General features: G+C 62.4%; 50 protein-coding genes and 1 pseudogene (1 of these 51 cut by a window edge). 22 read left to right on the top strand and 29 right to left on the bottom strand.

Features of this window, described 5'->3' with window-relative positions; genetic code table 11:
* A protein-coding gene (dgcA, locus tag NKH67_RS22870) for an N-acetyl-D-Glu racemase DgcA (RefSeq protein WP_352502484.1) crosses the window boundary here: on the top strand, positions 1–55 show its 3' end. Its footprint begins 929 nt before the window's first position; 55 of the gene's 984 nt are visible here — the last part of the coding sequence; its start codon lies off the left edge, out of view; its stop codon occupies positions 53–55.
* Here the strand turns inward: dgcA and NKH67_RS22865 are convergent.
* Positions 26–1,243 carry an MFS transporter gene (locus NKH67_RS22865; protein WP_352502483.1) on the bottom strand — a complete coding sequence of 406 codons (1,218 nt, stop codon included), beginning with the start codon at positions 1,241–1,243 and terminating at the stop codon, positions 26–28. The genes dgcA and NKH67_RS22865 overlap by 30 nt on opposite strands.
* A 127-nt stretch (positions 1,244–1,370) precedes the next feature.
* Positions 1,371–2,192 (bottom strand): UDP-2,3-diacylglucosamine diphosphatase, encoded by an 822-nt coding sequence (locus NKH67_RS22860; protein ID WP_352502515.1) that lies wholly within the window; start codon positions 2,190–2,192, stop codon positions 1,371–1,373.
* 120 nt (positions 2,193–2,312) lie between these two features.
* On the opposite strand from NKH67_RS22860, the gene NKH67_RS22855 reads away from it, so the two are divergent.
* From NKH67_RS22855 to NKH67_RS22845, 3 genes are all read left to right on the top strand, one after another.
* Positions 2,313–3,092 carry an SDR family oxidoreductase gene (locus NKH67_RS22855; protein ID WP_352502482.1) on the top strand — a complete coding sequence of 260 codons (780 nt, stop codon included), beginning with the start codon at positions 2,313–2,315 and terminating at the stop codon, positions 3,090–3,092.
* A gap of 83 nt (positions 3,093–3,175) precedes the next feature.
* Positions 3,176–3,553, top strand: a complete 378-nt coding sequence (locus NKH67_RS22850) for a hypothetical protein (protein ID WP_352540620.1) — start codon at positions 3,176–3,178, stop codon at positions 3,551–3,553.
* Between the two features lie 1,115 nt (positions 3,554–4,668).
* Positions 4,669–6,993, top strand: coding sequence for an NADP-dependent malic enzyme (locus NKH67_RS22845; protein WP_352502480.1), 2,325 nt, complete (start codon positions 4,669–4,671; stop codon positions 6,991–6,993).
* 12 nt (positions 6,994–7,005) lie between these two features.
* On the opposite strand, the gene NKH67_RS22840 is transcribed toward NKH67_RS22845, so the two are convergent.
* Positions 7,006–7,626 (bottom strand): DUF1287 domain-containing protein, encoded by a 621-nt coding sequence (locus NKH67_RS22840; protein WP_352502479.1) that lies wholly within the window; start codon positions 7,624–7,626, stop codon positions 7,006–7,008.
* Positions 7,627–7,893: 267 nt separating this feature from the next.
* On the opposite strand from NKH67_RS22840, the gene NKH67_RS22835 reads away from it, so the two are divergent.
* The gene (locus tag NKH67_RS22835; RefSeq protein WP_353031856.1) at positions 7,894–9,078 is read left to right on the top strand and encodes a DUF2865 domain-containing protein; all 1,185 of its coding nucleotides are present in this window, start codon (positions 7,894–7,896) and stop codon (positions 9,076–9,078) included.
* Here NKH67_RS22835 and gltX read toward each other — a convergent pair.
* The 5 genes from gltX to NKH67_RS22810 form a co-directional block, all read right to left on the bottom strand.
* Positions 8,996–10,369 (bottom strand): glutamate--tRNA ligase, encoded by a 1,374-nt coding sequence (gltX, locus tag NKH67_RS22830; RefSeq protein ID WP_352471740.1) that lies wholly within the window; start codon positions 10,367–10,369, stop codon positions 8,996–8,998. The two genes, NKH67_RS22835 and gltX, sit on opposite strands and share 83 nt — an antisense overlap.
* Positions 10,370–10,502: 133 nt before the next feature.
* Positions 10,503–12,308 (bottom strand): ABC transporter ATP-binding protein, encoded by a 1,806-nt coding sequence (locus tag NKH67_RS22825; protein WP_352502477.1) that lies wholly within the window; start codon positions 12,306–12,308, stop codon positions 10,503–10,505.
* A 382-nt stretch (positions 12,309–12,690) separates the two neighbouring features.
* Complete coding sequence (locus NKH67_RS22820) at positions 12,691–13,104, bottom strand: GNAT family N-acetyltransferase (RefSeq protein ID WP_352502476.1); 414 nt, start codon at positions 13,102–13,104, stop codon at positions 12,691–12,693.
* A gap of 26 nt (positions 13,105–13,130) precedes the next feature.
* The gene (locus NKH67_RS22815; RefSeq protein ID WP_352502475.1) at positions 13,131–14,813 is read right to left on the bottom strand and encodes an NAD+ synthase; all 1,683 of its coding nucleotides are present in this window, start codon (positions 14,811–14,813) and stop codon (positions 13,131–13,133) included.
* 65 nt (positions 14,814–14,878) lie between these two features.
* A complete protein-coding gene (locus tag NKH67_RS22810) occupies positions 14,879–15,592 on the bottom strand; it encodes a DNA-3-methyladenine glycosylase I (protein WP_352502474.1) in 714 nt (237 codons plus the stop codon).
* Between the two features lie 83 nt (positions 15,593–15,675).
* On the opposite strand from NKH67_RS22810, the gene NKH67_RS22805 reads away from it, so the two are divergent.
* Complete coding sequence (locus NKH67_RS22805; RefSeq protein WP_023680015.1) at positions 15,676–16,239, top strand: DUF1003 domain-containing protein; 564 nt, start codon at positions 15,676–15,678, stop codon at positions 16,237–16,239.
* Positions 16,236–16,823, top strand: coding sequence for a DedA family protein (locus tag NKH67_RS22800; RefSeq protein WP_352502473.1), 588 nt, complete (start codon positions 16,236–16,238; stop codon positions 16,821–16,823). The genes NKH67_RS22805 and NKH67_RS22800 overlap by 4 nt, the downstream gene beginning before the upstream one ends.
* A gap of 3 nt (positions 16,824–16,826) precedes the next feature.
* On the opposite strand, the gene NKH67_RS22795 is transcribed toward NKH67_RS22800, so the two are convergent.
* From NKH67_RS22795 to NKH67_RS22770, 6 genes are all read right to left on the bottom strand, one after another.
* A complete protein-coding gene (locus NKH67_RS22795; RefSeq protein ID WP_352502472.1) occupies positions 16,827–17,414 on the bottom strand; it encodes a hemerythrin domain-containing protein in 588 nt (195 codons plus the stop codon).
* 40 nt (positions 17,415–17,454) lie between these two features.
* A complete protein-coding gene (locus tag NKH67_RS22790) occupies positions 17,455–17,814 on the bottom strand; it encodes a diacylglycerol kinase (RefSeq protein ID WP_352471749.1) in 360 nt (119 codons plus the stop codon).
* Positions 17,815–17,891: 77 nt separating this feature from the next.
* Positions 17,892–18,311 (bottom strand): GFA family protein, encoded by a 420-nt coding sequence (locus NKH67_RS22785; RefSeq protein WP_352502471.1) that lies wholly within the window; start codon positions 18,309–18,311, stop codon positions 17,892–17,894.
* Positions 18,312–18,460: 149 nt separating this feature from the next.
* On the bottom strand, positions 18,461–19,834 hold the full coding sequence (locus NKH67_RS22780) for a class II 3-deoxy-7-phosphoheptulonate synthase (RefSeq protein ID WP_352471752.1): 1,374 nt from the start codon (positions 19,832–19,834) through the stop codon (positions 18,461–18,463).
* A 179-nt stretch (positions 19,835–20,013) separates the two neighbouring features.
* Positions 20,014–23,511: a transcription-repair coupling factor gene (mfd, locus tag NKH67_RS22775; protein ID WP_352502470.1), complete on the bottom strand. Its 3,498-nt coding sequence runs from the start codon at positions 23,509–23,511 to the stop codon at positions 20,014–20,016.
* Positions 23,512–23,524: 13 nt separating this feature from the next.
* On the bottom strand, positions 23,525–23,812 hold the full coding sequence (locus NKH67_RS22770) for an FAD assembly factor SdhE (RefSeq protein WP_352471754.1): 288 nt from the start codon (positions 23,810–23,812) through the stop codon (positions 23,525–23,527).
* A 91-nt stretch (positions 23,813–23,903) separates the two neighbouring features.
* Between NKH67_RS22770 and recG the strand changes: the two genes are divergently transcribed.
* The gene (recG, locus tag NKH67_RS22765) at positions 23,904–26,012 is read left to right on the top strand and encodes an ATP-dependent DNA helicase RecG (RefSeq protein WP_352502469.1); all 2,109 of its coding nucleotides are present in this window, start codon (positions 23,904–23,906) and stop codon (positions 26,010–26,012) included.
* Here recG and NKH67_RS22760 read toward each other — a convergent pair.
* A complete protein-coding gene (locus tag NKH67_RS22760; RefSeq protein ID WP_352502468.1) occupies positions 25,964–26,716 on the bottom strand; it encodes a DUF502 domain-containing protein in 753 nt (250 codons plus the stop codon). The two genes, recG and NKH67_RS22760, sit on opposite strands and share 49 nt — an antisense overlap.
* 80 nt (positions 26,717–26,796) lie before the next feature.
* A complete protein-coding gene (glmS, locus tag NKH67_RS22755) occupies positions 26,797–28,620 on the bottom strand; it encodes a glutamine--fructose-6-phosphate transaminase (isomerizing) (RefSeq protein ID WP_352502467.1) in 1,824 nt (607 codons plus the stop codon).
* A 227-nt stretch (positions 28,621–28,847) separates the two neighbouring features.
* Between glmS and NKH67_RS22750 the strand changes: the two genes are divergently transcribed.
* Complete coding sequence (locus NKH67_RS22750) at positions 28,848–29,201, top strand: ADP-ribosylation/crystallin J1 (RefSeq protein ID WP_352502466.1); 354 nt, start codon at positions 28,848–28,850, stop codon at positions 29,199–29,201.
* Position 29,202: 1 nt separating this feature from the next.
* Here the strand turns inward: NKH67_RS22750 and glmU are convergent, their stop codons facing one another.
* Together glmU and NKH67_RS22740 are read right to left on the bottom strand one after the other, a co-directional pair.
* On the bottom strand, positions 29,203–30,564 hold the full coding sequence (gene glmU / locus NKH67_RS22745) for a bifunctional UDP-N-acetylglucosamine diphosphorylase/glucosamine-1-phosphate N-acetyltransferase GlmU (RefSeq protein WP_352502465.1): 1,362 nt from the start codon (positions 30,562–30,564) through the stop codon (positions 29,203–29,205).
* 130 nt (positions 30,565–30,694) lie between these two features.
* Positions 30,695–31,642 (bottom strand): AraC family transcriptional regulator, encoded by a 948-nt coding sequence (locus NKH67_RS22740; protein WP_352502464.1) that lies wholly within the window; start codon positions 31,640–31,642, stop codon positions 30,695–30,697.
* Between the two features lie 129 nt (positions 31,643–31,771).
* Here NKH67_RS22740 and NKH67_RS22735 point away from each other — a divergent pair, with 129 nt between their 5' ends.
* Positions 31,772–32,665 (top strand): SDR family oxidoreductase, encoded by an 894-nt coding sequence (locus tag NKH67_RS22735; protein ID WP_352502463.1) that lies wholly within the window; start codon positions 31,772–31,774, stop codon positions 32,663–32,665.
* Positions 32,666–32,689: 24 nt separating this feature from the next.
* On the opposite strand, the gene NKH67_RS22730 is transcribed toward NKH67_RS22735, so the two are convergent.
* A complete protein-coding gene (locus NKH67_RS22730; RefSeq protein ID WP_352471765.1) occupies positions 32,690–33,436 on the bottom strand; it encodes a cytochrome c biogenesis CcdA family protein in 747 nt (248 codons plus the stop codon).
* Positions 33,437–33,624: 188 nt separating this feature from the next.
* On the opposite strand from NKH67_RS22730, the gene NKH67_RS22725 reads away from it, so the two are divergent.
* The 9 genes from NKH67_RS22725 to rpmG all read left to right on the top strand — a co-directional run bounded on the left by NKH67_RS22725 (position 33,625) and on the right by rpmG (position 43,308).
* Positions 33,625–34,002 (top strand): COG4315 family predicted lipoprotein, encoded by a 378-nt coding sequence (locus tag NKH67_RS22725; protein WP_352502462.1) that lies wholly within the window; start codon positions 33,625–33,627, stop codon positions 34,000–34,002.
* Between the two features lie 447 nt (positions 34,003–34,449).
* On the top strand, positions 34,450–37,065 hold the full coding sequence (topA, locus tag NKH67_RS22720) for a type I DNA topoisomerase (protein ID WP_352471768.1): 2,616 nt from the start codon (positions 34,450–34,452) through the stop codon (positions 37,063–37,065).
* 6 nt (positions 37,066–37,071) lie between these two features.
* Entirely contained in the window at positions 37,072–39,378 is a 2,307-nt protein-coding gene (rnr, locus tag NKH67_RS22715; RefSeq protein ID WP_502893795.1) for a ribonuclease R, read from the top strand.
* Positions 39,378–39,830 (top strand): DUF983 domain-containing protein, encoded by a 453-nt coding sequence (locus NKH67_RS22710; RefSeq protein ID WP_352502461.1) that lies wholly within the window; start codon positions 39,378–39,380, stop codon positions 39,828–39,830. The genes rnr and NKH67_RS22710 overlap by 1 nt, the downstream gene beginning before the upstream one ends.
* Positions 39,831–39,902: 72 nt before the next feature.
* Positions 39,903–40,637: an NUDIX hydrolase gene (locus tag NKH67_RS22705; protein ID WP_352502460.1), complete on the top strand. Its 735-nt coding sequence runs from the start codon at positions 39,903–39,905 to the stop codon at positions 40,635–40,637.
* 16 nt (positions 40,638–40,653) lie between these two features.
* On the top strand, positions 40,654–41,829 hold the full coding sequence (locus NKH67_RS22700) for an MFS transporter (RefSeq protein ID WP_352502459.1): 1,176 nt from the start codon (positions 40,654–40,656) through the stop codon (positions 41,827–41,829).
* A 110-nt stretch (positions 41,830–41,939) separates the two neighbouring features.
* Positions 41,940–42,401 carry a YqfO family protein gene (locus tag NKH67_RS22695; protein WP_352502458.1) on the top strand — a complete coding sequence of 154 codons (462 nt, stop codon included), beginning with the start codon at positions 41,940–41,942 and terminating at the stop codon, positions 42,399–42,401.
* A 51-nt stretch (positions 42,402–42,452) separates the two neighbouring features.
* Positions 42,453–42,821 (top strand): YybH family protein, encoded by a 369-nt coding sequence (locus NKH67_RS22690; RefSeq protein ID WP_352471772.1) that lies wholly within the window; start codon positions 42,453–42,455, stop codon positions 42,819–42,821.
* Positions 42,822–43,140: 319 nt separating this feature from the next.
* Complete coding sequence (gene rpmG / locus NKH67_RS22685) at positions 43,141–43,308, top strand: 50S ribosomal protein L33 (RefSeq protein ID WP_006201775.1); 168 nt, start codon at positions 43,141–43,143, stop codon at positions 43,306–43,308.
* Between the two features lie 67 nt (positions 43,309–43,375).
* Here the strand turns inward: rpmG and NKH67_RS22680 are convergent, their stop codons facing one another.
* From NKH67_RS22680 to NKH67_RS22645, 8 genes are all read right to left on the bottom strand, one after another.
* Positions 43,376–44,443, bottom strand: coding sequence for an ABC transporter ATP-binding protein (locus NKH67_RS22680; RefSeq protein WP_352471774.1), 1,068 nt, complete (start codon positions 44,441–44,443; stop codon positions 43,376–43,378).
* Positions 44,444–44,447: 4 nt separating this feature from the next.
* A complete protein-coding gene (locus tag NKH67_RS22675) occupies positions 44,448–45,296 on the bottom strand; it encodes a carbohydrate ABC transporter permease (RefSeq protein WP_352502457.1) in 849 nt (282 codons plus the stop codon).
* On the bottom strand, positions 45,296–46,219 hold the full coding sequence (locus NKH67_RS22670) for a carbohydrate ABC transporter permease (protein ID WP_352613811.1): 924 nt from the start codon (positions 46,217–46,219) through the stop codon (positions 45,296–45,298). The genes NKH67_RS22675 and NKH67_RS22670 overlap by 1 nt, the downstream gene beginning before the upstream one ends.
* 212 nt (positions 46,220–46,431) lie before the next feature.
* On the bottom strand, positions 46,432–47,709 hold the full coding sequence (locus tag NKH67_RS22665; RefSeq protein ID WP_352502456.1) for an ABC transporter substrate-binding protein: 1,278 nt from the start codon (positions 47,707–47,709) through the stop codon (positions 46,432–46,434).
* Between the two features lie 29 nt (positions 47,710–47,738).
* Positions 47,739–48,926 carry a PLP-dependent transferase gene (locus NKH67_RS22660; RefSeq protein WP_352502454.1) on the bottom strand — a complete coding sequence of 396 codons (1,188 nt, stop codon included), beginning with the start codon at positions 48,924–48,926 and terminating at the stop codon, positions 47,739–47,741.
* On the bottom strand, positions 48,923–49,657 hold the full coding sequence (locus NKH67_RS22655) for a FadR/GntR family transcriptional regulator (RefSeq protein ID WP_023679986.1): 735 nt from the start codon (positions 49,655–49,657) through the stop codon (positions 48,923–48,925). The genes NKH67_RS22660 and NKH67_RS22655 overlap by 4 nt, the downstream gene beginning before the upstream one ends.
* Positions 49,658–50,119: 462 nt before the next feature.
* The gene (locus NKH67_RS22650) at positions 50,120–51,493 is read right to left on the bottom strand and encodes a PleD family two-component system response regulator (RefSeq protein ID WP_352502453.1); all 1,374 of its coding nucleotides are present in this window, start codon (positions 51,491–51,493) and stop codon (positions 50,120–50,122) included.
* Between the two features lie 33 nt (positions 51,494–51,526).
* The gene (locus tag NKH67_RS22645; protein ID WP_006334976.1) at positions 51,527–51,898 is read right to left on the bottom strand and encodes a response regulator; all 372 of its coding nucleotides are present in this window, start codon (positions 51,896–51,898) and stop codon (positions 51,527–51,529) included.
* A gap of 216 nt (positions 51,899–52,114) precedes the next feature.
* Between NKH67_RS22645 and NKH67_RS22640 the strand changes: the two genes are divergently transcribed.
* Positions 52,115–52,414: a DUF3572 domain-containing protein gene (locus NKH67_RS22640; protein WP_352502452.1), complete on the top strand. Its 300-nt coding sequence runs from the start codon at positions 52,115–52,117 to the stop codon at positions 52,412–52,414.
* On the top strand, positions 52,411–53,064 hold the full coding sequence (locus NKH67_RS22635) for a hypothetical protein (protein WP_352502451.1): 654 nt from the start codon (positions 52,411–52,413) through the stop codon (positions 53,062–53,064). The genes NKH67_RS22640 and NKH67_RS22635 overlap by 4 nt, the downstream gene beginning before the upstream one ends.
* 9 nt (positions 53,065–53,073) lie before the next feature.
* Here the strand turns inward: NKH67_RS22635 and NKH67_RS22630 are convergent, their stop codons facing one another.
* Together NKH67_RS22630 and NKH67_RS22625 are read right to left on the bottom strand one after the other, a co-directional pair.
* Positions 53,074–54,402 carry a hypothetical protein gene (locus NKH67_RS22630; protein ID WP_353031850.1) on the bottom strand — a complete coding sequence of 443 codons (1,329 nt, stop codon included), beginning with the start codon at positions 54,400–54,402 and terminating at the stop codon, positions 53,074–53,076.
* Between the two features lie 348 nt (positions 54,403–54,750).
* A pseudogene (locus NKH67_RS22625) lies at positions 54,751–55,325 on the bottom strand (GNAT family N-acetyltransferase).
* 68 nt (positions 55,326–55,393) lie between these two features.
* Here NKH67_RS22625 and NKH67_RS22620 point away from each other — a divergent pair.
* Complete coding sequence (locus tag NKH67_RS22620; protein WP_352502449.1) at positions 55,394–56,722, top strand: DNA polymerase IV; 1,329 nt, start codon at positions 55,394–55,396, stop codon at positions 56,720–56,722.
* Positions 56,723–56,971 lie beyond the last annotated feature (249 nt).

Here is a 56,971-nt window from a genome sequence, read left to right as displayed (position 1 = left end):
TCTCGTCTACCAAGGTTCGCTGGTGTCACCGCCCGAGCGGGCGCTGTGGGGCTGAACGCGCGGCAAGCCCGATCAGAGCCAGGCCCGTCAGAGCGATCGGGATCATCGCAAAGAAGCCATTCGCGCCGAAGCGGTCGTAAAGAGGACCGGAAATCAGCGTCGCCGCCGCCATGAAGAAGCCATTGGAGAAGTAGGCGATGCCTTGCGCCGCCCCGGTGCGTTCTTCCGCGACCGTCTCACCGATCATCTTTTGCAGGCCGATCAGCACCAGCGCCACCGAAACCGCGTGCAGCGTCTGGATCGCGAAAAACCCGCCAACGCCAAGCCCAAGCGGCCAGATCAGCGGAAAGGCGAACCAGCGCACGATCGCGCCGATCCCGGCAATCAGCATGATTGAGACGACCGAGAAGGAGGCGAAAGCGCGGGTGAAAACGACGAACATGCATATCTCGGCGACGACGCCCCACCCCCACAGAAGCCCGACAACCGAATCGCTGATGCCGATCGACTTCCAGTAGATCGACACGAAACCGTAGAGAAATGCGTGGCTGGCGGTGATGACGCCGACGCCTGTCGAAAAATAGAGGAAGTACCGGTTGAGGAGTTTCGGTGCCGATTGCTGGATATCGGCGGCCGAAAGCGGCGAGGCGCGGCGTGGACGGCCGAGGCGCGGCGCAATCAGTCCGGCGGCTAGCGCGGCAAACAGCGCCGCGAAGATGATCACCGGGACAGCCTGGGCACCGCTCGCCGACAGGATGAAACCGCCGGCGAGATTGGCGCAGAGATAGGAGATCGAGCCCCATTTGCGCATGCTTGCGTAATTCGAGCCGAAGCGGCGAACACCTGAAAGGGCGAGCGAATCGGCAATCGGCGAATGCGGCGTCCAGACGACCGTCAGGGCCAACGACACGGCAAGTACCGTTGCGTAGGTCGGCGGCAGGAGGTAGCCGGCGGACAGGATCAGCGATGCGGCGACCAGCGCAACATAGACATTGGCGCGGTCGCTCGCTTTGTCTGCCAGCGCCGTAAGAAAAGGCGTCGTCGCCACGCGCAGGAACATCGGCGCGGCGAGGATCACGGCTATCTGCTCGGCATGGAACCCCTTCGCCTGCAGCCACAGCGGGAAATACGGCACATGCGTCCCGAGCGGAACGAAGAGCGTAAAGAAGATCAAGCTCATGCGCAGTTCGAAATGGCGTGGCTTGACGAGCTGTTCGGGCGAAAGCGGCGGCAGCGAGGACATTGACAGGCGATCCGTCGGCACGGCATTCAGCCGGGTCGGCCCGCCACACCTGCCGCTGCTTAACACGGCGAAAAAGTCGATGAAACCGCTGGCCTAACCGATTGAAGCGAGATGCGGCCGGATTTGGTCAAGCCGCCTGGACTGCCCTGCCCTTGATGTCGATCGGCACGAGCACCTCGCTGCCGACCGGAGTCTCCGGCAGGACATGCGCCCAGTGCAGGATCTCCATCCGGCCGTCAAAATGCTCGACCACCGCCGTGCAGCTCTCCACCCAATCGCCGGTGTTGATATATTGCACGTCCTCATAGCTTTCGATCGCGGCATGGTGGATGTGCCCGCAGATCACGCCGTCGACATGCGAGCGGCGCGCCTCCTCGGTCAGCACGGTCTGGAACGAGCCGATGAAATTCACCGCCTTCTTGACCTTGACCTTGGCCCAGGACGAGAACGACCAGTAGGGCAGGCCGAGCACCTGGCGCAGACGTGTGATGACGCGGTTGAGCAGCATCGCCGCGTCGTAGGCATAGTCGCCGAGATAGGCCAGCCAGCGCGCATTATGGACGACGGTGTCGAACTGGTCGCCATGGATGACAAGAAGGCGTTTGCCGTCGGCGGTCTCGTGGATGGCGCGGTCGGCGACGACAATGCCGCCGAAATGAACGCCCTGGAACTGTCGCGCGAACTCGTCATGGTTGCCGGCGATGTAGGTGATGCTGGCGCCCTTGCGCGCCTTGCGCAGCAATTTCTGGATCACGTCGTTATGGCTTTGCGGCCAATGCCAGCTTCGTCTCAGGCGCCAGCCGTCGACGATGTCGCCGACGAGATAGATGATATCGGCATCGTGATGGCGCAGGAAATCGATCAGGAATTCGGCCTTCGCCGCCTTCGATCCGAGATGGACGTCGGAGATGAACATGCTGCGGAAAGTGCGAGGCTCTGCGCCGGACATCATTTGTCACCGTTGCTTTCGCCTGAGCCTATGCCCCGATTCATGCAACAACCGTATGACGGTTGCGATTGGTCCAGCCATCCGGATAGGTTGCCGCGGCAATCGGAGGAGAAAATCACCATGGATCTCGGCATTCGCGGCAAGAAGGCCATCGTCTGCGCTTCGAGCAAAGGCTTGGGACGCGGCTGCGCCATGGCACTGGCAGAGGCAGGTTGCGATCTGGTGATCAATGGCCGCAACGCCGACGTGCTGGCCAAAACCGCCGCTGAACTGCGCGAGAAATTCGGCGTCAAGGTGACCGAAATCGTCGGCGACGTATCCAAGCCCGATGTCCAGAAGGCGCTGCTTGCCGCCTGCCCCGATCCCGACATCCTCGTCAACAACAATGGCGGTCCGCCGTTTCGCGATTTCCGCGCGCTCGACCGCGAAAAGATCCTCGAGGGCGTCACCCAGAACATGGTGACCCCTGTCGAACTGGTTCAGGCCGTGATCGACGGCATGGCGGCGCGCGGCTTCGGCCGCATCGTCAACATCACCTCGCTGTCGGTCTATGTGCCTATCCCCGGCCTCGACCTGTCGTCCGGCGCCCGCGCCGGCCTTACTTCGTTCCTCGCCGGCGTCGCGCGCACGGTGATCGACCGCAACGTGACGATCAACAACATGCTGCCGGGAAAACTCGATACCGACCGGCTGCGCGGCCCGCACGAGGCCGGCACGCCCGAAGATCCGGCCGCCGCCGCCGCGCGCAAGGCGCAAGCAGCGGCCAACGTTCCGGCCAAACGGCTCGGCACACCGGAGGAATTCGGCCAGATCTGCGCCTTCCTGTGCTCGGTTCATGCCGGTTACCTGACCGGGCAGAACATACCGGTCGACGGCGGCCTCTACGTCAGCGCGTTCTAGCGAGAATCCAATGCTCAATGCCCACTGAATAGTGGAAGACGACCGGTTGCGGAACTTGGAGCCCGTCAGCATAAGCTCCGCCAATGCAACACTCGTCCCTCATATCCTTCCTCAACGGCGAGAAACCGCCATCCGAGCTTTGGCAGGAGATTGAAGCCGAAGTGAATGAATGCGTAGCCGCCGCGTCCAAGTCGGGCGGCGTGGGGAATGTCATCATCACTGACGGTCCAGATACGATAATTAATCGTCGACATGTGGACGTGCTGGTTGATCGGCTGGCGGACGGCATCCTACCGGTCCAAGCAGCCGCCTACATCGCCGATGCGCTAATCATGAGCGACGACTTCACCTTCGCGGATGATGGTGCCTCGGAGGTTCTGCTTTTCCTGTCGGACGAGAGCGCGCCCACTTCGCGAGCAGAGTTGCAAGCGCTGCGGAGCCGCCTTTCGACAGGAGCGTAGCGTCCGTTTCCACCCCTTGCGGACCTATGCGACTATTCTAAAGCTCTGAAATTGGCGACACAGCAAGGCATCGCGTCCTATATCTTGCCGGAAGAGCATGGATCATAGTTGTGGATACAAAATACGTCTCCGAAGAGATTTGGCGCACCTCGCTTGCGGCAGCGCGGGGCTATCTTGGTCACCTGCAAGCTCCTGAAAACCTGCCATACGCGGCAAAATCAATTTGTCATACCATCCGCCGTATCGAGCGGATAAGAGCGGCTGGACTTGCTGAATGGCAGGAGCGAGACAAAAGGACACGCTTCCCCTGACCGCTTTCAACCATTGCAGGCGCCCTCAGGCAAGCCGAAACAGGGCAACATTATGCTCAAAAAGGGCGCCCAGTTCACAAGAACTAGGGTTAGTCCGCATGCTATGTCCTGCCTCGCAAATGAAAAAATGAGACCGGCGAATGGCGTCTATTTATCGCTTTGTTGCGCAAAAACTGCTGTCGCACGGGGTTCGAGACACGGCCGACGGCAACCTTGCAATTACTGACCGGAGATTGTTCCTTGACTTCGTTCGTCTAGAAACGAGCGGTTAGGCTAGAGGATTTCGCCACAGTCCAGTCTGCGGTGGTGGCGATTGAAAATCGTTGCTTATCAATGGGTAAACGTCATATCGCGGTGTTTGCATACATGTATCTCAGGTTTTCGGATGCGGCCCCAAAGTTTACTCACCTGGACATCGAGCTTGAGGAAGAAGGAGGTATCCGCCGAACAGTCGACTACCGGCGTAGGGTGTCGTCGACAGAGCGACTTGTCGGCGAGTGGGCTGCCGCTTGGTACGATCGCTATTCCAAGAGTTTCTTTCGTGCACTTTATAGGAGCAACAGCCCCACAGCGAACTAGCGAAAGAATACCTAATCGTCCGCAAACCACCTGAAGCAGACATTCGGCTCGCAGCTCGCTCCAGCAACGCGCCTATCGCCCCAACATTTCAATGGCAGACCGTACAGGCCGGCGGGCGGTGCAAGCCGTAAGCTCGCGCTTGCGACATATCACCTCTCGAAAAGCCTCGGCTGCATGCTAAGAGACTCAAAACATCAAACGGACTGAACTGAGGAGGCGGCCGTCATGACAGGCGAAAGCAAGAAGGCGGCTCGATCCGACCTCGACGAAGCAGCGCTCTATTTCCATAAGCATCCCCGTCCCGGAAAACTTGAAATCCAGGCGACGAAGCCACTGGGCAATCAGCGCGACCTGGCGCTTGCCTATTCGCCGGGGGTCGCCGCCCCCTGCCTTGAAATCCGCGACGACCCGGCAACCGCCGCCGACTATACAGCCCGTGCCAATCTGGTCGGCGTTGTCACCAACGGTTCGGCGGTGCTGGGCCTCGGCAATATCGGTCCGCTCGCCTCCAAGCCGGTGATGGAAGGCAAGGCGGTGCTGTTCAAGAAATTCGCCGGCATCGATGTCTTCGACATCGAGATCGACGCACCGGGCATCGAGCGCATGGTCGAGACGATCTCGGCGCTGGAACCAACCTTCGGCGGCATCAACCTGGAAGACATCAAGGCGCCCGAATGCTTCGAAGTCGAGGAGCAGTTGAAAGCCCGCATGGGCATACCGGTCTTCCATGACGACCAGCACGGCACCGCCATCATCGTCGCCGCCGCCGTGCTCAACGGGCTGGAATTCGCCGGCAAGTCCATCGCGGATATCAAGATCGTCACGTCAGGCGCCGGCGCTGCGGCGCTTGCCTGCCTCAACCTTCTGGTCTCGCTCGGCGCGCGGGTCGAAAACATCTGGGTCACCGACCGGTTCGGGGTCGCCCATAAGGGCCGCGTCGAGGAGATGGACCGCTGGAAAGACCCCTATGTGAAGGACACCGAGGCGCGCACGCTGGCCGACGTTCTGCCCGGCGCCGACGTGTTTCTCGGCCTGTCTGCCGCCGGCGTGCTGAAACCGGAACTGCTGCACCACATGGCGCCCAAGCCGCTGATCCTGGCGCTGGCCAACCCCAATCCCGAGATCATGCCGGAAGCGGCACGGGCGGCGCGACCCGATGCGATGATCTGCACCGGCCGCTCCGATTTCCCCAATCAAGTCAATAACGTACTCTGTTTTCCTTACATCTTCCGTGGCGCGCTGGATTGCGGCGCAAGTGCCATCAACGAAGAGATGAAAATGGCCGCCGTTCGGGCGATCGCAGCGCTTGCCCGCGAAGAGCCGTCCGACGTTGCCGCGCGCGCCTATTCCGGCGAGACGCCGATCTTCGGCCCGGAGTTCCTGATCCCCTCGCCTTTCGATCCGCGGCTGATCCTGCGCATTGCCCCTGCCGTCGCCAAGGCAGCTTGCGAGACCGGCGTCGCGACCCGGCCGATCACCGATTTCGCCGCCTATATCGACAAGCTGAACCGCTTCGTCTTCCGTTCTGGCCTGGTCATGAAGCCGGTATTCTCGATGGCCAAGACGTCGAGCGCCAAGCGCGTCATCTATGCCGACGGCGAGGACGAGCGCGTGCTTCGCGCCGCGCAGGTCGTGCTCGAGGAAGGCATTGCCGAACCGATCCTGATCGGCCGCCCGCACGTCATCGAGGTGCGGTTGAAACGCTATGGGCTGCGCATCAAGCCGGGCGTCGATTTCGGCCTGATCAACCCGGAAGACGATCCGCGTTACCGCCACTATGTCGACCTTTTGATCGAGCTTGCCGGCCGCCGTGGGGTGACTACGGAAGCGGCACGCACCATGGTGCGCACCGACAATACGGTGATCGCCGCCCTTGCCCTGAAGCGCGGCGACGCCGACGCCATGGTCTGCGGCCTTGAGGGCCGTTTCGAGCGCCATTTGCGCAACGTCACGCTGATCATCGGGCCACGCGCCGGCATTAGGGATCGCGACCTGTCGACGCTTTCCATGCTGATTTCGCAGCGCGGCATCATTTTCCTCACCGATACCCATGTCTCCGTCGATCCGACCGCCGAGGAGATTGCGGAGATGACCGTTCTGGCGGCCGAGGAGATTCAGCGTTTTGGCATCGAGCCCAAGGCAGCCCTGCTTTCGCATTCGGATTTCGGCTCCCGCGATTCGCCAAGCGCCATGAAGATGCGGCAGGCGGCGGCGATCCTGGCGCGCATCGCGCCCGACCTGCAATGCGACGGCGAGATGCATGCCGACTCGGCACTGTCGGAGCAGCTGCGCCAGCGCGTCTATCCGCATTCGCGGCTGAAGGGCGAAGCCAATCTGCTGGTGTTCCCCAATCTCGATTCGGCGAACATCACGCTGACCGCGCTGCGCACGATGATGGACGCGCTGCATGTCGGCCCGATCCTGCTCGGCACCGACAGCCCGGCGCACATATTGACGCCGTCGGTCACCTCGCGCGGCGTCGTCAACATGACCGCACTGGCAGTGGTCGAAGCCGCGCATAAGGCGCAAGCCATCGTCGAACTGGGATAGCCGCGGGCTTTTTCAGACTGGCTTGAACCGGAAATGCCCTGTCTGCCTGAAGGCAAACAAAGTGTCCTCTTCCCTGGCGCCGCCGCCGATATTGTGAATGACCAGTCTTCTTGTCGGTACCAATGTGGAGCGATTGGACGACACGATGGCAATATGCGGCAGATTGCCGGGCAGCATCTGGGCGACGAGATCCCCAGGCCGATAATCGGCGGGGTCTTGGCTGACGGGCAAGGTGGCACCGCGCCGCTCGAAATAGACCGCAAGATTGGGCACACGGCGGTGGTCGATGTTGCGGTCCGGCGCTTTCAGGCCCCAACCCTTCGGATAGGCGGCAAAATTGGCCCGCATATCCTCATGCACCAATTTTTGCAGGTCGAGATCGAAGGCGCGGCGATAGGCACGGATCACGACATCCGTGCAAACACCCCGCTCGGGCCCAACGTCCCCGCCCGGATAGGCCAGGCGTGTATAGGTCGGATCGTAGAGTGTGGTGACGCCGATCTGCTCACGGGCAGCTTCGACCAATTTGGTGCCCCAATCCGGCGTGATGGGCTTTTCCTGCGCCATGGCAACCGGCATCGCCAGGCACAAAAGACCAAATTGCACTGCGGCTCGACGGGTAATCGCGGTCATGCCAAGCCTCCGGGCGTTACTGAATCCAGGCATTCTTCTAGGCGAATACGCCTTTTTTCGTGCAACGCCAGGATGTCGCGGTTCTGGTTCTGTCCGAATATGTCGTGTGGCGTGGTCGATATGACAGCACCGGTCGTGATCGAAGCCGCGCACTGGCGCAAGCCATCGCCGATTTGGGCTGAAGCTGGAATCGGCGGTATGCTAAACAAACGATTAACCGCAAGCGCGGTAGCTTTCTGAACGACAGGCAGGCGGAGTTTCGGAGGGATGACGGGCGCATGTTGGAAGCTGACGCGTGCCGCCGCGCTGCTCGGTGCCCTGCTAATGTGCGACATTGCCGTCACTCAGGCGCGGGCCGCTCCGCGCCTCTGCCGCCAGCTTGAAGCCGATCTTGCCGCCGCTTCTCGTGGTGGCGGCGGCAAACCGGCTTTGCTCAGGAAATATGACGACGCAATCGTCCGGCAGCGCCAGCAGGTTTCAAAGGCCGTCAGCCAGGCCAGCAGCGCCGGCTGCGGCTTTTCGCTGTCTCGCCGCAACGCCAACGCATGCGCAGCACTCGACGCCACCATCGATCGCATGGCAGCCAATCTCGACGCCCTGCAGGCCAAGCGCGGCGACCTTGCCGGCGGTGGTTCGCGACGTGATCGTGCGCGCATATTGACGTTGCTTGACGCCAATGGCTGCCGCGATGATGCGGCGGCGCGGACGCCCGCGCCGGTCCGCGAAGCCAGCCGTGAAAACGGCAAGCGAAACCTGCTCGACCAGCTTTTGGGCAGTCAGCCCGAAGAGGCCGACCAGGCTGAAGAACTGAGCCAGCCGGGCAACATCCGCACCGTGCTCAACAGCGCCGACATGGGCCAGCCCCAAGGCGAATTCCGCACCATGTGTGTGCGCACCTGCGACGGCTATTTCTTCCCGATGTCGAATGCTGCCTCGCTGGGCGATTTCGAGCGCGATCAGAAGAATTGCGAATCGAGCTGCCCCGGCACCGAGATGCAGGTTTTCTACACGCGCGGCATGAACAGCGATTCGGCGTCCATGACGTCTTCGGTGACGGGCAGGCCTTATATCGAACTGCCGACGGCCTACCTCTACAAGCAATCCGACATGCCGCGGCCGCCGACCTGCGGCTGCAACGCCGCTCAGAATTTCGAGATCATTGCCGGCAACCCGCCAACCCCGGGACAATCTGAGGCGAACGTGGCGACCACCCCGTTCGTTCCGCTGCCGGTTGCCAGGCCTGATCCGGCCGCCGACCCGGAGACCTTGGCCAATGCAGAAGGCGGCCTCGACCGTGAGGCGATCAAACGGCTTGCTGTCAAACCTGTGCCCTCGCCGACATCGCTGCCGCCGCCGGAGCAGCGCAAGGTCAGGGTCGTCGGGCCAACGTTCCTTCCCGACCCAGCAGCGGCAACAGATCTGCAAGCTCCGGACCCGAAGGCTGTCCCGTAAGCGCCAGCCTGAGGGGCATGAACAGCGCCTTGCCCTTACGGCCGCTCGCCGCTCGGATCTTGCCCGTCCAGTCCTTCCAGACGGTGCCGTTCCAAGGCTCTTCCGGCAGCAACTCGAATGCCTGGCGAAGAAAGTCGCGGTCCTCGTCGGAAAACTCCGCCGGCTCCTCTGGACCGTCTCGAAGCGTACGCCACCAGATCGCCGCATCGGCCAGCCTGTCGAGATTGCCGCGCACGGCCAGCCAGAAAGACTCGGCCTGTTCGCCGGAGATGCCGAGCACGATCAGCCGGTCGCGCGCCTCGGAAAACGGCATGTGATGCAGCAGCGTGCGGTTGAGCACGAAGAGCTCGTCCGGGTCGAATTTGGCGGCGGATTTCGATGTTGCAGCCGGATCGAAGCGCTCGACTAGCTCGGCCATCGTTGGCACCGCCACGACGTTTTCCGAGGTGCCGACGAGCACCGCCAGCGAAGCGATCGCCATCGGCTCGATGCCGCTCTCACGCAGGCTCTGGATGGACAGCGCGCCGGTGCGCTTCGAAAGTCCCTCGCCTGATGCCGTTGTCAGGAGATTGTGGTGGCCGAACACCGGCGGCTCCGCGCCAAGTGCTCGGAACAGGGCTATCTGGACGCCGGTATTGGTGACGTGGTCGTCGCCGCGAATGACATGGCTGACGCCCATGTCGATGTCGTCGACAACCGAAGGCAATGTGTAGAGGTAGGTGCCGTCCTCACGCCGCAGAACCGGGTCTGAAAGCGAGGCGAGGTCGACGGTCTCTTCGCCGCGCACCAGGTCGTTCCAGTGGATTTCGGTGCGCTCCGGCTGTAGCGGATCGCTGCTGAAGTTGGGCAGCAGAAAGCGCCAGTGCGGCCGCCGGCCATCGGCCTCATATTCCGCCACCTGCTCGGGTGCCAGGGTCAGCGCCTCGCGGCCATAGACTGGCGGCAGGCCACGCGTGCGGCGCACCTTGCGCCTCAGGTCGAGCTCTTCAGGGGTCTCATAGCAAGCATAGACGAGGCGCGCCTCCTTCAGCCTCTCCAGTGCCGCATCGTAGATTTCGACCCGCCGCGACTGGTACTCCGTGGCATCGGGGAAGATGCCCAGCCAATGCAGGTCATATAGGATAGCGTCGGAAAACTCCTGCGTCGAACGGGCGACGTCGGTGTCGTCGAAGCGCTGGATGAAGCGGCCTTTGTTCTTGATGGCGAACAGCCAATTGAACAAAGCGGTGCGCGCATTGCCGATATGGATGCGGCCGGTCGGTGACGGGGCGAAACGGACGGTAACTGTCATGAGCAGGGCGTACCGGATGGTTTTGCTGTTGACAAGACGCGCCCCCGCGCTCGGCGGCAGACATAGAACATGACAAAGGCGAAGAAAAGACTGCAGCGCCGCACGTCTATCAAGACGCGCGGCACCCCAACCGTCAGATCACCAGGCCTTTGGTCAGTTCAAGCGCCTGGCGTTCGAACAGCCGGCGGTAGATGCCGCCTTGCAGCCGGATCAGTTGGTCATGCGAGCCCTCTTCGACGATGCGGCCGCGATCGAACACCAAAAGCCTGTCCAGCGCCCGCACCGTCGACAGCCGGTGGGCAATGACCAGCGTCGTGCGGCCGACCATCAACCGCTCCATCGCCTGCTGGATCAGCACCTCCGATTCCGAATCGAGGCTCGACGTTGCCTCATCCAGGATGAGAAAGCGCGCATCGGCAAGAAAGGCGCGTGCGATTGCAACGCGCTGACGCTCACCACCCGATAGCTTTACGCCACGCTCGCCGACCAGCGTGCCATACCCTTTCGGCAAATTGGCAATGAAGTCATGCGCGCTGGCCAATCGCGCCGCGTGCTCGATCTCGGCCTGCGTGGCGGCCGGCCGAGCATAGGCGATGTTTTCGGCCAGCGACCGGTGAAACAGGATCGGCTCCTGCTGGACGATTGCGATCTGTCCGCGCAGCGACGCCTGCGCCACATTCGCAATATCCTGGCCGTCGATCAGGATATTGCCCGCAGTCACGTCGTAGAGGCGCTGGATCAGCTTGACGAATGTCGTCTTGCCGGAGCCCGAATGGCCAACCAGCCCAACCCGTTCGCCCGGCGCGATGTCCACCGAAAAGTCGCGATAGAGCGGCAGGCGGTGGCTGCCATAGTGGAACGTGACATTGTCGAAGGTGATACGGCCATCGGTGATCCGGATCGGTTTGGCTCCGGGCCGATCCTCGATGCCGAGTGGTTCGGACTGGAAGTCGACCAGTTCCTCCATGTCGTTGATCGAGCGCTGCAGATTGCGGATATGTGTGCCGATGTCGCGCAGATAGCCTTGCAGCACGAAGAATGAGGTCAGCACGAAGGCGACATCGCCGGCGCTCGCCTGCCCCCACGACCACAACAGCAGGGAGAACCCGATGACCGCTGCCCTCAAAAGCAGCAGCATCGTCCCTTGCGTGGTGCCGTTGACGGTGCCGCGCATCCAGGTGCGGCGCGTGCGACCGCGCCATTTGGCGACGACCTCGGCGAGCCGCGTCTCCTCGCGTTCCTCGGCGCCAAAACCCTTGACCACGGCGTTGCAGCTTACCGCGTCGGCCAGCGAGCCGCCGAGCCGTGTATCCCACGCATTGGCAAGCCTTGCCGCGGGCGCGACATAGCCAAGCGACAGCATCGTCGTCACCGCGATGAACAGAACCGAACCGGTGGCGACGACAGCACCCATCAGCGGCCAGAACCAGCCAAGCAGCAGCGTCGAGCCGACGAGCATGACGACCGATGGCAGCAGCGCGATCAGGATCGTGTCGTTGAGCAGGTCGAGCGCCCACATGCCGCGCGTTATCTTGCGCACCGTCGATCCGGCGAAGCTGTTGGCGTGCCAGTCGGTGGAGAAGCGCTGGACGCGGTGGAAGGCGTCGGCGGCGATATCCGCCATCATCTTCAACGTCAGCTCGACAATGGCCATGAAGGCGAGATTGCGCAGCACGACACCGGTGAGCGCCAGGGCCACCAGCATCGAAAAGGCCGCTGTCGCCGCGTTCCACGCAACATCGTCGGCCGCAGCACTGCTGGCGACGGCATCCACCAGCCGGCCGGAATAGAGCGGCGTCAGCACGTCGGCCAAGGTCGACAGCAGGAATGTGCCCATAATGCCGGCAAGCCGCCACGGCTGACACCGCCAATGGCTGAGCGTGAAGCCAAGAACGCTGCGAAAGGCGCCCGCGCGCAAATCTATTCGAAAACGAGTCATGATGTCATTCGGGCGCAAACGAGCCCGATCCCACGAAAGTAGAAATTGAAAAACCGCGTCGGCGCCGTTTGGCGCCCGGAGATGCGGAGGTTTGGCGTATTTGGCGGCCCTGTAGAGGGGCGGCGACCGGCAGCGGCGAAATACCTGCCTCGGTTCAGCCTTGCCGCGAGGCTATCTCGCGGCGCACTGACCAAGACCTAGGCTTCGCAGCCTCGCATAACGATGTCAAATCCTGGCATTCGGTTCCTCCTGAAGGGGAATCGCGGAGAGGTGTTTATAGAGACGCCTCAACGCCGCGCCAAGTCAGTAGATAGCCAAAAGCGCATCTGGTCCAAGCAGTGAGACGATTTTGCAACAATCGCGGGTTGTGCGCTGCCTCTGTTCAGGTTGCCGGGATACGGTCGAGGCGCATATAGCGGCCGTCGGTGGAAGGCCTGAAGCCGAGCTTCTCGTACATGGAGTGTGCGTCGTTGGTCGACAGGCTCCAATGCGTGACAGTCTTGCAATCCGGATGACCGATAAGCGTCTGGACAAGCCGGGTTCCGATGCCTTGCCGGCGATACCCGGGCCAGACAATGATGTCGGCGAGATAGGCAAATACCGTACGGTCGGTGATCGCCCGGCCGAAGCCGACCTGATTGCCGCCGACATAGGCGCCGACGCACAGTGAGTTGGCAAAGGCGCGGCGGTGCAATTCGTCGCTGCGGCCGCTGCCCCAATAGCTCTCCTTCAAAATGTCGGATGTCGCCCGGAAGTCGATTCGCGACAGGTCGAAGCTGATCTCAAAGTTGGCCATGGCTAAACCGTTATGCAGCCAATCGCCTACCCGCCATCCCTGAACCGGTTGGTGATGGGATAACGGCGATCGCGGCCAAAGTTCTTCCTGGTGATCTTCACGCCAGGCGCCGCCTGCCGGCGCTTGTATTCGGCGACGTAAAGCAGGTGCTCGACACGCGCCACCGTCGCCCGGTCATGGCCGCGCGCAACGATCTCGTCGACGCCCATCTCGTTCTCGACCAGACACTCCAATATGTCATCGAGCACTGGATAGGGCGGCAGCGAATCCTGGTCGGTCTGGTTCTCTCGCAGTTCGGCCGAGGGCGCCTTGTCGATGATGTTGGCCGGGATCACCTCACCGGACGGACCGAGCGCACCCGGCGGCACATGCGCGTTGCGCCAGCGCGACAACGCATAGACCTGCATCTTATAAAGATCCTTGATCGGGTTGAAGCCGCCATTCATGTCGCCATAGAGCGTGGCGTAGCCTACCGACATCTCGCTCTTGTTGCCGGTGGTAACGACCATCGAGCCGAACTTGTTGGAAATCGCCATCAGGATGGTGCCGCGGGCCCGGCTCTGCAGGTTTTCCTCGGTGATGCCTTCCTTGGTGCCCTCGAAAAGCTGTGTCAACGTGTGCAGGAAACCCTCGACCGGCTCGAAGATCGGCACGATGTCGTAGCGGCAGCCGAGCGCGCGGGCGCAGTCCTCGGCATCCTTGAGCGAGTCCTTCGAAGTGTAGCGGTAAGGCATCATCACGGCGCGCAGCCGTTCCTCGCCGAGCGCATCGACGGCAAGTGCCGCGCAGATCGCCGAATCGATGCCGCCGGAGAGGCCGAGCACGACATTCTTGAAGCCGTTCTTGTTGACGTAATCGCGCAGGCCCAACATGCAGGCGCGATAGTCGGCCTCCTCCTTTTCCGGGATTTTCGACATCGGTCCGTCAGAGCAGACCCAGATGTCATTCTTTCGCTTCCAGGTGGTGACGTTGACCGTCTCCTCGAACTGGCTCATCTGGAAGGCCAGCGTCTTGTCAGAACCTATGGCAAACGATGCGCCATCGAAAACCAGCTCGTCCTGGCCGCCAAGCTGGTTGGCATAGATAATCGGCAGTCCGCATTCGATGACCTGACGGATGACGATCTGGTGGCGGACGTCGACCTTGCCGCGGTAATAGGGCGAGCCGTTCGGGACCAGCAGGATTTCCGCGCCGCTTTCGGCCAGCGTCTCGCAGACGGCAACCTCGCCCCAGATATCTTCGCAGATCGGCACTCCCACGCGCACGCCGCGGAAATTGACCGGCCCCTGGATCTCGGGGCCGGCCTGGAAGACGCGCTTCTCGTCGAACTCACCGTAATTCGGCAGATCGAGCTTGTAGCGTTCGGCAAGGATCTTGCCGCCATCGGCAAAGATGATCGAATTGTGCGTGCCGGTCTTGCGCTTCAACGGCGTGCCGATGACGAAACCCGGGCCGCCGTCGGCGGTATCGCCGGCGAAATCCTCCGCCGCCCGCTCGCAGGCCTTCAGGAAGGCGGGCTTCAGCACCAGATCCTCAGGCGGATAGCCGGCAAGGAAAAGCTCGGTAAACAGCACGAGGTCGGCGCCTTGGCGGGCGGCATCCGCCCTCGCCTCGCGTGCCTTGGCAAGATTGCCGGCGACGTCGCCGACCGTCGGATTGAGCTGGGCGACGGCGATGCGCAATATGTCTGGAGCGGTCTTGTCTGTCATGCCCGTGGGTTTAGCGCGGCAAAATTCGTCGAGCAATGGCGTTCGTTTGGACCAAACAGTCGATCCTATTCGCCCATATATTCGCGCAAGGCTTCCGGCGGATGGTTCTCGCCGATCGACATTGCCAGAATGCGCGAAATGTGCCGGCGCGGCAGCCCGGTTTCCGCCGCCCAGGCGTTTATCTGCACTTGGATCTTGTCCAGGTCCTTCTTCGACGTCGGGCTCTGCGCGAGGTCGAGCCCAGCGTCGCGCAGCGCTGCCGCCATGTCGGCCGAGACGATGAAGGCGTCCCACTCCAGCCAGCGCAGAAAATACTGGCCGGTATTGCCGCCGAGCCGGCTGCCATGCTTGCCGAGATAGGCCATCAATCCGACCTGGTCATCCGCCGGCCAATTGGCCAGGAACTTGCCGAAGCTGCCATGCTCCTTCGACACGCGCTCGACGAAGGCTGCGTTGTCGCGTACGGATTTGATCTTCTGCGGATTGCGGACGATGCGCTTGTCGAATGTGAGATCGTGCCAGAAATCGTCAGGCTGGAACAGCAGCCGCTTCGGCTCGAAGCCAAGAAATGCTTCCTCGAAACCCGGCCATTTCTGCTCGATGACGCGCCAGACAAAGCCGGCGGCAAAAACCCGCTCGGCCATGGTCGACAGGATCCGGTCGTCCGTAATCTTTGCCACCGCGGCATTGTCGGGCATAGGACCCAGCAGCGACGTCAGCGCTGCCTCACCGCCTTTGCGCTTCGCTGCACGGGCGCGAATTTTCTGAAAATCCACCATTGTTTCCTGACCCCATCGCGTCAATCTACCACTTCCCGTAGGAACCGGCAGCGTCTACCTCATCGCGGACGACGGAGGCGACGATGAACAAAACGATCGAGGACCTGGCAAGCCGCTGGCTGAAGCGAAAGCCGGACGGCCTCAGCGCGCTCGAAAGCCGGGTACTGCAATCTACGCTCGAGCGCACCACGATCTCCAAGGACACCAACAAGGCCGTCGCCTTTCACCAGACGTTTGGAGATCGCCTGGCCGACACCATCGCCCGGATCGGCGGCTCTTGGTCCTTCATCCTGGCATTCATTGGCTTCCTGATCCTGTGGACGGCAGGCAATGTCTGGCTCTTGTCGCGCGCCGCCTTCGATCCCTATCCCTTCATCTTCCTCAATCTCGTGCTTTCCATGGTTGCCGCCCTGCAGGCGCCAGTGATCATGATGGCGCAAAACCGCCAGACGGAGCGCGATCGAATCGACGCCGCCCACGACTATGAGGTTAATCTCAAGGCCGAGATCGAGATCATGGCGTTACACGAAAAGCTCGACGAACTGCGCCACAGCCAGATCATCGGCATGCGAGACGAGATCGCGCGGCTGGCCGAGCAGGTGAAGCGCATCGACGACATTCTGTCGAAGCAGCGAACGTCTTCATGACGGAAGTCATCCATCGTCTCATTGAGCAATATGGATTGGTCGCGGTTTTTCTGGGCTGCGTCGCAGAGGGCGAAAGCGCCGCAATTCTTGGCGGTTTTTTTGCGCATCAGCATGTCTTCATCCCGTGGCAGGCGTTTCTCGCAGCCGCGCTCGGCGCCTTCGGTGGCGACACGTTCTTCTTCATCTTGGGACGGAGCTTCGCCGACCATAAATTCGTGATCAGGCTCCGAGCCCGGCCGGGCTTCAGCCACGCCTACCGCCTTGTCACCTCTCATCCCAACATTTTCGTGCTGTCGAACCGCTACATCTATGGCCTCCGCCTGGTCGGCGGCATCGCCGCCGGGCTGTCGGGCATTGCGGCGGCGCGCTTCGTCATCCTCAACGCCATCTCATCGGTGGTCTGGGCGGCACTGTTCTGCACTGTCGGTTATGTCTTCGGGCTGGGCGCGGAGCACATCGTCGGCCAAGCGCTGGCTCGTCACGAGCGATTACTGATCGCTCTGGCAATCGGCCTCGTTGTGGCCATCCTCGGCTGGCTCGCGGCCCATATCGTCGCCAAGAAGGAACTCCACAAGGGAAGCTGATCGTCAATCAATGCCGAGCGCGCGATCACCCTTCTCGAGGATCAGCGGAATGATCAGGTCTTCCTCGTCGGCAAGATGCCGGGTCAACATGGCGATCAGCCGGCCGTTCTCGTCGGCATAGGCATCGGCGGCGAAACGCTGTTTGTCTTCGCTCTTCTGAAGCGTGCGGATGAAGGCATTTGCCGCCTCGGCATTGCGCTCCAGTCCCTCATGGATTGTGTGGTGATCGGCATCGAGAATCTCGAAGCCGCGCTTCAGACGGGTCTCGGCCCTGGCGAAGACCGGGAAATAATGATGGTCCTCGACATTGTGATGGCCGTCGAGATTGCCGAGGAAATGGTTGAGGCGCGGCGCGAACCAGCGCGCGAATTCCGGCGCGTTCAGCCTACTTTCTCGATAATCGCCGATACCATTGGTGAGCATGCCGCCAAGCTCGCGGAACATGTCGTGCCGCTGCAGCCACATATTGGCTATGCCGTGGATATTGGCATGCGCCTGCCAGTCCTCGCGCGGATATTTTTCGACCAGCCAGCGCAGATCGTCCGGCAGGCCCTCACGTTCAAGCAACAGAAATCCGGTGGTATCGGCCATGTCGGGCCCCTCAGTTGACCTGCATGTAGTGTCTGAAACGTCAGATCGGTACCCCGAGGATCCGCTCGATGACGGCGACGCCCCATACCCCGGCAGCGATCACCACCGAAATCAGCACCGCCAGCGAACCGCAATCCTTGGCCAGTTGGATATCGACGTTGAATTCGCGGCTGAACGCGTCGCATGCCGCCTCGATGCCGGTGTTCAGCACCTCGATCATGATCATGAGCAGCACCGCGCCGATCAGCAACGCATAGCCGCGCCACGATTCCGAAAGGAACCAGCCGAGCGGCAAGGCAAGCACGAGCAGCGTCAGCTCCAGCTGGAAGGCCTCCTCGCCGGCGGCCAGTTTGCGAAACGCCCGCACCGAATTGTAAAAAGCGTCGATCAGTCGCTGCATGCCAAAACCCTTCGGAATCACCGGCAGGGGATAGCGCAATGGCTGGACCAAGGGAATAAGGCGGCCTCTGCAAAGAATCAGCCGGCTGCCACCTTGATCGACGGCGTCGACTTCTCGAACTGCGGCAGCCCGTCATCGATCGCGTAATAATCGCCCTTGTCGCCGACGAAGATATGACATTCGCCTTGGAGCCTAGTTGGCGCGTCGAACAGCCCTGCCATGACCGAAACATAGCCGTCATCGCTCGGCTTCCAGAACAACAGAGAGCCGCATGTCTTGCAGAAGCCGCGCCTGGCGAACGAAGAGGCCTCGTACCAGGTGATGCTCTTCGCGCCGGTGATTGTAATGTCGCGGTCGGCAACGTTGGTCGCCGCATAAAAATGCCCGCTCTGCTTCCGGCACTGCGAGCAATGGCAGTAGACGACACCGCGTAGCGGTCCTCGTGTCTTGAACCGCACTGCCCCGCACAAGCATGATCCGGTGTGACTGTCAGCCATGTCGGCCTCCCGATGCAATTGCCATCGCCTGGCAGCATTCCAGTTTTGCGCGCGTTAGGCACGAGCAAATGCGACACCGGCGGGATTGAATACAAAAAGCGCCGGTTTTCGCCCGGCGCTTCTTCAATGACATCAAAGTTCAGATCATATCAGCCGTTAACGGCCTGCTTGTGCTGGACCGGATGGGTCTTCTTGAGCAGATCGGAGACCAGGAACGCCAACTCGATCGCCTGATCGGCATTGAGGCGCGGATCGCAATGGGTGTGGTAGCGGTCCTGCAGTTCTTCGGCGGTGATGGCGCGGGCACCACCGGTGCACTCGGTGACGTTTTTGCCGGTCATCTCGATGTGGATGCCGCCCGGATGCGTGCCTTCGGCGCGGTGCACCTCGAAGAAGGTCTGCACTTCCTTCAGGATGCGGTCGAACGGCCGTGTCTTGTAGCCGGCGGCCTCGATCGTATTGCCATGCATCGGGTCGGACGACCACACCACGCTGCGGCCTTCCTTCTGCACCGCGCGCACCAGTTTGGGCAGATGGTCGGCAACCTTGTCGGAGCCGAAGCGGGCGATCAGCGTCAGCCGGCCGGGCTCGTTCTCCGGATTGAGCAGGTCGATGAGCTGCAACAGGCCATCCGGCGTCAGCGACGGACCGCATTTCAGCCCGAGCGGGTTCTTGATGCCGCGGCAGTATTCGACATGGGCATGGTCGGGTTGGCGCGTGCGATCACCGATCCAGATCATGTGGCCAGAGGTGGCGTACCAGTCGCCGGAGGTCGAATCGACGCGGGTCAGCGCCTCCTCGTAGCCGAGCAGCAACGCTTCGTGGCTGGTGTAGAAATCCGTCTCGCGCAGCGCGTAATTGGTCTCCGAGGTGATGCCGACGGCCTTCATGAAGTCCATCGTCTCGGTGATGCGGTTGGCGAGCGACTCGTATTTCTCGCCCTGCGGGCTGTCGGACACGAAGCCGAGCATCCATTGATGCACGTTCTCCAGGCTGGCGTAGCCGCCCTGGGCGAAGGCACGCAAAAGGTTGAGCGTCGCCGCCGACTGGCGGTACGCCATCTCCTGTCTTGCAGGATCGGGAATGCGCGACTTGGCGTCGAACTCGATGCCATTGATGATGTCGCCGCGATAGCTCGGCAGCGTTACACCGCCCTTGGTCTCATTGTCGGACGAGCGCGGCTTGGCGAACTGGCCGGCGACACGGCCGACCTTCACCACCGGCTGGGCGCCGGCGAAGGTCAGCACCACCGACATCTGCAGGAAGACGCGGAAGAAGTCGCGGATATTGTCGGCGCCATGCTCGGCGAAGCTCTCGGCGCAATCGCCGCCCTGCAGAAGGAATGCGTCACCGGCAGCGACGGCTGCAAGCTGCTTCTTCAGTTTGCGTGCCTCACCTGCAAAAACCAACGGCGGAAACGTGGCAAGCTGGGCTTCCGTGTTCCTCAGCGCGGCAAGATCCGGATAGGCAGGAACCTGCTGGATCGGCTTAGCTCTCCACGAATTCGGCGACCATTTCGTCATCGAAGCACCTAACGCTCTTTCACACGGACGCCATCGCCCGCCAATCCGCCCCATATGGGGTCGCGGCTCCATACACGAAGCCGATTTCCTATTCTAGACCGGAATTGGGCGCGTGGCGAATGAGCACGGCACTGCGAAAGTGCCGGTGCGGCTGTGCCCAGAGCACCAGCGACGCGCTGCTACGCCGCCTTCTCCACCAGCCGCGCCAGCTGCGTCATGACAACCGCTGAGCCAGCCAGCCGCTTCTCGGGCGTCGCCCAGTCACGGCTGAAGACGACGCTCTGGTCGGGTCGGATCTTGGCCAGCGAGCCCTGTTCGCCGATGAGCTTGACCAGCCCGACCGGATTGGGGAATTCCCGCTTGCGGAAATGGACGACGACACCTTTCGGCCCGGCGTCGAGCTTCTCCACGTTGGCCTTGCGGCAAAGCGCCTTGATGAAGACGATCTTCAACAGATGCTTTACCTCTTCCGGCAACGGTCCGAACCGGTCGATCAGCTCGGCGCCGAAAGCATCGATCTCTTCCGTATTTTCGAGATCGCCAAGACGGCGATAGAGCGCCAGCCTGAGCTGCAGATCCGGGACGTAGCTTTCCGGGATCATCACCGCCGTGCCGACGGCGATCTGCGGCGACCAGCCGCCGTCCTGCACCTCGCCGGAATCCTTCACTTCGGCCACCGCCTCCTCCAGCATCTGCTGGTAGAGCTCGAAGCCGACCTCCTTGATGTGGCCCGACTGCTCTTCGCCAAGCAGATTGCCGGCGCCGCGGATGTCGAGGTCGTGGCTGGCCAGCTGGAAACCGGCGCCTAGCGTATCGAGCGATTGCAGCACTTTCAGCCGACGCTCGGCTGTATCGGTTAGCTTGCGGTTGGCGGGCAGAGTGAACAGCGCATAGGCGCGCACCTTCGAACGGCCGACGCGGCCACGCAACTGATAGAGCTGAGACAGGCCGAACATGTCGGCGCGGTGTACGATCAGCGTATTGGCGGTCGGTATATCGAGGCCGGATTCGACGATGGTGGTCGACAAAAGCACATCGTACTGGCCGTCATAAAAGGCATTCATGATATCGTCGAGCTCGCCGGGCGGCATCTGGCCGTGGGCCACCGCCACTTTCAGCTCAGGCACGGATTCGCGCAGGAAATCATGGATTTCCGTGAGATCGCTGATACGCGGTACGACGTAGAAGGAATGGCCGCCACGGTAGCGCTCGCGCAGCAGCGTCTCGCGGATGACCAGCGGATCGAAAGGGGAGATGAAGGTACGCACGGCCATGCGATCGACCGGCGGCGTGGCGATCAGCGACAGCTCACGCACCCCGGTCAAGGCAAGCTGAAGCGTTCGCGGGATCGGCGTCGCCGACAGCGTCAGAACGTGGACGTCGGTCTTGAGATCCTTCAGCCGCTCCTTGTGCTTGACGCCGAAATGCTGCTCCTCGTCGATGATCAGCAGGCCGAGATTCTTGAACGAGATCGAGGAGCCGAGCAGTGCGTGCGTGCCGATGACAATGTCGACTTGGCCTTCGGCGACGCCCTTCTTGGTCTCGGCCAGTTCCTTGGCGCCGACCAGCCGCGAGGCCTGGGCGACGCGGATCGGCAGGCCGGAGAAGCGCTGCGAGAAGGTCTTGAAATGCTGGCGCGACAACAATGTCGTCGGCACCACCACCGCGACCTGAAAGCCTTCCATCGCCGCGATGAAGGCGGCACGAAGCGCGACTTCGGTCTTGCCGAAGCCGACATCGCCGCAGATCAGCCGATCCATCGGCTTTCCAGCGCCCAGATCACCCATGACCGAATCGATTGCCGTTTGCTGGTCGTCGGTTTCTTCATAGGGGAAACGCGCCGCAAACTCGCCATAGAGGCCTTCCGCCGGCACCAGCGCCGGTGCGGCCCGCATTTGTCGCTCGGCGGCGATGCGGATCAGCTGCCCGGCCATGTCGAGCAGACGTTTCTTCAGCCGTGCCTTGCGCGATTGCCAGGCGCCGCCGCCAAGCTTGTCGAGCGTCGCCTCGGCCGAATCCGAGCCATAGCGCGACAGCAGCTCGATGTTTTCCACCGGCAAGAACAGCCGATCGTCGCCGGCATAGTGGATTTCAAGGCAATCGTGCGGCGCACCGACTGCCTCGATGGTGCGCAGCCCGATGAAGCGGCCAATGCCATGGTCGGCATGCACGACGATATCGCCTGAAGACAATGCCGAAGCCTCGGCGATGAAGTCGGACGCGCGCTTCTTGCGCTTCGAGCGCCGGATCAGCCGGTCGCCGAGAATGTCCTGCTCGGCGACGACGACCAGTTTCTCGGTCTCGAAGCCGGATTCGAGCGGCAGCACGGCCAGGGCCGCCTGCCCTGGCTCAAGCCTTTCGGCTTCGGCAAGCGTCGCCACCGGCTCCAGATTGCCAAGGTGATGCTCGACCAGGATCTGGCCGAGCCGGTCGAGCGAACCTTCAGTCCAGCCGGCGACGACGACACGGCGGCGTGCAGCGCGCTCGTCGGAAATGTGTTTGACGACGACGTCGAAGACGTTGGCGTTAGGGTCGGCGCGTTCCTCGACGAAGCTGCGGCCATGGCGCGAGCCGGCATGGAACACCTTTTTCGCACCGGCATCGGGCGCGTCGAAGGAGGTGAAGTCGATCGCTTCGCGCGGACCAAGCGAGGCAATCAGGTTCTCGGGCGACAGATAAAGCTGATCCGGCGACACCGGCTTGTAGGGCACGGCATCCTTCAAGGCGCCGTCGGCCTGTTTTTTTCGCGCCTCGTAATGATCGAGGATCAGAGTGTGGCGCTCGGCCAGTGCCTCATGCGCCAGATGATCAAACACCACGGGCGCATCCGGCAGGTAATCGAACACGGTTTCCAGCCGCTCATAGAAGAACGGCAGCCAGTGCTCCATGCCGGCAAACCGCCTGCCCTCGCTGACCGCCGCATAGAGCCCATCGTCGCGCGAGGGCGCGCCAAAGGCTTCGATGTAGGCGCGGCGGAAGCGGCTGATGGTTTCCGGCGTCAGCGCCACCTCGCTCATCGCCTGCAGCGCCATCGACTTGCGTTGGCCGATGGTGCGCTGGGTTGCGGTGTCGAAGACGCGGATCGATTCCAGCGTATCGCCGAAGAAATCGAGGCGCAGTGCCTCCGTCCAGCCGGGCGCGAAGAGATCGAGAATGCCGCCGCGCACGGCAAATTCGCCGATGCCGCGCACCGTCGGCACCCGCTCGAAGCCGGAAGTCTCCAGCCGTGACACCAGCGCGTTCATGTCGATCTGGTTGCCGGGCTTGGCGTGAAAGGTCTGCGCCTCGACGAGTTCCGCCGGCGGAATGCGTTGAAGCAAGGCGTTCGCGGTGGTGAGAATGACGGCGCGGTGCGGCTTCTTCGCCAGCGCGATCATCGCTGCCAGCGCATCGAGCCGCCTTGCGGCGGCGTCGGCGCCGGGCGAGACGCGGTCGTAAGGCAGGCAGTCCCAGGCCGGCAGTTCCAGCACCGGCAGGCCCGGCGCGGCAAAGGCAAGCGCCTCGACGATCGCCGGCAGACGCTGGCCGTCGCGCGCCACGAACAGCACCGGCTTGTCAGGGGCGATCTCGTGCGCAGCCTGCACCAGCGCAAAGGCTTCGTAGCCGTCGGCGACGCCATCGACGATGAACTGGCCGGCGCGGCCTTTCGGCAGACCGATCGTAGGGATAAGGCTCATGGCTACACGTTGTTCAGAAGGTCATCTCCCGGCGCGAAGCCAGGATTTTTTGCAGGACGGTACAGTCGATATCCGCCGGAACCGGGCGTTCGCCAGTGACGAGAGGCAGGAATTCGGTGTCGGGAATGTCGAGGAGCCTCTCATATTGGTCGATTTCGTCGCCGGTCAAGGCGCCGATCTCGGCATCGGCGAAGCTGCCGAGTATAAGGTCCATCTCGCGCATGCCGCGGTGCCACGAACGAAACAGAAGCTTGCGGCGGCGGGCATCGAGCCCCTCGCTTGATCGTTTCGTTCCGGTCATCTTGCAACATCCTTGCCCAGGCGGCGCATATAGCGTGGATAGAAGGCGGTGTCAGCCTTGCGCTACAGTCGCCGCAACATAAGCTGACATCATGCGTCCCTCCCTCCTCGATCCGCTGTTTGTCCCGATCACCTCGCTTGCCGGGGTCGGGCCAAAAGTTGGCGCCCTGATCGAAAAAGTCGTAGCAGCCGACCTCGGCGACCGGGCCGCGCGCGCCGGGGATCTCTTGTTCGTGCTGCCGCATACTGTCATCGACCGCCGCAACCGGCCTGGCATCGCCGGCTCGGCGGAAGGCGCCATCGTTACGCTCGACGTCCGCATCGACCGCCACCAGCCGCCGCCACGCGGCAACAGGTCGGTCCCGTACCGGGTCTACGCCCATGACGACACCGGCGAGATCGCGCTGACCTTCTTCCATGCCCATGCCGCCTATCTCGAAAAAGCAATGCCCGTAGGCGAGCATGTCGTCGTCTCCGGCCGCATGGAATGGTTCAACGGCCGCCCGACCATGGTTCACCCCGACCATATCGCACTTGCCGACGACGCGGAAAACCTGCCGCTGGTCGAGCCGGTCTATCCGCTGACCGCCGGGCTCTCGGGCAAGGTACTGCGCCGGGCCATCGGCCAGGCGCTGGCCCGCCTGCCGGTGCTGCCCGAATGGCAGGACGGTGAGTTCCGGCGCCGCCATGCCTTTCCTGCTTTCAGCGATGCGCTCAACCGCATCCACAATCCTGCCGACCCGATCGACGTCTCCGTCGACGGCGCAGCGTGGCGGCGCCTTGCCTATGACGAGTTCTTGGCCGGCCAGGTATCGCTGGCGCTGGTGCGGGCCAAGGTCCGCCGATTATCTGGCCGGCCATTGGTCGGCGACGGCCGCATAGTCGAACAACTGCGCGTGGCACTCCCCTATTCGCTGACCATGTCGCAGGAAATGGCGCTTGCCGAAATCAACGCCGATCTCGGTGACCCCGAACGCATGCTGCGCCTTTTGCAGGGCGATGTCGGCTCCGGCAAGACGGTGGTCGCGCTGCTTGCCATGGCGCGTGCCGTCGAGGCCGGCGGCCAGGCGGCATTGATGGCGCCGACCGAAATCCTGGCGCGCCAGCATCTGGCAACAATTGCGCCGTTGGCGGAACGGGCCGGCCTGCGTGTCGCCGTCCTCACAGGTCGCGAAAAGGGCCGCGAGCGTGCCGACACGCTGACCGGGCTGGCCAATGGTGACATCGACATCGTCGTCGGCACCCATGCGCTGTTCCAGGAAACGGTGACGTTCCGTGACCTCGTGTTCGCCGTCGTCGACGAGCAGCACCGTTTCGGCGTCCATCAGCGCCTTGCCATTACCGCCAAGGGCGATGCGCCCGACATGCTGGTGATGACAGCAACGCCGATACCGCGGACGCTGGTGCTGACTGCATTCGGCGACATGGATGTGTCGAAGCTGACGGAAAAGCCGGCCGGCCGCCAGCCGATCCGCACCGTCACCTTGCCGCTTGAACGGCTCGACGAACTGATCGGACGCATGCTCGACGCCGTCGCCGATGGCCAGAAAATCTACTGGATCTGTCCGCTGATCGAGGAATCCGAGGAGATCAAGCTGATGTCGGCCGAGGACCGTTTTGCCTCGCTGAAGCCGCTGTTCGGCGACCGCATCGGCCTGGTGCACGGCCGCATGAAAGGCACCGACAAAGACGAGGCGATGCGCGCCTTCAAGCAGGGCGACACCCGTATCCTGATCGCCACCACCGTCATCGAGGTCGGCGTCGATGTGCCTGATGCGACGATCATGGTCATCGAGCATGCCGAGCGTTTTGGCCTCGCCCAGTTGCACCAATTGCGTGGCCGGGTCGGGCGTGGCGACAAGCCTTCATCCTGTGTGCTGCTCTACAAGGACCCGCTCGGCGAGACGGCAAAACGCCGTTTGTCGGTGATGCGCGAGACCGAGGACGGCTTCCGTATCGCCGAAGAGGATCTGAAGCTGCGCGGCGAAGGCGAGTTGCTCGGCACCCGCCAGTCCGGCACGCCGGGCTTCCAGGTGGCGCGCATCGAGGCGCATGCCGACCTGCTCGAGGCCGCTCGCGACGATGCGCGGCTGATCCTGTCGCGCGATCCGGAATTGCAGTCCGAACGCGGCACGGCGCTGCGCCTGTTGCTCTATCTGTTCGGCCGCGACGAGGCCGTGCGGCTCCTGCGTGCCGGCTGAGGCATCGTGTCGAGCGGCGGATTGGCAAGCGCGCCGTGGATCTGCTCGCCATTCACCGTCACCATTTTGACCGCCGGCGCCACCAAGCCGGCCGACACGATCAGCTTGGCTCCGTCCTCGATTGTCATGTCGAGCAGCACAATGTCGGATTTCGGCACATACATCAGAAAGCCCGTCGTCGGGTTGGGCGTACATGGCATGAATACGGCAATCAGCGGATCGCCTTCCCGGTCGAGCTTCTGGTTGATCTCGGTTTCCTTCTCGCTGGCGACGAAGACCAGCGACCAGACCCCTTTGCGCGGATATTCGACCAACCCGACCTGGCGGAACATGTCGCCCTTGTTCGACAGCACGGTCTCGAAAATCTGCTTCAGCGAACGGTAGATGCCGCGCACCAGCGGCATGCGGCCAAGCAGGCGCTCGCCGAAGTTGACGATGGCGCGGCCAACGATATTGGCGGTCATAAAGCCGATGAAGGTGATGAGGATCAGGGCAACGATCAGCCCAAAACCCGGCACTGGAAACGGCAGGTACGTGTCCGGATTGTAGTGTACCGGAATGTAGGGTTTCACCCAGGAATCGACCCAGCCGATCAGCGACCAGGCAATGTAGGCGGTAATCGCCAGCGGCGCGCAAACGACGAAGCCGGTCAGGAAATAGTTTCTCAGCCGGGTCATGCCTGAGGTCTTGAGAGCATCCGACATGGTTCACCGCAGCGTGTGTTTGCAGCGCGACACTACTGAACCCCAAGGCGCTTTGGAATGGCGAAGTTTTTAAACGAGACCTATTCCACCGTTACCGATTTCGCCAGATTGCGCGGCTGGTCGACATCCGTGCCCATGAACACGGCGGTGAAATAGGCGAGCATCTGGATCGGCAGTGCGTAGATGATCGGCGAGATGATTTCCGGCACATCCGGCAAAACGATCGTCTCCATCGTCTTCACCGTGGCGTGCGCGGCGCCCTTGCTGTCGGTGATCAGGATGATCTTGCCGCCGCGCGCCGCCACCTCCTGCATGTTCGACACGGTCTTTTCGAAGATGCGGTCATGCGGGGCGATGACGATGACGGGCATGTTCTCGTCGATCAGCGCGATCGGGCCGTGTTTCAACTCGCCGGCAGCATAGCCTTCGGCATGGATGTAAGAGATCTCCTTGAGCTTCAGCGCACCTTCCATGGCCAGCGGAAAATTGGTGTCACGGCCGAGATAAAGCACATTCTTGTAGTGCGAGAGGTCGCGCGCGATCTTTTCGATCTGCCCGTCGAGCTTTAGCACCTGGTTGGCATAACGCGGCGCTTCCGACAGCTCGCGTATCAGCGTTTTCTCGTGCTCCTGCGAAATCGTTCCGCGCGCCACGCCGGCCCGCACCGCCAGCGAGGCCAGCACGGAAAGCTGGCAGGTGAACGCCTTGGTCGAGGCGACGCCGATCTCCGGGCCGGCCAATGTCGGCAGGATGACGTCGGATTCGCGCGCCATGGTCGATTCGCGCACATTGACGACCGCGCCGATCTTCATGCCGGCCTTGCGGCAGTAGCGCAGCGACGCCAGCGTGTCGGCGGTCTCACCCGATTGCGAGATGAAGAAAGCGGCATCGTTCTTCGACAGCGGCATCTCGCGATAGCGGAACTCCGAAGCGACATCGATGTCGACCGGCAGCCGCGCATAGCGCTCGAACCAGTATTTGCTGATCAGCCCGGCGAGATAGGCGGTGCCGCAGGCTGAGATCGCCAGCCGGTCGATCTTGGCGAAATCGAACGGCAGGTCGAGCGGCTTCGAGACGCCGCTGATGAAATCAACATAATGCGCCAGCGTGTGCGAGATCACTTCCGGCTGCTCATGGATTTCCTTTTCCATGAAATGGCGGCGGTTGCCTTTGTCGACCATGAAGCTCGTGCTGAGCGACTGTTGGCGTTTGCGGTCGACCTTGTTGCCGCCCATGTCGAAGATATCGACCTCGTTGCGGCGCACCACCGCCCAGTCGCCGTCTTCCAGATAGGTGATCGAATTGGTGAAAGGGGCAAGCGCAATGGCGTCGGAGCCAAGGAACATCTGGCCGTCGCCATGACCGACCGCGAGCGGCGGGCCATTGCGCGCGCCGACGATCAGATCCTCGTCGCCCTTGAACATGATGGCGAGCGCAAAGGCGCCTTCCAGCCGCTTCAGCGCCTTGTGCGCCGCCTCAACCGGCTTCAGCCCCCTGGCCAGTTCGCGCGCCACCAGATGAGCGACGACTTCGGTATCGGTCTGCGAGGCGAAGCTGTAGCCGTCGCGCATCAGCTCGTCGCGCAATTCGGCGAAATTTTCGATGATGCCGTTATGGACGATGGCGACGCCGTCGGAAAAATGCGGATGCGCATTGCTCTCGTTCGGAACGCCATGCGTGGCCCAGCGCGTGTGGCCGATGCCGATCATGCCGTCGAGCGGTTCGTCCTTCAGCAGGCGCTCGAGATTGACCAGCTTGCCCTCGGCGCGGCGGCGGTCAAGCCTGCCGTGCTCGATCGTGGCGACGCCGGCCGAGTCATAGCCGCGATATTCGAGCCTTTTCAGCGCATCGACGATAAGCGGCGCGACCGGCGAGTCACCGACAATTCCAACGATACCGCACATGGCGCTTGCCCCCGATTCCGACCTCAAACCCGGCGCTATTTAGAGACTGCCGGGCTGTCGCGAAAAATCACATTCCATTTCGTCCGGTATCAGCCGGACTATCCTGCACAGATGCACCATGACAGGGCGCACTTGCAATCCGGTTACTGCAATTGCTCAGTTTCTCCGCTTATGTATCCTATCTCGGCTCAACGGCTCCAGAAATCAGTCAAAGACATGATGCGGCTATGAACGAACGAATTGACACGGTGACGCTTTGGCGTCCGGTTGGTCCCCGCGAACTGGAGTTGATCCAGAGGGCAGGGATGCGCGCCTTTCCTCCTCGACTTGCCGATCAGCCGATCTTCTATCCGGTTACCAGCGAGGCCTATGCCACCCAGATCGCCCGAGACTGGAACGTGCCCGCGAGCGGATCAGGTTTCGTGACGCGTTTCGAGGTGAGTCGCAGCTTTCTGGACCGTTACAGCGTCCAGCATGCCGGCAGCCGGGCGCATCTGGAATACTGGATTCCGGCCGAAGACCTGTCGGCCTTCAACGATGCAATCGTTGGCGAAATCCAGCTTGTGGCCGAGTTCCGCTAGTCTACCCTTTTTTGCGGGCCGCCGCGGCCTGAGAAAAACGCTCTCGCAACTCCTTGCCCTTGCCGGGTAGAGTCCGCTGGCGGGCGCGGCCGAAAGCCAGCGCATCGTCGGGTACGCTTTCGGTAATGACGCTGCCCGAGGCGATGTAGCCGCCCTTGCCGATCGACACCGGCGCCACCAGCGAGGAGTTCGAGCCTATGAAGGCGCCCTCGCCGATATCGGTGAAGAATTTCGAATAGCCGTCATAATTGCAGGTGATGGTGCCGGCGCCGATATTGGCGCCGGCACCGATGCGGGCATCGCCGATATAGGTCAGATGGTTGACCTTCGCGCCCTCCTCGACGATCGCCTGCTTGACCTCGCAGAAATTGCCGACCTTGGCCTTGGTTCTCAGATCGGCCCCGGGCCGCAGCCGCGCGAACGGCCCGACATCGCAATTCGACGCGATGGTGGCGCCTTCGATATGGCTGAAGGCATGGATCTTGGCCCCCGTCGCGATTTTCACGCCCGGCCCGAACCAGACATTGGGTTCGACGACCGTATCGGCGCCGATCTCGGTGTCGTGCGAGAAGAACACAGTTTCGGGCGCGATCAGCGTAACGCCAGAAAGCATCGCCTCGCGCCGCCGGCGCTGCTGCCAGATACCTTCCGCCTGGGCAAGCTCGGCACGGTTGTTGATGCCGAGCGCGTTCTCGAAACTGGCTTCGGTGGCGACGACATCAAGTCCCTGCGCAGCGGCGATCTCGACGATGTCGGTGAGATAATACTCGCCCTTGGCGTTCTTGCTGCCGACTTGATCGAGCAGCTTCAGCGCGTGCCTGCCGGCGACCGCCATCAGCCCGCCATTGCAGAAGGTGATCTTTTTCTCCTCGTCCGAGCAGTCCTTCTCCTCGCGGATGGCCACGAGCTTGCCGGCCTTTTCGATAAGCCGGCCGTAGCCCGAAGGATTTTCCGTACGGAAGCCGACCACGACGACGGCCGCACCTTCCGCCAGCTTCAGCCTCGCCGCCGCGAGCGCTTCCGGATCGATCAACGGCGTGTCGCCAAACATCACCAAGATATCGTCATAACCTTTTGATATTGCTGCACGTGCGGCAAGCACGGCGTGCGCGGTGCCGAGACGTTTTTCCTGAACGAAAGCCTCGGCCTTCGGCGCAAACTTGAGTGCAGCCTTGCGCATCTCATCGGCGCCATGGCCGATCACCAGCGCCAATTCGCCGCTGCCGGCGGCTTCGGCCGCCTTGACGACATGGGCAACCATCGGCAGGCCCGCGATTGTGTGCAGCACTTTCGGCACTGCACTCTTCATGCGCGTGCCTTCACCGGCGGCGAGGATGATGGACAGGCAGGATCTCTGGCTCATGGGGACAGCAACCGTTGAAAGGGGTCTGGAATCGAAGCGTTAGTAGCACCGGCGCCATGCTGCACCAATGCGGTTAAATTCCGGTGAGACGGTGGAACCTCCAACCCGCGACACGCTCAAGCCGATCGGCTCAGGCGGCTTCCGCCTCGTTGCGTGATGCGAAGCTGGGGGCTCGGCCACGGCCGTATTGCCGTGGCGAACAGTTCATGACCCGCTTGAAGGCTGTGCTGAAGGCGCTTTCGGATTCGTAGCCGAGCGAAAGCGCTATGACGGCGACGGGATCGCTGGAATTCGTCAGCCGGTCGCCAGCCAGCAGCATTCGCCAGCGCGTCAAATAGTCCATCGGCGACGCGCCAACCGTCTCCTTGAATCTGAGCGCAAAGGTCGATCGCGACATGCCGGCCCGTTCCGCCAGTTCCTGTAGCGTCCAGCCATGCGCCGGATCGTCATGCATGGCGCTGATCGCCGCGCCGATCTGTTTGTCCGCGAGGGCAAAGAGCCAGCCGATGCCACCTTTCAATCCTTCCGAAAGATGCAGCCGCAGCGCCTGAACCAGCATCATGTGGGCGAGGTGCTGGATCATCAGAAAGCCGCCCGGCTGCGGCTCGCGCAGCTCCTGCATCATCCGCTCCACAGACCAGCGCAGCGCCGACTGGTCCGACTCTTTGCGGATATGCACAATGGCTGGCAGCATCCGCAACAGCATGCCGGCATGATTGCCGCCAAGCGCGAAGCGGCTGCTGACCAGAAAGAAATCACCACCGCCATTGTGGGTCACGACACCGCCGGCTCGCGCAGGCGGAAAAATCTTGACGGCTTCAACAGGCGTCAAGCTCATGTCGCTTGCAAGGCGGAAAGGCCGTCCACTCGGCAGCAGGAAGCAGTCTCCCGTCTCAAGGCGCACTGCGTCAGCAACGCCCTCCACAGACAGCCAGCACCGGCCGGAGACCACCGCTCCGGTCTTGATGCTTTGCTGCTGGTCGGGGAACTGGATCGACCATTCACCACCAGCATCGAAACCGGCCGACATATAGTTTCGCGGCTTCAGCAGCGAGAGCACATCTGAAAGGGGATCCACAGGTCATTCCGGACGATTGCGAAGATAATACGGACTTTACCGCATAGATCGTATTTTCTCAAGCGCCTATCACGACACAACTGAGCCGCGAAAATGGTCGTGGCCAGAAACGAACAAGGAGAAGTCGTGATGCGTGTCTTCGTTACCGGAGCGACCGGATTCGTCGGTTCTGCCGTCGTTCAAGAACTCATCGGCGCCGGCCATCAGGTGCTCGGCCTCGCCCGCTCGGCGGCGTCGGCCAAGTCGCTTGCAGCCACCGGAGCCGAGGTGCATCGAGGTGACCTCGACGACCTCGAAAGCCTCAGCAGGGGCGCAGCCGCAGCTGATGGAGTGATCCATACCGGCTTCAACCACGACTTCTCGAAATTCGCGCAAAATTGCGAGATGGACCGGCGCGCCATCGAGGCCTTGGGCGGTGCACTCGAAGGCTCCGAGCGGCCCCTGCTCGTCACCTCCGGAACCGCGCTCCAGGCGCGGGGCCATATCGCGACCGAGGAAGATGCGCCTGTCCCCTCTTCCGCTTCGTATCCCCGCGCCTCCGAAGCGACAGCCGCCGCGCTGGCGGCACGCGGGGTGCGCGCGTCGGTTGTGCGCCTTCCTCCGTCGGTCCATGGCAAGGGCGACCACGCCTTCGTTCCTATTCTCATCGACCTCGCTCGCAACAAGGGCGTGTCGGCCTATATCGGCGAAGGGCTCAATCGCTGGCCTGCCGTGCATCGGTTCGATGCCGCCCGCGTTTACCGGCTTGCGCTCGAGCATGGAGCCGATGGCGGGCGATATCACGCGATCGCCGAAGAAGGCGTGCCGTTCAAGGACATCGCCGGCGTGATCGGCCGGCGCCTGAACGTGCCGGTCGTCGCCAAGTCCGCGGAAGAAGCCGCCGATCATTTTGGCTGGTTCGCTATGTTCGCGGCGATGGATGTCCCGACCTCGAGCGAACGGACCCAGGCGCTGCTGGGGTGGCAGCCGAGCGGACCCGGGCTGATCGCTGATATCGACCAGCCGGGCTATTTCGAAGGCTGAACAGACCCATGTCGGGCGGCAAACCTATCCCAATTGCCCCAGCACCGGAAAATTCTCGAGCAACCAATAGGACACCGCCTGCACGCCGCCGGTCAGGAAAAACACGCCGGCGACCACCAGCAACGCGCCGATGGCCTTTTCGACGCGGCCGAGATGGACGCGGAATTTCCCGAGAAAGCGCATGAAGGCGCCTGAAAACAGCGCCGCAACGAGGAAGGGAATACCGAGGCCGAGCGAATAGGCGGCGAGCAGCAGCGCGCCCTCGCCCACCGTCTCGCGGCCGCCGGCAAGCGTCAGGATCGGCCCCAGCACCGGGCCGATACAGGGCGTCCAGCCAAAGGCGAAGGCCAGGCCCATGACGTAAGCGGCGATCAGGCTGGCCGGCTTGCCTTGTGACTGGAAGCGCGCCTCGCGTGAAAGCAAAGGGATGCGCAGTACGCCGAGGAAATTCAGCCCCATCAGGATGATCAGCACGCCTGCCGCCATTGCCAGCGGCTCCTGCCAGACTCGCAGCAAATGGCCGATGGTCGAGGCGCCGGCGCCGAGCGCGACGAAGACGGTCGAGAAGCCGAGCACGAAGGCGATTGAGGAATTAATCAGCGCGCCTCGCGCGCCGGCCTTTGCCGTAATGCCGGCCTCGCCGCGGAAATCGTCGACCGACACGCCGGCCATATAGCACAGGTAAGGCGGCACCAGCGGCAGCACGCAGGGGGACAGGAAGGAAATTGCTCCCGCCCCGATCGCACTGACATAGCCGACGTCCAATGCCATTTCCGTCTCCCGATGACTGCGCAGCCATATAGCCGCGACAACAGCCGTCCGCCAATCACCATCGCGTGGCCCCATCACATTGGGTAGCAAGTCGGCGTCCGCCCGGGAAGAAAGGGCAGCCAGGCAGCGTTGATCAAACGAAACTGCGTTGTTCCGCACGCTTTTCGAAATGACCCAGGGAGAAGTCCATGAAAACGATCGCAATTGGCATGGCCGCGCTTTTGCTCGGCACTGCCGCATCCTTCGCTGCCGAGGCGTGGAAGGAAGCGGAGGTCGGCGGCACCAAGATCTACACCGACGCCAGCGGCATGACGCTCTACACCTACGACAAGGACGAGGCGGGCAAGTCGAACTGCTACGACAAATGCGCCGCCAATTGGCCGCCGCTGAAGGCTGACGCCAACGCCAAGGCCGAGGGCGAGTGGACGATCGTCGACCGCACCGACGGCACCAGGATGTGGGCCTACGAAGGTAAGCCGCTCTACACGTTCACCAAGGACAAGAAGGCCGGCGACGTGACCGGCGAGGGTGTCGGCGGCGTCTGGCATATCGCCAAGGCCGACTAGGCCTTGAGCTTCTAATCGGCTGTAACAGGCAGTAACACGGCTGGTCGCTGGGAACTCGACCCAACCGCCCCGGCGGCCAGCTTTTCAGCACGGTACTTCCTTGCGACTGTCCGAGCAAAATGCCGGGCTACCGATTGCGCGCTTCACAGCATCTGTTCAAGCAGGGCTGGCGCGTGCTCGATGTTTCTCTTATATCCGCGGGAGAGTTTGTCCCGTTCTCCAGGATCAATTGCCGGGTTTGTCCAGCGATAGGCTGCTCATTTCCCTTGTCCAGGATTGCGGAAATCGCATGGCGCGCCGTTGGGTTGCGCATTCGGTACAGGGCCGCATTTTGACTGCTTGGCCTTGACCGGATGCAAAAGCGCGGCCATGTGAGCGACACATTGAACGAGATTTCGTCGCGCGCAGCGGAATTCTTCTGCCGCATTACAACTGATATGAGACCGTATGGACGTCGTCGTCGTCGAATCGCCGGCCAAGGCGAAGACAATCAACAAGTACCTCGGCAAGAACTACAAGGTTCTGGCCTCGTTCGGCCATGTCCGCGATCTGCCGGCCAAGGATGGCTCGGTGCGTCCGGATGAGGACTTTGCCATGTCCTGGGCCGTCGACACCGCGTCTGGAAAGCGTCTCGCCGATATCGCCAAGGCGGTCAAGGACGCCGACGGGCTGATCCTCGCCACCGATCCGGACCGCGAGGGCGAAGCGATCTCCTGGCATGTCCTGGAAGTGCTGAAGCAAAAGCGCGCGTTGAAGGACAAGCCGGTCAGCCGCGTCGTCTTCAACGCCATCACCAAGGCGTCCGTGCTGGAGGCGATGGCCAATCCGCGCCAGATCGACGCGCCGCTGGTCGATGCCTATCTCGCTCGCCGTGCGCTCGACTATCTGGTCGGCTTCACGCTGTCGCCCGTGCTGTGGCGCAAGCTGCCCGGCGCCCGCTCCGCCGGCCGCGTCCAGTCGGTGGCGCTGCGTCTGGTCTGCGACCGCGAATCCGAGATCGAGCGCTTCATCCGCGAGGAATACTGGCAGGTCGCCGCCATTCTCGGTACGCCGCGCAAGGATAATTTCGAGGCGCGGCTGACCGCCTTCGAGCGCAAGAAGCTGCAAAAGCTCGACATTTCCAACAAGGCGCAGGCCGACGACATCAAAGCGATGCTCGAAGGCGCCAGCTTCAAGGCGGCGTCGGTCGAAGCCAAGCCGACCAAGCGCAATCCCGGGCCGCCCTTCACCACCTCGACGCTGCAGCAGGCAGCCTCATCGGGCCTCGGCTTTTCGGCCAACCGCACCATGCAGGTGGCTCAGCGGCTCTATGAGGGCATGGAGATCGGCGGTGAGACCACCGGCCTGATCACCTACATGCGAACCGACGGCGTGCAGATGGCGCCGGAGGCGATCTCTGCCGCGCGCGATGCGATTGCCAAGGAATTCGGCCCTAAATACCTGCCTGAAAAGCCGCGCTACTATTCCGCCAAGGCCAAGAATGCCCAGGAGGCGCACGAAGCGATCCGTCCGACCGATTTCATGCGCACGCCGGCTTCCGTCAGGCAGTATCTCGACGCTGACCAGGCGCGGCTTTACGAGATGATCTGGAAACGCGCCATCGCCAGCCAGATGCAGCCGGCCGAGATAGAGCGCACCACGGTCGAGGTCGAGGCCATCAACGGCCCGCGCACCGCCGAGCTTCGTGCTGTAGGCTCGGTTGTTCGCTTCGACGGCTTCCTTGCCGCTTACATCGAGCAGAAGGAAGAAGATTCGGAAGACGAGGAAAGCCGCCGCCTGCCCGAGATCCGTGCCGGCGAGCAGCTCACACGCGAGGCGATCAACGCCACCCAGCACACCACCGAGCCGCCGCCGCGTTATTCGGAAGCTTCGCTGATCAAGAAGCTGGAAGAGTTGGGCATCGGCCGGCCGTCGACTTATACGGCGATCCTGAAGACGCTCGAGGATCGTGACTATGTCACCATCGACAAGCGCAAGCTGGTGCCGCAGGCCAAGGGCCGGCTATTGTCGGCCTTCCTCGAAAGCTTCTTCGAGCGTTATGTCGAGTACGACTTCACCGCTTCGCTGGAGGAAAAGCTCGATGAGATTTCCGACGGCAAGCTCGCATGGAAGGACGTGCTGCGCGATTTCTGGAAGGATTTTTCCGGCGCTGTCGCCGACATCAAGGAGTTGCGCGTCACCGACGTCCTCGATGCATTGAACGAGGAACTGGCGCCGCTGGTCTTTCCCGCGCGGGAAGACGGTTCGAACCCGCGCATCTGTCCGAAATGCGGTACCGGCAACCTGTCGCTGAAGCTCGGCAAGTTCGGCGCCTTCGTCGGCTGTTCGAACTATCCCGAATGCTCCTTCACCCGCCAGCTCGGCGACGCCGCCAATCCCAATGGCGAGAACGGCGGTGGTGAAGACGGCACCAAAGTGCTCGGCAAGGACCCCTATACCGCCGAGGAGATCACGCTGCGCAATGGCCGGTTCGGCCCCTATATCCAGCGCGGCGACGGCAAGGATGCCAAGCGCTCCAGCCTGCCCAAGGGCTGGACGGTCGATTCGATCGATCACGAAAAGGCGCTCGCCTTGTTGTCGCTGCCGCGCGACGTCGGCAAGCACCCGGAATCCGGCAAGATGATTTCGGCCGGGCTGGGGCGCTACGGGCCGTTCGTGCTGCATGACGGCACCTACGCCAATCTCGACAGCATCGAGGACGTGTTCTCGATCGGCCTCAATCGCGCCGTCTCGGTGATCGCCGAGAAGCAATTGAAGGGCAAAGGCGGCCGCAATGGCGGCACAGCCGCTGCGCTCAAGGAACTAGGCGAGCATCCTGCCGGCGGCGGCAAAATAGTCGTGCGCGACGGCAAATACGGGCCTTATGTGAATTTCGGCAAGGTCAATGCGACGCTGCCGAAGGGCAAGGATCCGCAATCGGTGACGATCGAGGATGCGGTGGCGCTCATTGCGGAAAAGGAAGCCAAGGGCGGCAACGGTGCCAGGAAGCCCTTCCGCAAAGCGGCCGCGCCTGCGAAGAAACCGGCTGCGGCCAAAAAACCGGCGGCCAGGAAAAAGGGATAGGACGGGTTGGCGCGCAAAGTCTCCGGAAGAAGCCACGGCGATCTGCGCACCGCCGATACCCGTGCCAAGGTCAGGGACAATTACCGGCCTTCACGCGACGAGATACTGCGTTACATCGCCGAAAATCCGGACCGCGCCGGAAAACGCGACATCGCCAAGGCGTTTGCGCTGCGCGGCGAAGACCGTATCTGGCTGAAGGACGTCTTGCGCGACCTGCAGGATGAAGGCCTGCTGACCAAGGAGCGCAAGCGGCTTGCCCGTGTCGGCGCCCTGCCCCACGTCGCGGTGCTCGACATCTTCGGCCGTGACGCCGACGGTGTGCTGCTGGCGCACCCGACCGAAGCGATTGGCAATGGCGAACCTCCGGTCATAGCGATCCGCGTGTCGCGCGGCGGCAATGGCCCGACGCCGGGCATCGGCGACCGCGTGCTGGCCAAGACCTTTCGGACCGACGATCCGGCGGGTCCGGCCTATACGGGCCGGGTGATGAAGATATTCGAGAAGCGCACCGATGCGGTTCTCGGCGTTTTCCGTGTGCTGAAGGACGGCACGTTCCGCATCGAACCGGTGGAAAGGCGTCAGCCGGAGCTGGTCGTCGACAAGGAATTCCAGAACGGCGCCAAGAACGGCGACCTGGTCGAGGTCGAGCCGGCACGGGCCTCGCGCTACGGGCTGCCGCGAGCCAAGGTTCTGGCGGTGTTGGGGTCGCTGACCAGCGAAAAGGCGGTCTCGATGATCGCCATCCACGCACACGACATTCCGCATATTTTCCCCGCCGACGTCATCGCCCAAGCGGAGGCGGTCAAGCCGGCGACGCTTGCCGGCCGCGAGGATTGGCGCGAGCTGCCGCTGCTCACCATCGATCCGGCCGATGCCAAGGATCATGACGACGCGGTGTTCGCCATGCCTGACACCGACGAGAAGAACGCCGGCGGCGTGGTTGTCACCGTCGCCATTGCCGATGTCGCTGCATACGTGCGCTATGGCACGGCGCTCGATCGCGAAGCGCTGAAGCGCGGCAATTCGGTCTATTTTCCCGACCGAGTCGTACCGATGCTGCCGGAGCGCATCTCGAACGACCTCTGTTCACTGCGCGAGGGCCAGGATCGTCCGGCGATAGCGGTGCGTATGACTTTCTCGGCCGATGGCCACAAACTCAGACATTCCTTCCATCGCGTCATGATGAAGTCGGCGGCGAAACTCGCCTATCAGCAGGCGCAAGCGGCGATCGACGGCGCACCGGACGACACGACTGGCCCGATCCTCGATACGGTGCTGAAGCCGCTATGGGACGCCTACGCGATCCTGAAGCGCGGCCGCGACACCCGCCAGCCGCTCGAACTCGATCTGCCCGAGCGCAAGATCCTGCTCAAGCAGGACGGCACCGTCGACAAGGTCGTCGTGCCGGAGCGGCTCGACGCGCACAAACTGATCGAAGAGTTCATGATCCAGGCCAATGTCGCCGCCGCCGAGACACTCGAGGCGAAGCGCCAGGCGCTGGTCTACCGCATCCACGATGCGCCCTCGCTCGCCAAGCAGGAATCGCTGCGTGAATTCCTGCAGACGCTCGGCCTGTCGCTGGCGCGCGGCGCGCAAATGCTGCCGAACCAGTTCAACGGCATCCTCGCTCGCGTGCGCGGCGCCGATAATGAGGGGCTGGTCAACGAAGTGGTGCTGCGCTCGCAGAGCCAGGCCGAATATTCGCCCGCCAATATCGGCCATTTCGGCCTCAACCTGAAGCGCTACGCGCATTTCACCTCGCCGATCCGTCGCTATGCCGACCTGATCGTGCATCGTGGGCTGATTGCCGCACTCGGCCTTGGTCCGGGGGGCCTGACGCAGGACGAGGCGGAGCGGCTGGAAGAGGTCTCGGCGCTGATTTCGGCGACCGAGCGGCGCGCGATGGCCGCCGAGCACGACACGGTCGACCGGCTGATCGCCGCCTTTCTCGCCGAGCGCATCGACGACCGTTTCGACGCCCGCATCTCGGGCGTCACCAAATCGGGCCTGTTTGTCCAATTGCCGCAGTACGGCGCGGATGGCTTCATTCCGGTTTCAACCCTGGGCGGCGACTACTATATATACGACGAAACTGCTCGATCGCTTTTCGGAGAACGCACCGGCAAGGGCTATCAGCTTGCTGATCGCGTCGAGGTTCGCCTGATCGAGGTGGCGCCGATGGCCGGCGCGATGCGTTTCGAGATGCTGACCGAGCCAAAGCCGCTGCCCGGCTCCAAACGGTCGTTCCACAAGGCCAAAGGCCGCGCCCGGGCGTCGCAATCGCGTCCAGGCTCGCGCGGCAGGAGACGGTAATGCCAACAGAACTGCAGGTGGAAGAACGGATTTTCCGTGGCGAACATCACTCGGGCCGGACCGCCCGGCCGCTATGGACGGCAATGAAGCGCGGTATGCTCGGCCGCTGCCCGCATTGCGGCGAGGGCAAGCTGTTTCGCGCCTTCGTCAAGACCGTCGACAAATGCGATCATTGCGGCGAGGAGCTCCACCACCATCGCGCCGACGACCTGCCGGCCTATCTCGTGGTCGTCATTGTCGGCCACATCGTGCTCGGGGCCTTCATGGGTGTCGAGGCGACCTCGACGCTGTCTACCTGGCAGCACATCGCCATCTGGGTGCCATTGACCATCATTCTGGCCGTCGTCCTGCTGCAACCGGTCAAGGGCGCTGTCATCGGCCTGCAATGGGCGTTTTATATGCACGGCTTTGGCGGTGAAGAAGATCTGATCGAGTCGCATCCCGAGGCTTGAAACCGAGGCTGGCGCAATCGGCATGGCTGGACGCCACTTTCGCATCGGAGAAGATTCCGCTAGGTCGACCGCATGGACGTTATGACCAAGGCGGAAGTCGACAAGGTTGAGCGGATCGCGCTCGAGGCCAAGCCTATACGCCCACGCGACGCCGCGACGCTGATCCTGCTCGACCGCAAAGGCGACGAATTCCTGGTGCTGATGGGCCGGCGCCACGCCGGTCATGCCTTCATGCCGGGAAAATTCGTGTTTCCTGGCGGCCGCACAGATCCGGCCGACAGCCGCATCTCAATAGCCACCGCACTTCATCCCGAGGAAGAAGCGAGATTGACCGCTGGTATCGGTCGCACCAGCCCGGCTCGCGCCCGCGCGATTGCCCTGTCGGCAATCCGCGAAACCTATGAGGAGGCCGGCCTGCTGATCGGTCAAAAAGGCGTGTTCGCAACCGCCAGGCGCGACTGGCAGGGCTTTGTCGAACACGGGGTCATCCCATCACTGCAAGCGCTGCGCTTCGTCGCACGCGCCATCACCCCGCCCAACCGGGTGCGCCGCTTCGATACGCGCTTTCTCGCCGCATGGCGCGACGATGTCGCCGTTGAACTGCCGGGTGGCGGTCCGACCAACGAGTTGGAGGACGTCGTTTGGCTGCCGCTGGCCAAGGCCAGGCAAGCCGATATTCCAGACATCACGCGCACGGTCCTGGAGGAACTGGAAATGCGGCTCGCCTGGGATCCGTTGCTGAGCCCCGGCAGTCCCGTGCCGTTCTACCGGCTTGTCCGCAATCGCTTCGTCCGCGAAATTCTCTAGAGCAGCCAGGCATTCCATGACAGTCGATACCCAGCCGCAGGGCAAGGAACGCGTACACTGGCTGCCGATGGTCGCGGCGATCTCGTCGATCAGCGTCGTCGGCATTGCCATCGGCCTTGGCATGCCGCTGCTCAGCGTGATCCTGGAAACGCGTGGCCATTCCGCGTCGATGATCGGTCTCAACACCGCGGTCGCCGGCCTCGCCTCTATCGCCGGCGCGCCGCTCGCCACCCCGCTTGCCATGCGGTTCGGGGTCGCCTGGACGATGCTTGCCATGATCGCCGCCGGGGCGCTGGCCTTTGTCGGTTTCCATTTCGCGCCAGCTTTCTGGATGTGGTTTCCGCTGCGCGTGCTGCTGCATATCGCGCTGACGGTGCTGTTCATCCTGTCGGAATTCTGGATCAGCACCTCGGCGCCGCCACACCGGCGCGGACTGGTCCTCGGCATCTATGCCACCGTGCTGTCTCTCGGCTTTGCCGCCGGGCCTTGGCTGTTCGCCCATCTCGGCAGCAGTGGCTTCCTGCCCTTCGGCGTTACCATCGCCTTGGTTACGCTCGCTGCCATACCGGTCCTGGCGGCACGCAACGAGAGCCCGACGATCGTCTCGGACGGCGAAACCAGCAATTTCCTGCGTTACATCTGGCTGGTGCCGACGGCGACCGCCGCCGTGCTGGTGTTCGGCGCGGTCGAGACCGGCGGCTTTGCACTGTTCCCGGTCTACGGTAGCCGCATCGGCTACTCAGAGGCGGACGCCGCCCTTTTGCTCACCATGATCGGGCTTGGCAACGTGCTGTTACAGATCCCGATCGGCATGATCAGCGACCGCGTAAGCGACCGTCGCTATCTGCTGATGGCCTGTGCCACCGTCGGGCTTGCCGGCACGGTCTTCATGCCGTACTTCGCGCAGAACTGGCATTTGATGGCAGCGCTTCTGTTCGTCTGGGGCGGTGTGGTCGCTGCCATGTACACAATCGGCCTGGCGCATCTCGGCTCGCAGCTTTCCGGCCACGAATTGGCCTCCGCCAACGCCGCCTTCGTGCTCTGCTACGGCGTCGGCATGGTGCTTGGCCCGCAGGCGATCGGCATCGGCATGGACGCTTTCGGGCCGTCGGGCTTCGGTTGGGCGCTCGGCCTGTTCTTCGCCTGCTATATCGTGCTGGTCGGCACCAGGCTGCTCCGCAAAATCCTCTGAGTCGGCCCAGCTGCCGACATCGCTCCCACTGCTGACCAACTCCTGACACAACCATGTCAGGAGGGCTCGAGTATATGCTCCCCCAAAGTGCATAAGCAGGGAGACCTCGGATGATCGATAGTGGCTTTGAGACGAAATCGCTGCGGATGGAATTGCTGCTGCTGGTGACCTTTCAGGCACCGGCAGCCGATGTCGACCGCATCATGGAGGCGGTGGTCGCGATCGCGCCGCTCGAAATGGGCAAATATGACAGCAATGCCTTTCAGTCGGCGGACGGCATCGAACGTTACCGGCCGCTTGAAGGTGCCGCCGCCGGCGCCGAGACGGAATTGCGCAGGCGGTCGGGGACTGTCGAGATGTCGTTCGAACTGCCTGATGACCAGAAGCTCGCCGCACGCGTCGTCGAGGCGATTTATCAGGTTCACAGCTATCAGGAACCGGTGATCCGCATTCAGCCACTGCTTGCCAGCCGCTCCAAGGGTCTCGACGACCGCACCAACCCGAACCGCTGGTGGAACACGACGGGAGACTGGAAGAAGGCGTTACAACCGGAAACCGTCGCGGCGGAGTGACCGGAACCTGGTCGTATCTCGGTTTGAATTTGGCTGTCAGGAAGCCTGCCGATGAATGATGAAGCAAACCGCAAACCGGCAAGCGATCCCCAGGACCTGGCGCGGCTATTGGTTTCTCGCGAGCAAGCGGGAGACGCGGAAGGAATGGCTGCTCTTTACGAACCCGGTGCCATCCTCGATACCGGCAACGGACAGTTGGCCTGCGGCAGAGATGCCATCCGCCGATTTTACGCCAAGTTGGTGGCAGCGGGACGAAAGTTTGATCTCGGAGATCAGCGTCCGGCTATCATCAACAGGGATTTGGCGCTCACTTCCACGCGCCTTGCCGATGGCACCGTAACTGCGGAAATCGCTCGCCGGCAAGGTGACGGGAACTGGCTTTGGGTGATCGATCAGCCGTCCATCGCTCGATATTCATAGCCAGCATTCAAACTGAGACGCCACCCAGAGGACGGCCGGAGGCACACAGGAGCCTCCCGCGGCTGTCGGCACCCAATCAACTTGTCGGGTTTTGGTAGCACTCAATGTCCGCTTCGTCCCCAGCCTCCATCGGCTGGCATAAACCCGGACAACTCATGTGCTACCTAATCCGGACAACTCATCTGCTTACGACACAGAACCTGGACAAGGGTTGACTTTCCGGGCGCGTTCTTTATGTGTCGCGGCAAGTTTCCCGCGTCCGGGTGTTTTCCCGTGCTCCAGCGGCCAAAACTCCACGAACATTTAACGGACGAATATCATGGCCAAAGCCGCAAACATCAAGATCAAGCTTCTGTCGACCGCCGACACCGGTTTCTTCTACGTGACCAGCAAAAACAGCCGCACCAAGACGGACAAGCTGTCGTTCCGCAAATACGACCCGGTCGCCAAGAAGCACGTCGAATTCAAGGAAACCAAGATCAAGTAATCGGGTTTTTTCTCGCAGTACCGAAACGCCGCCTTCCGGGCGGCGTTTTTCATTTCGGGATGCAGGGTTAGCCGATGCGATCGCCGCTTGCCGGATCGAACAGATGGAGCGATGCCGGATCAGCCGACAGGCGCACGGCCTCACCTGGCTTCACGCTGGCCCGGCCCATGGCAAACACGCAGACCTGCTGGCCGGCAAGCCTGGCATAGAACTGGGTGGACAAGCCGAGCGGCTCCACGACACCCACCTCGCCCTTCAGCGCGCCATTGTCGGCGAGCCGGATATGCTCGGGCCGCAAGCCGACGGTGATCGCATCGCCATCCCTGAGCGGCAGTCCGTCCGGCAGCCTCAGCTTTTGGCCGTCGGCCAGGATGGCATCCGGCTTGGCGCCCTTTTCAACCACGGCAGACAGAAAATTCATGCCGGGCGAGCCGATGAACCCGGCGACGAACATGTTGACCGGCCGGTCGTACAGATCGAGCGGCACACCGACCTGCTGGACGAGGCCGTCATGCATGACGACGATGCGGTCGGCCATTGTCATCGCTTCGGTCTGGTCGTGGGTGACATAGACCGAAGTGGTCTTCAATTGCTGGTGCAGCGCCTTGATCTCGGCACGCATGTGAACGCGTAGCTTGGCATCGAGGTTCGAAAGCGGCTCGTCGAAGAGAAAGACCTTCGGGTCGCGTACGATGGCACGGCCCATGGCGACGCGCTGACGCTGGCCGCCGGACAATTGCCGAGGCAGGCGCTGCAGAAGCGCATCGAGCCCGAGCCGCTTGGCGGCCCCGTCCACCCTTGCATCGATCACCGGCTTCCCGGCCTTCCTCAGCATCAGGCTGAAGCCCATGTTCTTCGACACGTCCATGTGCGGATAGAGCGCGTAGGACTGGAATACCATGGCAATGTCGCGGTCCTTTGGCGCAATATCGTTGACCAGGCGCTCACCAATATGGATTTCGCCTTCGGAGACCTCCTCCAGCCCGGCGATCATACGCAGCAGTGTCGACTTCCCGCAGCCGGACGGGCCGACCAGAACGACGAACTCGCCGTCGGCGATTTCGAGATCGACTGCGTGCAGAACGCGCACCGCTCCATAGTCTTTGCGGACTTTGTCAAGTGTAACGGAGGCCATCGATCTATCCCTTGACGGCGCCGGCGGTAAGGCCGGTGACGAGGTAGCGTTGCAGGAAGGCAAAGAAGACGCAGACCGGGATCAGCGCCAGGATGGAAGCCGCCATCATCTGTCCCCAGTCGACCGCGAATTTGCCGATATAGGTGAGCAGGCCGACCGCGAAGGTCTTCTGGTCGTCGCTGGAAATCAGCATCAGCGCAAACAGCAACTCGCTCCAGGCGGCGGTAAAGACGAAGCCGAGCGTCGCGCCCATGCCGGGCAGCGTCAGCGGCACGATCACCTTGCGCATCGCCTGCAGGCGCGTGCAGCCGTCGATCATCGCTGCCTCTTCCAGGTCTCGCGGGATGCCGTCGAAGAAAGATTGCATCAGGAAGGTGGCAAAGGCCGTATTGAATGCGGTGTAGATGATGACGAGGCCGGTCAGGCTGTTGATGAGGCCGATCTGTCCCATGATGCGGTAGATCGGCGGAATGACCATCACCAGCGGAAAAGTCTGGGTGAGCAAAAGCAGGATGGCCAGGGTCGCCTTGCCGCGGAAGGAAAATCGCGACATGGCGTAGCCGGCCAGCGTGGCAATGACCGTTACGAAGGCTGCCGTCGACACCGAAACGATAACGCTGTTCAGGAAATAGCGTGGAAAATCGGTGGCTTCGAGCACGGTGACGAAGTTCTGCAGCGTCGCTTGCGACGGCCAGAAAGTGATGCCTTCGGAATAGAGCAGCCGCTCCGGCGTAACCGAGATCTTCAACGTCCAGAAGATCGGGAACAACGCGAAGGCCATATAGGCGGCGATGGCGCCGTAAAGGCCGATACCGCCGAGGACGCGCGAGGAAGCGGAGCGTCCGGCAATCATCAGACGTGCCTCACCAGCGAACGGCGGATGCCGATAAGCGCAACCGCGTAGACGATGAGCAGCACAAGCAGCAGGACCGCCACTGCGGAGGCATAGCCTTTGTCCAGCGACTTGAACGCGCTGACATAGATATAGACCGGCACTGTGGCGGTCGAACCGGCAGGCCCGCCTTCGGTCATGACGAAGATCAGGTCGGCGAATGTGGCGATCCATATGGTGCGCAGCATGACGGTAATGACGATGGTCGGCGCCAGGAACGGCAGCGTCACCTTGGTGAAGCGCTGCCACGGCGAGGCGCCGTCGATCGCCGCCGCCTCATGCAGTTCTGACGGGATCGACTTCAACGCCGCCAAAAGGGTGATGGCAAAAAAGGGAATGCCGAACCAGACATTGGCGACGATCGGCCCCCACATGGCTGTCGAGGGATCGGAGAGCACGTTGGTTGGCTCGGCTTTCAGCCCCAAGGCGTAGAGCCAATGCGGCAGCGGCCCGATGATCGGGTTGAACAGCCAGGCCCAGGTCAGGCCCGAGAGGAAGGACGGTACCGCCCAAGGCAGGAACACCACGGCCTGCACGATCTTTCTGCCCCGGAACGGCGTATCGAGCAGCAGCGCCAGGCCAAGTCCAAGGAAAAATTGGAAGAACAGGCTGGCTGCCGTCCACCATAGCGTGTTGACGAGCGCCTGCCCGAGCACAGGATCCGACAGCATCGCCTGATACTGCCCAAGCCCGACATATTCGGATTTGAAAGCGGAGAATTTGCGGAACGAGTAGCCGACACCGATAACCAGCGGCACCAGGAGCACGACGACCAGCAGCGCGATCGCCGGGCTGAGATAGAGCCAAGGCTCGATCACGGCATGGGATAGCCGCTTCTTTCGCGGCCTGCCGGCGGATCGGATTTCGGACACGGCATAGGTCATTGGTACTGGATCGTCTCCTGGGTAAGCACGGGCTGGCGACAGCGCCTTCCCCGTTTACGGGGAGATGCCGGTCCACCCTCCGCAGCTGCAGCGCAGCTGCTGCGGAGGACGGGCAGGCAGATGAGAGGCAACACGAGCCACGACGGGTTGGCGCCGCCCTCATCCGTCACTTCGTGACACCTTCTCCCCGTGAACGGGAGAAGGAAGAAGAGCTATTTCTTGTTCTTGGCCAGCCAGTCCTGCTGTTCTTTGGTCAGGAACTTGGCCCATTCGTCAGCCACGTCCTTGGCCGCTTTCTGGCCAAGCAGCACTTCCTGAAAATTCTTGATCGCCACCTGGTCGACGAAATTGCCCAGATTTTCCAAATGCGTCGGAGGTGTCACCATCTCGTATTTGTCGCCGTTGTTCAGTTCCTCGAACCAGCCCTTGAACTGCTCGGTCCTGAAGTGGGCGTCCTGGTCGGCGCCGTTGTGGATTGGAATGACGCCGACTTCCTTTGCCCATTCCAGATTGTCCTTGGGCGACAACAGCGTCGCCATCAGCTTCCAGGCATCGTCCTTGTGCTGGGAATTGGCGAACATCGCCCAGCCGGCATAACCGAGCGTCGGATAGGATTTGCCGCTCGGCCCGACCGGCATCGGCGCCACGGCGAAATCGTCGGCGCTCATCTTGTCGGCGATGCCGAGCAGCGCGTCGGGATCCTGGTTCAGCATGGCGCAGGTGCCGCTGTAGAACCCGGTGACGGTCTCGTTGAAACCCCAGCTCACCGCATCTTTCGGCGCCAGGCCGTTCTTGTACATGTCGGCGAGCATCTGCAGGCCCTTGACCGAGCCTTCCTCATTGATGGTCGAGGTGCCGTCCTCGTTGAAATAGCCGCCCTTGCCGGCGGCGATGTTCATGAACATGTGCATGCCGTTGAAGGCGCCCGGGCCGCCGCGCAGGCAGTAGCCGTATTTGCCCGGTATCGCCGAGATTTTTTTGGAGTCCTCGACGAATTCATCGAGCGTCGCCGGCGGACCGTCCAGACCGGCCTCCTTGAACAGCCTCTTGTTCCAGAACAGCGCGTTCAGGTAATAGCCGTAAGGGATCATGTACTGCTTGTTATCGACCGTCGAGCCGAACTGCTTGGCACGCTCGCCAAGCGTTTTGGCATCATCCCATTTGGCCATGTATGGCCCGAGATCCTCGAGCTGGCCGTTGGTCGCATAGAGGCCCATCCAGCGCTCCGGCATCTCGACGATGTCGGGCGTGTCGCCGGCCTGCACCATGGTGAGGAACTTCTCGAACGCCTGGCCCCAGGGCAGCGATACCAGCTCGACCTTGACACCCGGATTGGCCGCCTCGAATTCGGCGATCTGCTTCTTGAGGAATTCGGTACGCGGCGGACTGGTGATGACCTCGACCATCTTGACCGTGGAATCGGCCAGCACGCTGCCGGCGGAAATCGCCAGACCCGCGACGGCACCAAGAAGGATGCTCAGTTTTTTCATGTTCAGCACTCCCATTTTGAACGGCTCCTTTATCTTTTTGCTCTGTCGAAGGCCCGGGCAACATCCGCCCACAGGTCTTCGACACTTTCCAATCCGACACTGAAGCGGATGGTTCGTGGGCTGACGCCGAAGCGCGCCATCGAATTCAGGCCCGGCGTCTGCTCGAGCGAGGCCTTTGCCGGAACGATCAGGCTCTCATGGCCGCCCCAGCTGACGCCGATCCGAAAGAGTTTCAGCGCATCGACGAAAGCCGGGATGTCGACGTCTTCCGTCACTTCGAACGAGAACAGCCCGGCATAGCCGGCAAGCGTCGCCTTGCCTGGATGGTTGGAATAGGCCGGGTGGTTGACCCGCTCGACATGGTCATGCGCCTTCAGCCGTTCGGCGATGGTCAGCCCGCTCTTCATGTGATGCGGCAACCGCAGCGGCAATGTGCGCAGGCCACGCAGCAACAGCCAGGCCTCGAAAGGCGAAAGTTTCCCGCCGAGATAGGAATAGGTCTGCTCGTTGATATGTCGGATATGGGCGGCCGAACCGGCCACCACACCGGCGACGGTGTCGCTGTGGCCGCCGAGATATTTCGAGGCCGAATGCAGCACCAGGTCGACACCGTGCGAAATCGGCTTCTGGAACACCGGCGTCGCCCAGGAATTGTCGATCGAGGTGATGATGCCCTGCTCTTTGGCCAGCCGCGCGAGCTGGGTTATGTCCTGGAGCTCGAACATCATCGACGTCGGGCTTTCCAGGTAGAGCAGCTTCGCGCCGGGAAGTGCTGCCGCGACCGCGTCCGGATCGGAACCGTCGACATAGTCGACCTTGATGTTGAGCCGTGGCAAAAGCCGTTCGAACAGCCGGTAGGCATCGCCGTAGCAATTGCGCACGACAACCATGCGCTCACCGGCACCGACGAAAGCAAGCACCGTGGCGCTGATCGCCGCCATGCCGCTGGAAAAGCCGCGCGCGGCCTCCGCGCCTTCGAGAGCGGCGACACGCGCCTCGAACTCCATGACCGTCGGGTTGTCGCCGCGCGAATAGATCGGCTGACGTCGCCTGCCGGCGAATGTGTCGGCCATCTCGGAATAGTTGGCGAAGGTGAAGAGCGAAGTCTGGTAAATCGGCGGGACCACCGCGCCGCCGGGGAAAGGCTCGTCATGGGCGAGAAGCGTCGCTGCCTCGGCGAGATAGTCGTTTTCGAAACCGGCGGGATGATCGCTCATTTCTGGCCTGAAAGTTCGAGTTTGGCCGCGCCGCGCTTCAGATCGTCCTCGACGGTGGCGATCAGCTTGAGCGCCTCGGCCCGGGCCCCCTCCGGATCGTGCGCGGCGATGCGTTCGTAGATGGTGCGGTGGTAAGGAAAGCTGGCGTGGCCGAAATCACGCACGCCGAGCGGATGCTCCCAGAAACGATGGAACAGTTCGTGCATGGCGGCGATGATCTGCTCGAACAGCGGATTGCCGGAACTGCGGTAGATCGACTGATGGAATTCCCAGTCCTCCTCCGCCGACATCCCGGCGCGGGTGTGGAAGGCCTGCTCCATAATGTCGAGCTTGCGCCCGATCTCGACGAGATCTGCCTGGCCCGCGCGGACGGCGCACAGGGCGGCGGCTTCCGCTTCCAGTGCCCGGCGGATTTCCAGCGTCTGCATCAGGCTGGTGAAATCATTGCCGCCGGCCAGCGTCAGCGGCATGTGCAGCATGTCCAGCGAGACCACTCCCTTGAGATAGGTGCCGCTGCCTTGCCGCCGTTCGACCAGGCCGAGCCCTTCCCAGCGCGTCAGCGCCTCGCGCACGGTGTTGCGGCTCACCTTGAGGCGCTCGGCAAGGATGCGTTCGGTCGGCAGTCTCTGGCCGGGCCCGAGAGCTTCCCGCATCACAAAGCCGGCCAGCGCCTTGAGCACCGCGTCGTCGCGAGCAGTTGCCTGTATGGGGGAAAGGCCGAATTCGGTCATGCCAACGGGTCACCAAATGGCTCAATGGTCCAACCAATTTCTGCATAGAAGACAGGCCCTGTCAACCGACTGCGGGCACATACGCTCTGCCCAGCCGGCTATTTCAAAGGGCGCTGTCGCTGCCGCAATAAAAACCAAGCGTTTTGCGGGTCTTGGCGTAGAATCCTGATGTGTTTTGAAAATTGGGGGCCGGCCGGCGTTTGGCAGCGGTACGAGGAGGCCACTATGTGCCAGCGCCGGCCGGCCGACCCCACGGACCCAGGAGATGCGGCGGACCTGAGCATCATGGGGTATTCTTCGGGTCGAACCGGCGATCTAGCCTCGTGCCGGTTACGTCTAAGGGCTGCACATTTGCGCAACAACTTATGGAAATCAACCGTTTCTTAACCAAGCCTCGCAAATCGCTTGGATTAAGGTAAATTCGTAACCTTGTCGCGTTGACCCGGCAATTGGTGTTCGGTGCTAAGCCGCCTTGGCGACGACGCGATTGCGGCCGCCGCTCTTGGCTTCGTAGAGCGCAAGGTCGGCGCGTTTCATCAGCGCGGAGACCGTGTCTACCCCTTTCAGAACCGACGACACGCCGACGCTGACGGTGACTTCGACGGCTTTGCCTTCGGCGCCGACGGGAAACGGCAGTTGGGCGATTTCGGCGCGAATGCGCTCGGCGACCTTTTCGGCCACCGCGCCGTCGGTGTCCGGCATCACCACGACGAACTCCTCGCCGCCAAAGCGGCAGGCCAGGTCGATGCCGCGCACATTCTTGCGCAGCCGCCGCGCAAATTCGCGCAGCACGTCGTCGCCGCCGTCATGGCCATGCGCGTCGTTGATGCTCTTGAAGCGGTCCAGATCGGTGATCATCACCGACAGCGGCCGGCGCCGTGCCACGGCGCGGTCGAACAGCGTCTGCAGATGGCTGTCGAGATAGCGGCGGTTGTGCAGGCCGGTCAGGGCATCGGTCACCGCCATCTCGATGGTCTGGGTGACGCTGGCGCGAAGCTGGTCGTTGTAGCGCTTGCGGCGCACCTGCGTACGCAGCCGCGCGGTCAGCTCCTGCTGGTCGATCGGCCGCATCAGATAATCATTGATGCCGAGTTCGAGGCCGCGGATGATACGCCCCTCCTCGCCCTCGTCCGCCAGAAGGATGATCGGCAGGAAACGGGTGCGATCGAGCGAGCGCAATTGCGAGCAGAGCCTCAGCGGGTCGAAATCGGCGAAGGCCGTCGAGATCATCACGCATTCATACGGCTGCTCGGCGGCCTGGAAGAAGCCTGCATGCGGATCGTTGGCGACGTCGAGATCGGCACTGCCGCGCAGCATCTTCTGGACGCGCTCGAACGAGGATTTGCGCTCGTCGACCAGCAGCACCTTCGGCACCGCGTCGTCGGCAGCGAAGTTGCGGCTCAAAAGCTCCTCGATGCCGATATTGCGTGTCGTCGAGGCGCGCAGCCGCAGCTCGTCGGTCAGCGATTTCAGCCTGACCAGGCTCTTGACGCGCGTCATCAGCTGCAGATCGTTGACCGGCTTGGTCAAAAAATCGTCGGCGCCGGCCTCGAGGCCGCACACCCGGTCCGAAACCTGGTCGAGCGCGGTGATCATCACGACAGGGATATGCGACGTCGCCGGGTCGCCCTTCAGCCGCCGGCAGACCTCGAACCCGTCCATATCGGGCATCATCACGTCGAGCAGCACGACGTCGACCTTGCCGTTCTCGCAGATCTCGATCGCGTCCGGCCCGTTGGTGGCGGTCAGGACCTCGAAATATTCGGCGAGCAGCCGAACCTCCAGCAGCCTGACATTGGCTGGGATGTCGTCGACGACGAGGATCCGCGCGGTCATTTCACAAAGCTCCGGCTCGGCTGAGAAGGGACATCAGGCATCGCCCAGGTAGGATTTGATGGTTTCGATGAAACGCGGCACCGAGATCGGCTTGGAGATATATGCCTCGCAGCCGCCCTGGCGAATGCGCTCCTCGTCCCCCTTCATCGCGAAGGCGGTGACGGCGATGACCGGGATGACGTGGAGATCATCGTCCTCCTTCAGCCATTTGGTGACCTCGAGGCCCGACACTTCCGGCAGCTGGATGTCCATCAGGATGAGGTCCGGCCTGTGCTGCCGCGCCAGATCCAGCGCTTCCAGGCCGTTGCGTGTGCGCACCGTCTCGTAGCCGCTCGCTTCGATGAGGTCGCGAAAGAGCTTCATGTTGAGCTCGTTGTCTTCGACGATCATAACCTTCTTTGGCATCGATTTCCCGTCCCGGCTGACCTTCCACTCGAAGGGTGCCGTCATGCGCCCCTTGTCGGCACGCACCAAACCTGTTCCCACTATACGGCAATATGATTGACGAAACGCAAACCGGCCGCCCTAAAAGCGTTCGGATTCCAGATCGGCGGCTTGCTGCCGGCGACACTTGCCACTACTGCGAAAACAGAACGATTCCGCCCATGAAGGAAGGTAGCGATGGCAAACGCAGCGTCAATGCGCGAGGAAGCGGAAACCATTGCCGTAAAGGCGTTGGGCTTCGTCGCCGCCGATCCGGAACTTCTGCCCCGCTTCCTGGCGATCACCGGCATCGAAGCCCATTCCATCCGCCGGGCGGCGGGCGAGCCGGGATTCCTGGCCGGCGTGCTGCAGTTCATCCTTGCCCATGAGCCGACGCTGATGCGTTTTTCCGAGGAGACCGGAACGCCGCCCGCCGCAGTCGGCAAGGCATTGCGGGCGCTGCCGCTCGGCGACGACAATCATGAGCATTCGGTATGAGCGACGATCCCGAGACGGCGCGGCAGATCGAGGAGCTGGCCGCCGACGACCGGCCGCTGCTGGTGCTCGACGTCGACGACGTCGTGCTCGAATTCATCCGGCCGTTTCCGCATTTCCTCAAATCGCGCGGCTTCGGCCTGACGCTGGCTTCCTTCCGCCTCACCGGCAACATCACCGAAACGGCGAGCGGCCGTTTGATCGAACAGCCCGAGGTTACGGCACTTCTGGGGGAATTCTTTGACGCCCAGGCCGATTGGCAAAGCATCACCGACGGTGCCGAGGATGCTCTTGCAGCGCTTAGCGACAGCGCCGAGATCGTTCTGCTAACCGCCATGCCGCACAAGCACCGCGTGGTGCGCCGTGCGCATCTCGACGCGCTCGGATTGCCCTACCCGCTTTTGACCACCGAAATGGCCAAGGGACCGGCGGTGGCCAAATTGCGCGGCAACAAGGGCCGCCCGGTCGCTTTCGTCGACGATCAGCCGTCCAATCTTGTGTCGGTGCAGAACTCGGTCGCCGATGCGTATCTCTTCCATCTGATGGCCGACAATTCGCTGCGCGCTTTCCTGCCGCCGCCGCCGGACGGCGTCAGAGTCGTCGAAGACTGGCGCGACGGCGCGCCGAAGATCGCGAGCGCTCTGGGGCTTTAATGCGAGCGCTCAGGGCTGCAGCTTCGGTCCTGCCCCGCCATTGTCGCCGCCGTCCGAATCCTCGCCCCCGGTCGAATTGTCCGTTCCATTCGCGCCATCATCGCCCGAGTTGTCATCCTGGCCGGCGCTGTCGTCCTGGACTTCATCCGGCCCCTTCAGCATGGCGCCGTTGACCGCAACGGACCCATCGGCCTTGGTGTTGATCACCCATTCCAGCCGGCCATCCGGCAGCGTCTTGCCAAAACCTTTGACGGCCAGCGCAAAGGGGAAGGCCTGCGCCATCTGCTCATCGCTCTTGGCGCCTTCCTTCAAGGCATCGACGATCCTGTCGTAGCCGGCCACAGCGACGGTCACGGTCGCATCAGGCTTTTCGCCGCCCGGGAAAGTCATCTCGCCTTCCATGGCGACTTCGACGTCGCCATTCTTCACGGTCGAGTGGCCGAGGATTACTTTGGGTTTCTTGGCCTTGAAATCGGCGACCAAAGCCTTGCCGAATTCCCCCGGCAACGGCGGATTCTTATTGAGATCAAAGGCTTCGATCGCCTTCTTCGCCATCGTGTCGAGATCGATATTGGCACCGCCGAAGTTGAGGTCGATATCCGTCGGCACCAGTGGACCAGTCCAGGCGGGCAGCAATTGCCGGGGGATCGTCAGACCGGAGGCCTTGATCCCATAGTTGATCTTGCCGTTCTGGGAGACGCCATCCATGCCGCTAGCCAAATCCAACTGCTTCGCACCCCACTTGCCGACTGGGCTCTCAATTGCGAAATCTTTGAAGGCGTACGTTCCGTCGATTCTTTCCCAGACAGGCAACGCCGCAAGGAGACGTGACTTAAGTTCCGCCTGATTTACTTTCAGTTTCGCCTCGTCTTCATTAGCGACGGCAAAAGCAAGCAGATCCATCAACGGCTTTGTCCGAACACCCTTGCCGTTTGCATGCACCGAAAATTCCGGCGCATTGAGGGTGACCGGGAAATTCAACCCTAGCTCGGGATCGTTGATTTTGAGGACTTCAGCAAAATTCAAGATCTTTTCCGCGACAGTGAAATCGATGCCGCCGTTCGCCGATTTCGTCGAATTTAGCGTGGCGGTGCCGGCACCGGCAGAGACATCGGCCTCTTGCTTCGGCTCCCGGGTTTTCATCGTCATAGCGTCCATTGACCCCGTGGCGCTGACGAAGGCCACCAGGGCCGGATCATACACACCGGTGAACTTGTTGTTCGACACCGAAAAGTCGATGTGCTGCGGCCCTTGAGGCCCCTTGAAATCGAACGATCCGGTCAGCGACGTATCCGCCGACACGTCCCACTGCCCGTCCTGGCGCGGCTTGACCCGCATGTCGTAAGGCGTGACGTCGAACTTGAAGGAATCCTGTTTCGACAGCAAAGCGACGAGCGGCTTGAAATCGACGGCGAGTTTGTACGCATCGCCGTCGGCAGTGATTTTCACCAGCCCGATATCGAAACCCTGCCTGCCGAAATAATGTGCCAGATCATCGGTAAGCTTCTTCGCGCCTTGGCTGTCGACGGTCTGGGCGAAAGCGGGCGCGCTAAACGCGACGGCGAGAACAAGTGGCAATACACGCTTCACGTCGATTCTCCGTTGTCTCGGGCCAAATCATTGCTTGTATTAGTGAAACAGCGTTACAGCGGCAAGACACCGGCTGTAGGCCAAAAGCGCATCCGGCTAAAGCACCAGCCGCACCAGCGGTCGGCCTGGCTTACGTTCGACCAATCGCTGGAACCCGGCCTTCTCGAAGACCCGCGACGAGCCTACGAACAGCCCGATCGAGCCGAATCCTTCGACAGGTCGATCGGGCAGGCCTCGATCAGCCGCGCGCCGTTCTCGCGGGCGAACTCGATGCCGCCTTGGACCAGGCGGTGCGACAGGCCCTTGCCGCGTGCTTTGGTGCGGATGAAGAAGCAGGAGATCGCCCAGACGCCCGGATCGCTGGCGTCGGCGGGGTCGATCGGCGCCGACCCCCTGCCCTGGTTGTTCCATTCGGGCACGTCGGCACGCGGGCCGATCTGCATCCAGCCGACCGCCTGGCCACCCTCGAAGGCCAACAGGCCCGGCGGCGGCCCGGCCTCGATCCGCGCCTTGATGTGGTCCTTGTTGCGCTCCCGGTTGCTCGCGCGGCGCGCTGCGGGCGACAGCCGGAAATGTGTGCACCAGCAGCCGTAGCAGGCGCCTTGCCTACCGAAAAGATCTTCGAAATCCGCCCAAAGCTCGGGCACTAGCGGCGCTATGGTCGTATTCATGAGCTCTCTCCCGGCCCACCGCCTTGTCGTGGCATCCGTCCTGACGTACCATTGCATTTGTTCTCTTTATGTTCGCAGCGATGGCGGCCCCTGTCAACAATCCCGAACACGGTTTTTGCCGCGACTGCCTGAGTTTTCAGCGCAGCGAGGCACGCCGTTGCGAGCGCTGCGGCAGTCCACGGCTCGCCCGCCATCCGGAGCTCTACCGGCTGCGCCTTGCCCATATCGATTGCGACGCGTTCTACGCGGCGGTCGAAAAGCGCGACAACCCGGCGTTGAAGGACCGGCCATTGATCATCGGCGGCGGCAAGCGCGGCGTCGTCTCCACCGCATGCTACATTGCCCGCATCCACGGCGTGCGCTCGGCAATGCCGATGTTCAAGGCGCTCGAAGCCTGCCCGGAAGCGGTGGTCCTGCCGCCGGACATGGAAAAATACGTCCGCGTCGGCCGTGAGGTGCGCGCCATGATGCAGGCGCTGACGCCGCTGGTCGAGCCGCTCTCGATCGACGAGGCCTTTCTCGACCTCGCCGGCACCGAGCGCCTGCATGGCCTGCCGCCTGCGGTGGTGCTGGCGCGCTTCGCACTCGGCGTGGAAAAGGAAATTGGCATCACCGTTTCGGCCGGCCTTTCCTACTGCAAGTTCCTGGCCAAGGTGGCGTCGGACTTCCGCAAGCCGCGCGGGTTTTCGGTGATCGGCGAGGCCGAGGCTATCGGCTTCCTGGCCGAGCAGCCGGTGACGCTGATCTGGGGGGTCGGCAAGGCCTTTGCCGCCACCCTCGAGCGCGACGGCATCCGCACCATCGGCCAGTTGCAGCGCATGGAACGTGGCGATCTGATGCGCCGCTACGGCGTCATGGGCGACCGGCTCTGCCGGCTTTCGCGCGGCGAGGACGACCGTCGCGTCGTTCCCGACCAGGACGCGAAAAGCGTCTCGGCGGAAACCACTTTCGATACCGACATCGCCTCCGTCGACGAACTGGTTTCGGTGCTGAGGGCGCTGTCGGAAAAAGTCTCGGCCCGGCTGAAGAAATCCGGCATTGCCGGACGCACCGTCGTCCTCAAGCTGAAGACCCAGGATTTCAAGATCCGCACGCGCAATCGCCAGCTCGGCGATCCAACCCGGCTGGCCGACCGCATCTTTCAGACCGGGCTCGAGCTGCTGCGCAAGGAAGCGGATGGCACGAAATACCGGCTGCTCGGCATTGGCGTCAGCGATCTCTCCGACGATGACCGGGCGGACCCGCCCGACCTGGTCGACGTCCAGTCACGCAAGCGCGCCATGGCCGAAGGCGCCATCGACACGCTGCGCGGCAAGTTCGGCCGCAGGGCGGTGGAAACCGGCTATACCTTCGGCAAGGGCCGCGATGCCCATCCGCCCGAACCGGTCGAGGACTAGTTCCTCTGCACAGAGGTTTTGGTTCTTTGACAGAGCCTGAAAGGGCTGTGGATGGGAGCCTGCCGATCGGGCTGCCAATCTCCAGGGTTGCGATTAGCGATAAGCCACCACGTCTTCGTCATCCCAGGGCGGAGCAGGAGCGAAGCGACGTCGCGGAGACCCTGGGATCCATATGTGGACGGCGCCCTGCCTGCAACGGTTGTTTTGCGTCGTTTTCGATCGCTTGCGTCCATATGTCCGGCCTTTGAG

The organism is Mesorhizobium sp. M0968, assembly GCF_040319065.1.
In the GTDB taxonomy this organism is placed as follows: domain Bacteria; phylum Pseudomonadota; class Alphaproteobacteria; order Rhizobiales; family Rhizobiaceae; genus Mesorhizobium.
This window is presented reverse-complemented; position numbering and strand designations above follow the sequence as displayed.

What these genes read in the sequence shown, in the direction of transcription:
- NKH67_RS22650 (WP_352502453.1), bottom strand. Translation starts at nt 51,493, where the DNA reads ATGACCGCGCGGATCCTCGTCGTCGACGACATCCCAGCCAATGTCAGG.
- NKH67_RS22805 (WP_023680015.1), top strand. Translation starts at nt 15,676, where the DNA reads ATGAACAAAACGATCGAGGACCTGGCAAGCCGCTGGCTGAAGCGAAAG.
- NKH67_RS22850 (WP_352540620.1), top strand. Translation starts at nt 3,176, where the DNA reads ATGCAACACTCGTCCCTCATATCCTTCCTCAACGGCGAGAAACCGCCA.
- NKH67_RS22835 (WP_353031856.1), top strand. Translation starts at nt 7,894, where the DNA reads ATGACGGGCGCATGTTGGAAGCTGACGCGTGCCGCCGCGCTGCTCGGT.
- NKH67_RS22795 (WP_352502472.1), bottom strand. Translation starts at nt 17,414, where the DNA reads ATGGCCGATACCACCGGATTTCTGTTGCTTGAACGTGAGGGCCTGCCG.
- NKH67_RS22770 (WP_352471754.1), bottom strand. Translation starts at nt 23,812, where the DNA reads ATGACCGGAACGAAACGATCAAGCGAGGGGCTCGATGCCCGCCGCCGC.
- NKH67_RS22790 (WP_352471749.1), bottom strand. Translation starts at nt 17,814, where the DNA reads ATGCAGCGACTGATCGACGCTTTTTACAATTCGGTGCGGGCGTTTCGC.
- mfd (WP_352502470.1), bottom strand. Translation starts at nt 23,511, where the DNA reads ATGAGCCTTATCCCTACGATCGGTCTGCCGAAAGGCCGCGCCGGCCAG.
- NKH67_RS22845 (WP_352502480.1), top strand. Translation starts at nt 4,669, where the DNA reads ATGACAGGCGAAAGCAAGAAGGCGGCTCGATCCGACCTCGACGAAGCA.
- NKH67_RS22695 (WP_352502458.1), top strand. Translation starts at nt 41,940, where the DNA reads ATGATCGATAGTGGCTTTGAGACGAAATCGCTGCGGATGGAATTGCTG.
- NKH67_RS22865 (WP_352502483.1), bottom strand. Translation starts at nt 1,243, where the DNA reads ATGTCCTCGCTGCCGCCGCTTTCGCCCGAACAGCTCGTCAAGCCACGC.
- NKH67_RS22840 (WP_352502479.1), bottom strand. Translation starts at nt 7,626, where the DNA reads ATGACCGCGATTACCCGTCGAGCCGCAGTGCAATTTGGTCTTTTGTGC.
- NKH67_RS22820 (WP_352502476.1), bottom strand. Translation starts at nt 13,104, where the DNA reads ATGGCCAACTTTGAGATCAGCTTCGACCTGTCGCGAATCGACTTCCGG.
- NKH67_RS22780 (WP_352471752.1), bottom strand. Translation starts at nt 19,834, where the DNA reads ATGACGAAATGGTCGCCGAATTCGTGGAGAGCTAAGCCGATCCAGCAG.
- NKH67_RS22675 (WP_352502457.1), bottom strand. Translation starts at nt 45,296, where the DNA reads ATGATTGCCGGACGCTCCGCTTCCTCGCGCGTCCTCGGCGGTATCGGC.
- glmU (WP_352502465.1), bottom strand. Translation starts at nt 30,564, where the DNA reads ATGAGCCAGAGATCCTGCCTGTCCATCATCCTCGCCGCCGGTGAAGGC.
- NKH67_RS22700 (WP_352502459.1), top strand. Translation starts at nt 40,654, where the DNA reads ATGACAGTCGATACCCAGCCGCAGGGCAAGGAACGCGTACACTGGCTG.
- NKH67_RS22855 (WP_352502482.1), top strand. Translation starts at nt 2,313, where the DNA reads ATGGATCTCGGCATTCGCGGCAAGAAGGCCATCGTCTGCGCTTCGAGC.
- recG (WP_352502469.1), top strand. Translation starts at nt 23,904, where the DNA reads ATGCGTCCCTCCCTCCTCGATCCGCTGTTTGTCCCGATCACCTCGCTT.
- NKH67_RS22680 (WP_352471774.1), bottom strand. Translation starts at nt 44,443, where the DNA reads ATGGCCTCCGTTACACTTGACAAAGTCCGCAAAGACTATGGAGCGGTG.
- NKH67_RS22860 (WP_352502515.1), bottom strand. Translation starts at nt 2,192, where the DNA reads ATGTCCGGCGCAGAGCCTCGCACTTTCCGCAGCATGTTCATCTCCGAC.
- NKH67_RS22710 (WP_352502461.1), top strand. Translation starts at nt 39,378, where the DNA reads ATGCCAACAGAACTGCAGGTGGAAGAACGGATTTTCCGTGGCGAACAT.
- NKH67_RS22760 (WP_352502468.1), bottom strand. Translation starts at nt 26,716, where the DNA reads ATGTCGGATGCTCTCAAGACCTCAGGCATGACCCGGCTGAGAAACTAT.
- NKH67_RS22690 (WP_352471772.1), top strand. Translation starts at nt 42,453, where the DNA reads ATGAATGATGAAGCAAACCGCAAACCGGCAAGCGATCCCCAGGACCTG.
- NKH67_RS22705 (WP_352502460.1), top strand. Translation starts at nt 39,903, where the DNA reads ATGGACGTTATGACCAAGGCGGAAGTCGACAAGGTTGAGCGGATCGCG.
- NKH67_RS22815 (WP_352502475.1), bottom strand. Translation starts at nt 14,813, where the DNA reads ATGACAGACAAGACCGCTCCAGACATATTGCGCATCGCCGTCGCCCAG.
- NKH67_RS22665 (WP_352502456.1), bottom strand. Translation starts at nt 47,709, where the DNA reads ATGAAAAAACTGAGCATCCTTCTTGGTGCCGTCGCGGGTCTGGCGATT.
- topA (WP_352471768.1), top strand. Translation starts at nt 34,450, where the DNA reads ATGGACGTCGTCGTCGTCGAATCGCCGGCCAAGGCGAAGACAATCAAC.
- NKH67_RS22785 (WP_352502471.1), bottom strand. Translation starts at nt 18,311, where the DNA reads ATGGCTGACAGTCACACCGGATCATGCTTGTGCGGGGCAGTGCGGTTC.
- NKH67_RS22655 (WP_023679986.1), bottom strand. Translation starts at nt 49,657, where the DNA reads ATGACCGAATTCGGCCTTTCCCCCATACAGGCAACTGCTCGCGACGAC.
- NKH67_RS22620 (WP_352502449.1), top strand. Translation starts at nt 55,394, where the DNA reads ATGTTCGCAGCGATGGCGGCCCCTGTCAACAATCCCGAACACGGTTTT.
- NKH67_RS22825 (WP_352502477.1), bottom strand. Translation starts at nt 12,308, where the DNA reads ATGACTCGTTTTCGAATAGATTTGCGCGCGGGCGCCTTTCGCAGCGTT.
- NKH67_RS22800 (WP_352502473.1), top strand. Translation starts at nt 16,236, where the DNA reads ATGACGGAAGTCATCCATCGTCTCATTGAGCAATATGGATTGGTCGCG.
- gltX (WP_352471740.1), bottom strand. Translation starts at nt 10,369, where the DNA reads ATGACAGTTACCGTCCGTTTCGCCCCGTCACCGACCGGCCGCATCCAT.
- NKH67_RS22670 (WP_352613811.1), bottom strand. Translation starts at nt 46,219, where the DNA reads ATGACCTATGCCGTGTCCGAAATCCGATCCGCCGGCAGGCCGCGAAAG.
- NKH67_RS22630 (WP_353031850.1), bottom strand. Translation starts at nt 54,402, where the DNA reads ATGCGGGTCAAGCCGCGCCAGGACGGGCAGTGGGACGTGTCGGCGGAT.
- NKH67_RS22660 (WP_352502454.1), bottom strand. Translation starts at nt 48,926, where the DNA reads ATGAGCGATCATCCCGCCGGTTTCGAAAACGACTATCTCGCCGAGGCA.
- NKH67_RS22640 (WP_352502452.1), top strand. Translation starts at nt 52,115, where the DNA reads ATGGCAAACGCAGCGTCAATGCGCGAGGAAGCGGAAACCATTGCCGTA.
- NKH67_RS22645 (WP_006334976.1), bottom strand. Translation starts at nt 51,898, where the DNA reads ATGCCAAAGAAGGTTATGATCGTCGAAGACAACGAGCTCAACATGAAG.
- NKH67_RS22730 (WP_352471765.1), bottom strand. Translation starts at nt 33,436, where the DNA reads ATGGCATTGGACGTCGGCTATGTCAGTGCGATCGGGGCGGGAGCAATT.
- glmS (WP_352502467.1), bottom strand. Translation starts at nt 28,620, where the DNA reads ATGTGCGGTATCGTTGGAATTGTCGGTGACTCGCCGGTCGCGCCGCTT.
- NKH67_RS22810 (WP_352502474.1), bottom strand. Translation starts at nt 15,592, where the DNA reads ATGGTGGATTTTCAGAAAATTCGCGCCCGTGCAGCGAAGCGCAAAGGC.
- NKH67_RS22735 (WP_352502463.1), top strand. Translation starts at nt 31,772, where the DNA reads ATGCGTGTCTTCGTTACCGGAGCGACCGGATTCGTCGGTTCTGCCGTC.
- NKH67_RS22635 (WP_352502451.1), top strand. Translation starts at nt 52,411, where the DNA reads ATGAGCGACGATCCCGAGACGGCGCGGCAGATCGAGGAGCTGGCCGCC.
- NKH67_RS22750 (WP_352502466.1), top strand. Translation starts at nt 28,848, where the DNA reads ATGAACGAACGAATTGACACGGTGACGCTTTGGCGTCCGGTTGGTCCC.
- rpmG (WP_006201775.1), top strand. Translation starts at nt 43,141, where the DNA reads ATGGCCAAAGCCGCAAACATCAAGATCAAGCTTCTGTCGACCGCCGAC.
- NKH67_RS22725 (WP_352502462.1), top strand. Translation starts at nt 33,625, where the DNA reads ATGAAAACGATCGCAATTGGCATGGCCGCGCTTTTGCTCGGCACTGCC.